Source organism: Arthrobacter ramosus (genome assembly GCF_039535095.1).
GTDB lineage: Bacteria > Actinomycetota > Actinomycetes > Actinomycetales > Micrococcaceae > Arthrobacter > Arthrobacter ramosus.
The window spans coordinates 3496118-3553788 of the sequence record NZ_BAAAWN010000001.1 but is presented as its reverse complement, the minus strand read 5'-3'; the positions used below and the strand labels follow the sequence as shown (position 1 = coordinate 3553788).

Annotated in this window: 50 protein-coding genes, 1 tRNA gene and 1 pseudogene (1 of these 52 cut by a window edge); 32 read left to right on the top strand and 20 right to left on the bottom strand. The window is 64.9% G+C overall.

Annotated elements, in window-relative coordinates:
• Positions 1–208: 208 nt before the first annotated feature.
• Entirely contained in the window at positions 209–970 is a 762-nt protein-coding gene (locus ABD742_RS16370) for an isoprenyl transferase (RefSeq protein WP_234751350.1), read from the top strand.
• A gap of 371 nt (positions 971–1341) precedes the next feature.
• Positions 1342–2616 carry an RNA 5'-3' helicase PhoH2 gene (phoH2, locus tag ABD742_RS16365; RefSeq protein ID WP_269993222.1) on the top strand — a complete coding sequence of 425 codons (1275 nt, stop codon included), beginning with the start codon at positions 1342–1344 and terminating at the stop codon, positions 2614–2616.
• Positions 2617–2878: 262 nt separating this feature from the next.
• Here phoH2 and ABD742_RS16360 read toward each other — a convergent pair whose 3' ends face one another.
• The gene (locus ABD742_RS16360; protein WP_234751329.1) at positions 2879–3523 is read right to left on the bottom strand and encodes a GNAT family N-acetyltransferase; all 645 of its coding nucleotides are present in this window, start codon (positions 3521–3523) and stop codon (positions 2879–2881) included.
• Between the two features lie 130 nt (positions 3524–3653).
• Here ABD742_RS16360 and ABD742_RS16355 point away from each other — a divergent pair, with 130 nt between their 5' ends.
• The 6 genes and pseudogenes from ABD742_RS16355 to ABD742_RS16330 all read left to right on the top strand — a co-directional run.
• Positions 3654–4058 (top strand): coiled-coil domain-containing protein, encoded by a 405-nt coding sequence (locus ABD742_RS16355; RefSeq protein WP_344788531.1) that lies wholly within the window; start codon positions 3654–3656, stop codon positions 4056–4058.
• A gap of 32 nt (positions 4059–4090) precedes the next feature.
• Positions 4091–4765, top strand: coding sequence for a DDE-type integrase/transposase/recombinase (locus ABD742_RS16350; RefSeq protein ID WP_344788530.1), 675 nt, complete (start codon positions 4091–4093; stop codon positions 4763–4765).
• An 84-nt stretch (positions 4766–4849) separates the two neighbouring features.
• Complete coding sequence (locus ABD742_RS16345; protein WP_234750900.1) at positions 4850–5935, top strand: tyrosine-type recombinase/integrase; 1086 nt, start codon at positions 4850–4852, stop codon at positions 5933–5935.
• Complete coding sequence (locus tag ABD742_RS16340; protein WP_234750899.1) at positions 5901–7805, top strand: tyrosine-type recombinase/integrase; 1905 nt, start codon at positions 5901–5903, stop codon at positions 7803–7805. Before ABD742_RS16345 ends, ABD742_RS16340 begins: the two co-directional genes overlap by 35 nt.
• Positions 7802–8101, top strand: coding sequence for a DUF6262 family protein (locus tag ABD742_RS16335; RefSeq protein WP_234750898.1), 300 nt, complete (start codon positions 7802–7804; stop codon positions 8099–8101). The genes ABD742_RS16340 and ABD742_RS16335 overlap by 4 nt, the downstream gene beginning before the upstream one ends.
• Before the next feature lie 62 nt (positions 8102–8163).
• Positions 8164–8481: pseudogene (locus ABD742_RS16330) on the top strand (integrase core domain-containing protein); the annotation flags it as partial.
• A 218-nt stretch (positions 8482–8699) separates the two neighbouring features.
• Here the strand turns inward: ABD742_RS16330 and ABD742_RS16325 are convergent.
• Complete coding sequence (locus ABD742_RS16325) at positions 8700–9470, bottom strand: hypothetical protein (protein WP_234750896.1); 771 nt, start codon at positions 9468–9470, stop codon at positions 8700–8702.
• 59 nt (positions 9471–9529) lie between these two features.
• Here ABD742_RS16325 and ABD742_RS16320 point away from each other — a divergent pair, with 59 nt between their 5' ends.
• On the top strand, positions 9530–10111 hold the full coding sequence (locus ABD742_RS16320; protein ID WP_234750895.1) for a prepilin peptidase: 582 nt from the start codon (positions 9530–9532) through the stop codon (positions 10109–10111).
• Positions 10112–10269: 158 nt separating this feature from the next.
• A complete protein-coding gene (locus ABD742_RS16315; protein WP_234750894.1) occupies positions 10270–10743 on the top strand; it encodes an NUDIX hydrolase in 474 nt (157 codons plus the stop codon).
• Here ABD742_RS16315 and ABD742_RS16310 read toward each other — a convergent pair.
• From ABD742_RS16310 to ABD742_RS16285, 6 genes are all read right to left on the bottom strand, one after another.
• Positions 10731–10931, bottom strand: coding sequence for a hypothetical protein (locus ABD742_RS16310; protein WP_059387958.1), 201 nt, complete (start codon positions 10929–10931; stop codon positions 10731–10733). The two genes, ABD742_RS16315 and ABD742_RS16310, sit on opposite strands and share 13 nt — an antisense overlap.
• A 132-nt stretch (positions 10932–11063) precedes the next feature.
• Positions 11064–12788, bottom strand: a complete 1725-nt coding sequence (locus ABD742_RS16305; RefSeq protein WP_234750893.1) for an MDR family MFS transporter — start codon at positions 12786–12788, stop codon at positions 11064–11066.
• Complete coding sequence (locus ABD742_RS16300; protein ID WP_234750892.1) at positions 12785–13453, bottom strand: TetR/AcrR family transcriptional regulator; 669 nt, start codon at positions 13451–13453, stop codon at positions 12785–12787. The genes ABD742_RS16305 and ABD742_RS16300 overlap by 4 nt, the downstream gene beginning before the upstream one ends.
• A gap of 131 nt (positions 13454–13584) precedes the next feature.
• Positions 13585–15021: a class II fumarate hydratase gene (locus tag ABD742_RS16295; protein WP_234750891.1), complete on the bottom strand. Its 1437-nt coding sequence runs from the start codon at positions 15019–15021 to the stop codon at positions 13585–13587.
• A 98-nt stretch (positions 15022–15119) separates the two neighbouring features.
• Positions 15120–15734: a carbonic anhydrase gene (locus ABD742_RS16290; RefSeq protein WP_234750890.1), complete on the bottom strand. Its 615-nt coding sequence runs from the start codon at positions 15732–15734 to the stop codon at positions 15120–15122.
• Positions 15735–15743: 9 nt separating this feature from the next.
• Positions 15744–16463, bottom strand: coding sequence for a DUF4245 domain-containing protein (locus ABD742_RS16285; RefSeq protein ID WP_234750889.1), 720 nt, complete (start codon positions 16461–16463; stop codon positions 15744–15746).
• A gap of 204 nt (positions 16464–16667) precedes the next feature.
• Here ABD742_RS16285 and glpX point away from each other — a divergent pair, with 204 nt between their 5' ends.
• Together glpX and ABD742_RS16275 are read left to right on the top strand one after the other, a co-directional pair.
• Positions 16668–17687, top strand: a complete 1020-nt coding sequence (gene glpX / locus ABD742_RS16280) for a class II fructose-bisphosphatase (RefSeq protein WP_171983398.1) — start codon at positions 16668–16670, stop codon at positions 17685–17687.
• Positions 17688–17827: 140 nt separating this feature from the next.
• Positions 17828–18781 (top strand): endonuclease domain-containing protein, encoded by a 954-nt coding sequence (locus ABD742_RS16275; protein WP_234750888.1) that lies wholly within the window; start codon positions 17828–17830, stop codon positions 18779–18781.
• Between the two features lie 38 nt (positions 18782–18819).
• Here ABD742_RS16275 and ABD742_RS16270 read toward each other — a convergent pair whose 3' ends face one another.
• The 4 genes from ABD742_RS16270 to ABD742_RS16255 all read right to left on the bottom strand — a co-directional run bounded on the left by ABD742_RS16270 (position 18820) and on the right by ABD742_RS16255 (position 22863).
• Entirely contained in the window at positions 18820–19755 is a 936-nt protein-coding gene (locus ABD742_RS16270; RefSeq protein WP_234750887.1) for a lipid II:glycine glycyltransferase FemX, read from the bottom strand.
• A gap of 3 nt (positions 19756–19758) precedes the next feature.
• Positions 19759–21009: a mannose-6-phosphate isomerase, class I gene (manA, locus tag ABD742_RS16265; protein WP_234750886.1), complete on the bottom strand. Its 1251-nt coding sequence runs from the start codon at positions 21007–21009 to the stop codon at positions 19759–19761.
• A 76-nt stretch (positions 21010–21085) separates the two neighbouring features.
• Complete coding sequence (gene purE, locus ABD742_RS16260) at positions 21086–21679, bottom strand: 5-(carboxyamino)imidazole ribonucleotide mutase (protein WP_234750885.1); 594 nt, start codon at positions 21677–21679, stop codon at positions 21086–21088.
• Positions 21676–22863, bottom strand: a complete 1188-nt coding sequence (locus tag ABD742_RS16255) for a 5-(carboxyamino)imidazole ribonucleotide synthase (RefSeq protein WP_308193841.1) — start codon at positions 22861–22863, stop codon at positions 21676–21678. The genes purE and ABD742_RS16255 overlap by 4 nt, the downstream gene beginning before the upstream one ends.
• Before the next feature lie 171 nt (positions 22864–23034).
• Between ABD742_RS16255 and ABD742_RS16250 the strand changes: the two genes are divergently transcribed.
• Positions 23035–23607 carry a GtrA family protein gene (locus ABD742_RS16250; RefSeq protein WP_234750884.1) on the top strand — a complete coding sequence of 191 codons (573 nt, stop codon included), beginning with the start codon at positions 23035–23037 and terminating at the stop codon, positions 23605–23607.
• On the opposite strand, the gene ABD742_RS16245 is transcribed toward ABD742_RS16250, so the two are convergent.
• Positions 23594–24292 carry a TIGR03089 family protein gene (locus tag ABD742_RS16245; protein WP_234750883.1) on the bottom strand — a complete coding sequence of 233 codons (699 nt, stop codon included), beginning with the start codon at positions 24290–24292 and terminating at the stop codon, positions 23594–23596. The genes ABD742_RS16250 and ABD742_RS16245 overlap by 14 nt on opposite strands.
• 367 nt (positions 24293–24659) lie before the next feature.
• Between ABD742_RS16245 and ABD742_RS16240 the strand changes: the two genes are divergently transcribed.
• The 3 genes from ABD742_RS16240 to ABD742_RS16230 are packed head-to-tail and all read left to right on the top strand — an operon-like array spanning position 24660 to position 30176.
• Positions 24660–25205, top strand: a complete 546-nt coding sequence (locus ABD742_RS16240) for a WhiB family transcriptional regulator (protein WP_234751062.1) — start codon at positions 24660–24662, stop codon at positions 25203–25205.
• Positions 25205–28540: a glycosyltransferase family 2 protein gene (locus tag ABD742_RS16235; protein ID WP_234751061.1), complete on the top strand. Its 3336-nt coding sequence runs from the start codon at positions 25205–25207 to the stop codon at positions 28538–28540. The genes ABD742_RS16240 and ABD742_RS16235 overlap by 1 nt, the downstream gene beginning before the upstream one ends.
• Entirely contained in the window at positions 28533–30176 is a 1644-nt protein-coding gene (locus tag ABD742_RS16230; RefSeq protein ID WP_234750882.1) for a DUF5719 family protein, read from the top strand. The genes ABD742_RS16235 and ABD742_RS16230 overlap by 8 nt, the downstream gene beginning before the upstream one ends.
• Here ABD742_RS16230 and ABD742_RS16225 read toward each other — a convergent pair.
• Positions 30170–30688, bottom strand: a complete 519-nt coding sequence (locus tag ABD742_RS16225) for a metallopeptidase family protein (protein ID WP_234750881.1) — start codon at positions 30686–30688, stop codon at positions 30170–30172. The genes ABD742_RS16230 and ABD742_RS16225 overlap by 7 nt on opposite strands.
• A 97-nt stretch (positions 30689–30785) precedes the next feature.
• Between ABD742_RS16225 and ABD742_RS16220 the strand changes: the two genes are divergently transcribed.
• The 5 genes from ABD742_RS16220 to ABD742_RS16200 all read left to right on the top strand — a co-directional run bounded on the left by ABD742_RS16220 (position 30786) and on the right by ABD742_RS16200 (position 34874).
• Positions 30786–31160, top strand: coding sequence for a DUF3499 domain-containing protein (locus ABD742_RS16220; protein ID WP_234750880.1), 375 nt, complete (start codon positions 30786–30788; stop codon positions 31158–31160).
• Positions 31161–31335: 175 nt separating this feature from the next.
• On the top strand, positions 31336–31560 hold the full coding sequence (locus ABD742_RS16215) for a Trm112 family protein (RefSeq protein ID WP_234750879.1): 225 nt from the start codon (positions 31336–31338) through the stop codon (positions 31558–31560).
• Between the two features lie 42 nt (positions 31561–31602).
• Positions 31603–33084, top strand: coding sequence for an adenosylhomocysteinase (ahcY, locus tag ABD742_RS16210; protein WP_234750878.1), 1482 nt, complete (start codon positions 31603–31605; stop codon positions 33082–33084).
• Between the two features lie 246 nt (positions 33085–33330).
• The gene (locus ABD742_RS16205; RefSeq protein ID WP_234751060.1) at positions 33331–34566 is read left to right on the top strand and encodes a L,D-transpeptidase; all 1236 of its coding nucleotides are present in this window, start codon (positions 33331–33333) and stop codon (positions 34564–34566) included.
• A complete protein-coding gene (locus ABD742_RS16200; protein WP_344789337.1) occupies positions 34533–34874 on the top strand; it encodes a L,D-transpeptidase in 342 nt (113 codons plus the stop codon). The genes ABD742_RS16205 and ABD742_RS16200 overlap by 34 nt, the downstream gene beginning before the upstream one ends.
• Positions 34875–34939: 65 nt before the next feature.
• On the opposite strand, the gene ABD742_RS16195 is transcribed toward ABD742_RS16200, so the two are convergent.
• Positions 34940–35740 carry an RDD family protein gene (locus tag ABD742_RS16195; protein WP_234750876.1) on the bottom strand — a complete coding sequence of 267 codons (801 nt, stop codon included), beginning with the start codon at positions 35738–35740 and terminating at the stop codon, positions 34940–34942.
• A 140-nt stretch (positions 35741–35880) separates the two neighbouring features.
• On the opposite strand from ABD742_RS16195, the gene ABD742_RS16190 reads away from it, so the two are divergent.
• Both ABD742_RS16190 and ABD742_RS16185 read left to right on the top strand, forming a co-directional pair.
• Positions 35881–36873: a stage II sporulation protein M gene (locus ABD742_RS16190; protein WP_234750875.1), complete on the top strand. Its 993-nt coding sequence runs from the start codon at positions 35881–35883 to the stop codon at positions 36871–36873.
• A 145-nt stretch (positions 36874–37018) separates the two neighbouring features.
• On the top strand, positions 37019–38188 hold the full coding sequence (locus ABD742_RS16185; protein ID WP_234750874.1) for a TIGR01906 family membrane protein: 1170 nt from the start codon (positions 37019–37021) through the stop codon (positions 38186–38188).
• Positions 38189–38287: 99 nt separating this feature from the next.
• Here the strand turns inward: ABD742_RS16185 and ABD742_RS16180 are convergent, their stop codons facing one another.
• On the bottom strand, positions 38288–39934 hold the full coding sequence (locus ABD742_RS16180) for a dolichyl-phosphate-mannose--protein mannosyltransferase (RefSeq protein WP_234750873.1): 1647 nt from the start codon (positions 39932–39934) through the stop codon (positions 38288–38290).
• A 152-nt stretch (positions 39935–40086) separates the two neighbouring features.
• On the opposite strand from ABD742_RS16180, the gene rsmI reads away from it, so the two are divergent.
• The gene (rsmI, locus tag ABD742_RS16175) at positions 40087–40947 is read left to right on the top strand and encodes a 16S rRNA (cytidine(1402)-2'-O)-methyltransferase (RefSeq protein ID WP_234751059.1); all 861 of its coding nucleotides are present in this window, start codon (positions 40087–40089) and stop codon (positions 40945–40947) included.
• Between the two features lie 188 nt (positions 40948–41135).
• Positions 41136–42617: an NAD-dependent succinate-semialdehyde dehydrogenase gene (locus ABD742_RS16170; protein WP_234750872.1), complete on the top strand. Its 1482-nt coding sequence runs from the start codon at positions 41136–41138 to the stop codon at positions 42615–42617.
• Positions 42618–42781: 164 nt separating this feature from the next.
• On the opposite strand, the gene ABD742_RS16165 is transcribed toward ABD742_RS16170, so the two are convergent.
• The 3 genes from ABD742_RS16165 to ABD742_RS16155 form a co-directional block, all read right to left on the bottom strand.
• Positions 42782–45211, bottom strand: coding sequence for a transglutaminase TgpA family protein (locus tag ABD742_RS16165; RefSeq protein ID WP_308193839.1), 2430 nt, complete (start codon positions 45209–45211; stop codon positions 42782–42784).
• A gap of 188 nt (positions 45212–45399) precedes the next feature.
• Positions 45400–46818, bottom strand: coding sequence for a DUF58 domain-containing protein (locus ABD742_RS16160; protein ID WP_234750871.1), 1419 nt, complete (start codon positions 46816–46818; stop codon positions 45400–45402).
• Positions 46819–46840: 22 nt separating this feature from the next.
• Positions 46841–47917, bottom strand: coding sequence for an AAA family ATPase (locus tag ABD742_RS16155; protein WP_234750870.1), 1077 nt, complete (start codon positions 47915–47917; stop codon positions 46841–46843).
• Between the two features lie 164 nt (positions 47918–48081).
• On the opposite strand from ABD742_RS16155, the gene ABD742_RS16150 reads away from it, so the two are divergent.
• From ABD742_RS16150 to ABD742_RS16130, 5 genes are all read left to right on the top strand, one after another.
• The gene (locus ABD742_RS16150) at positions 48082–48966 is read left to right on the top strand and encodes a TatD family hydrolase (protein WP_234750869.1); all 885 of its coding nucleotides are present in this window, start codon (positions 48082–48084) and stop codon (positions 48964–48966) included.
• A 266-nt stretch (positions 48967–49232) separates the two neighbouring features.
• A complete protein-coding gene (locus tag ABD742_RS16145; RefSeq protein WP_234750868.1) occupies positions 49233–50375 on the top strand; it encodes a resuscitation-promoting factor in 1143 nt (380 codons plus the stop codon).
• A gap of 106 nt (positions 50376–50481) precedes the next feature.
• Positions 50482–51363, top strand: a complete 882-nt coding sequence (gene rsmA / locus ABD742_RS16140; protein ID WP_234750867.1) for a 16S rRNA (adenine(1518)-N(6)/adenine(1519)-N(6))-dimethyltransferase RsmA — start codon at positions 50482–50484, stop codon at positions 51361–51363.
• Positions 51360–52337: a 4-(cytidine 5'-diphospho)-2-C-methyl-D-erythritol kinase gene (locus ABD742_RS16135; RefSeq protein WP_234750866.1), complete on the top strand. Its 978-nt coding sequence runs from the start codon at positions 51360–51362 to the stop codon at positions 52335–52337. Before rsmA ends, ABD742_RS16135 begins: the two co-directional genes overlap by 4 nt.
• A 52-nt stretch (positions 52338–52389) precedes the next feature.
• Positions 52390–54225 carry an ABC-F family ATP-binding cassette domain-containing protein gene (locus ABD742_RS16130; RefSeq protein WP_234750865.1) on the top strand — a complete coding sequence of 612 codons (1836 nt, stop codon included), beginning with the start codon at positions 52390–52392 and terminating at the stop codon, positions 54223–54225.
• 1128 nt (positions 54226–55353) lie between these two features.
• Here the strand turns inward: ABD742_RS16130 and ABD742_RS16125 are convergent.
• Positions 55354–55953, bottom strand: a complete 600-nt coding sequence (locus ABD742_RS16125; protein ID WP_234751058.1) for a TetR/AcrR family transcriptional regulator — start codon at positions 55951–55953, stop codon at positions 55354–55356.
• Positions 55954–56229: 276 nt separating this feature from the next.
• On the opposite strand from ABD742_RS16125, the gene ABD742_RS16120 reads away from it, so the two are divergent.
• Both ABD742_RS16120 and glmU read left to right on the top strand, forming a co-directional pair.
• A tRNA-Gln gene (locus ABD742_RS16120) sits at positions 56230–56301 on the top strand.
• Between the two features lie 154 nt (positions 56302–56455).
• Positions 56456–57671 carry the 5' portion of a bifunctional UDP-N-acetylglucosamine diphosphorylase/glucosamine-1-phosphate N-acetyltransferase GlmU gene (gene glmU, locus ABD742_RS16115; protein ID WP_234750864.1) on the top strand. Its footprint extends 293 nt past the window's final position, so only the first 1216 of its 1509 coding nucleotides appear in the window; it begins with the start codon at positions 56456–56458; the stop codon falls past the right edge of the window.

Below are 57671 nucleotides of genomic sequence, written 5' to 3'. Positions count from 1 at the left end.
CGAGTAACGCGTTTTCGACTAGTTTTCGCCCGCTGAGGTGTGCCGACTGCCTAGCTTGGGAAGGTAGCCTTGGTGGTGCGCCTACGGCTGCAGTCCGGAGGTGCCGATCGTTGTTTGGCTGAAGGTCCGGCTGCCAACCAGGCCAGCCGCCGTCGTCGTTTGTTTCGCTTTTCACGTGCTGTTCAAAGGAAGTCAGGTGAGTGTCCGGATGGAGTGGCCCGGCTTCCTCTATGGCTTCTACGAGCGCAAACTGCTCCGTTCGCTCGAGCAGGAGAAGATTCCCCGGCACATCGGCGTCATGGTTGATGGCAATCGCCGCTGGGCGCGGCAATTCAACGCTCCCACCAGCGAAGGGCATCAGGCAGGCGCGGACAAGATCCACGAATTCCTCGGCTGGTGCCAGGAACTTGGAGTCAAAGTCGTCACGCTGTACATGCTCTCGACGGACAACATGAACCGGTCCGGTGAAGAGCTCGAACTGCTCATGGGAATCATCGCCAACACCCTCGATCGCTTGGATGACGACGCCGATATCTCGGTCCACGCCATGGGTGCGCCCGAGCTCCTTCCGGACTATCTCGCCGAGCGGCTCAACAAGCTCACGGCTCGAACTCCGATCCGCGAGCGGCTTCATGTGAACGTGGCCGTCGGCTACGGCGGACGGCGCGAGATCGTCGACGCCGTGCGGGAACTGCTGCACGACGCCGTCGCGCACGGCCGCAACATCACCGAGCTGGCCGATGAGCTTTCAGTGGACGACATCTCGCGTTTCCTCTACACGCGAGGCCAGCCGGACCCCGATCTGGTGATCCGCACATCAGGTGAACAGCGCTTGTCCGGTTTCCTCATGTGGCAAAGCGCTTACAGCGAGTTTTACTTTTGCGAGGCACTCTGGCCCGCGTTCCGCAAGGTCGATTTCCTGCGGGCCCTGCGGGACTATGCCGGCCGCCAGCGCCGCTTCGGTTCCTGACACGCGCCATCCCAGTGCGCTCCCGTTTACGTGAAGTTCACATTTTGTCTACACGAATCGCCGTTTGGGCTAACCGGAAATGTAATCGCACGGGAATACGTTAATCCCATCAGTAGGTAAACCGCCTGCTGATCGGGGAGGCCAGTAGATGGAGCGAATCATCGCACCAGTTACGTGGGGGGCCGCGCCCGGCCTTCCGGCCGAGCCGCCTCACGAATAAGCCGGGTTCGCCCGGGGCTGGAGTCGATGTGGCTATTTCTGAGCAACTGCCCGTAGTCGTTTCCGACGGGGAAAGTTCAGCTACCTCTCGCACCAAGCGGGCCAACGGTGGGCGGACTGCAAAGTCCGGGACCCCGACTGGCAGAAGCTATGTGATTGACACTTCCGTATTGCTTTCCGATCCGCACGCCCTGTTGCGCTTCGCGGAGCACGAAGTCATTGTCCCGATCGTGGTCATTACCGAATTGGAAGGCAAACGCCACGATCCCGAGTTGGGCTACTTCGCCCGCAAGGCCCTGAGGCTCTTGGATGACTTGCGTATCGAGCATGGCGGGTTGAATCAACCCATTCCGATCGGATCCGACGGCGGCACGCTGCGTGTCGAGATGAACCATGTGTCCACCGAAGTGCTGCCGGCAGGATTCCGCGGCGCGGACAACGACAGCCGCATCCTGGCAGTCGCAAAGAACCTCGCCAACGAAGGCCACAACGTCACGGTCGTCTCCAAAGACCTCCCCATGCGCGTCAAGGCCTCCGCGATGGGGCTGTTCGCGGACGAATACCGCAATGAACTCGTCAAGGACTCCGGCTGGACCGGCATGGCAGAGATCGAAGCCAGCGAGGACGAGATCACCACCCTGTACGGGCACGAACCGGTGTTCATCCCCGCGGCGGCCGAGCTGCCCGTCAACACGGGCCTGGTGCTGCTCTCCAACCGGGGCTCCGCCCTGGGCCGCGTGGGCGCGGACAAGCAAGTGCGGCTGGTCAAGGGCGACCGTGATGTCTTCGGACTGCACGGCCGCTCAGCGGAGCAACGGCTTGCGATCGACCTGCTCATGGATCCCAGCGTCGGAATCGTCTCTATCGGCGGCCGGGCGGGCACTGGAAAGTCGGCCCTGGCCTTGTGTGCGGGACTCGAGGCAGTCCTGGAACGCCGGGAGCACCGCAAGGTGATTGTCTTCCGCCCCCTGTACGCGGTGGGTGGACAGGAACTCGGGTACCTGCCCGGTTCCGAGGCAGAGAAGATGAACCCCTGGGCGCAGGCGGTCTTCGACACCCTCGGTGCACTCGTCAGCCAGGAAGTCGTCGAAGAAGTCATGGACCGGGGCATGCTCGAAGTCATGCCGCTGACCCACATCCGCGGACGTTCGCTCCATGACGCCTTCGTGATCGTGGACGAGGCGCAGTCGCTCGAAAAGAACGTGCTCCTCACGGTCATGAGCCGTATCGGCCAGAACTCCAAGATCGTCCTGACCCACGACGTCGCCCAGCGCGACAACCTCCGCGTCGGCCGGCACGACGGCGTTGCCGCCGTCGTCGAGACCCTCAAGGGGCACCCGCTGTTCGGTCACATCACCCTGACGCGCTCCGAACGCTCGCCGATCGCGGCTCTCGTGACGGAACTGCTCGAAGGGGCGGAAATCTAAGGCTCGGCATCCGTTGTCCGGAGAGAGCCGGTTATCCTCGGCGTGCTAGCTCGTACCTCGCTTTTGACGCACGCTGCCGGATAACCGGCTCTCTCCGCTGCGAGCGGCTCGCTTTTTGGGCAGGCATGCGGCTTCGCTAGTTCCTGGCTGGACGGACGACGCTCGCTCACTTATGTCGTGTTTTTCACCGACGCTCGCTCACAAATGTCGTGTTTTTCACCGACACTCGCTCACTCATGGCGTGTTTTTCACCGACGCTCGCTCACAAACCCAGGAACCTTGCTGCGGCTTCATGGCCTTCTACCTTTAGCTTCCAACCGGGTCGGCTGAAGGAGTTCGAGGTGAGGCGAACGCGTTGGACTTCGACGACGTCGGTGCCCCATTGGTCGCGGTAACTGCCGTTGGGTTCATAGCCGAGGCTGGCGGAAACGCCCAGGGATTGCTTGTTCCAAATGGCGGCTTCGGAGGTCGCTACTTGTGCGTTCAGATAGTCGAAGGCGTAACTGAGGGCGGCAGCGCGCATCTCCTTGCCGAGGCCTTGGCCTTGGGCGCCTTTCTTGAGCCAGGAGCCGGTGGAGACAGTCTTCAACGATGCGAAGTTCTTCGCCTCCACATCCTGGCAGCCAATGAAATCGTCGTTGTGCCAGATGCCGAGGAGGAGCGTCCATGATTCCGGAGTCATTCCTGCCCGGCAGCGCCAGTACCATCGGGCCATGTTGGCACCCAACTCATCTTCGGGGAGTTCCGTCCAGGGGTTGCTGAAGGGCGACTTCCCAGGGGCGTGAATGCCGCTGAGGGCTGCCCCGACCGCTGCAGGGATGTCAGCGTCCTGGATGGGGCGCAAGACCAAACGGGGCGTGGTCAGCGTAAGACCGAAGGTTGGCCAGATGGCGCTTAGCTCGTTCATCGGGGAAGCCTAGCGGACAGGCCGGGAAAGCTTGTCATCTGCCGCACAGGTCCACCGGACAAGTGAGCGGGCCCCTCATCGTCAAGCTGGTTGTGAGTCATTCATGACCTGTTGATTGAAGGAGCCGGCGATGGCCGTTGATAACAAGGGTTTCACGCGTGAAGAGATCCGTGAGTTCATGCATGAGTACTATTTGCAGCCGCACGGGTCGAGGAAGGTGTGGCTTGCCTCGACGTCTGTTTCCGAGTGGACGTTCCGCCGGTGGCGCAAGATGATGGTCCAGGGCGATATCGACCGTGGCCTGATTCCGCGGGAGCATGGAGGCATGGTCCCTACAAATCGTGAGCTCTCCGCGTTTGAAAAAGCACGCGCGAAGGAAATGGCTGCCCACCGTGCCGAAGTCGAAAGACTCCAGAAGCGGGTGCGGGAGCTGGAGGATACGAATTCCGCGCTGGGAAAAGCTATCGGGCTCTTGCACGACTTGAGCGTGCCAGAGCCCGATACAACCCCGACGAGCGCTCAGAACGGTTCGTAGCGGCCGAGAACAGCCTGGTCCTGGAGTTGCGTGTGATCATCGGCTCCCAGCGGACAGCGCTCGAGCTGGCGGGCGTGTCGCGCGGGACCTGGCATTACCGGTCCAATCCCCGTCCGGCGGTGCAGGACCCGATCCACCAGGCCGACCGGGCCTACGAATGCCGGATCAGCACCGCGCATCACGACCGGATCCTGGGGCTCATCCTGGCCGGTTGGGAGAAGGGCAACTCCGTCGACCATGCCTTCGCCACCGCCTGGGACAACGGCGTGCTGCTCGCCTCCAACCGCACGTGGTGGCGGATCGCGGCAGGGCACGAGGATCAGCAGGCCCGCCCCATCATCCCGCGCAAGCGTGGGGTCAAGCGCGGCTCCTCTGAGATGCCGGTGGTCAAGGCCACCGGACCCTGCCAGGTCTGGTCCTGGGACATCACGGACATCTATTCAAAGTGGCAGGGGAAGGTTTTCAAGGTGTACTCCATCATGGACATCTTCTCCCGGGAGATCGTCGGCTGGCGGGCGGAGGAACGCGAGTCCGACCACCTCGCCGCGGAGATGTTCGAGACAGCCATCGCCCGGCACGGCGCCCCGCTCATCGTGCATGCCGATTCAGGCCCGGCCATGAGATCAAACCTGCTCCGTGACACCCTCACCGTCCACGGCGTGGAACTCAGCCATAACCGCCCCTACGTCTCCCTCTTAACCGGCTAATGCGGTTGTCTCTGCAGGCCAGCGACACGCCATGCCACGGGACCTGCCTTGTGATCCGGATCACTGCTGGTACACCTGTTCTTCATGAGCAGTGATTGCGGTCTTTCGCTTGAGGAGCGTGACGGCGGCTGGGCGTTGGCCGGTCAGGACGCGCCCCAGTTCAAGCTCGTGGATGAGTACCTTGGGTATCTGACGGACAGGAACTACTCGCCGAAGACGGTGCGTTCCTACGGGTATGACCTGCTGGCGTTTTGCCGGTGGCTTCTGATCGCCGGGCATCCGCTGGCGGAGGTGAGCACGGAGGTGCTGCTTCGGTTCCTGCGTGCCTGCCGCGATGCCCGGGTTCCGGGCAGGGCGGGACCGAACGTGATCAGGCTGTCGGGGCGCCGGTTGGATCAGTACGCCGCGACGACGATCAACCGTCGGCTGGCCGCGATCTCAGGTTTGTTCGCCTTCGCCGCGATGCGGGACCCGGAGATGAAGAACCCGGTCCCCAAGGGCCGGGAGGCGCGTTGGGTCGCATCCGGTGAGCGGAGCGGGATGCTGGCGCATACGGTCCGGCGGCCAAAGAACCGTTCCTCGCTTCGGCTGCGCGAACCACGTCGGTTGCCCAAGGCGTTGTCTCAGCCTGATGCGGCCGAGCTGCTGGCCAGTTTTCACACCTGGCGGGACCGGGCGATCGCGGGTTTGATGCTTTATTGCGGGTTGCGTTCGGCCGAGGTGCTGGCCCTGGACGTCGCGGACGTCGATATCGGCGGCCGGTGGCTGCAGGTGCTCGGCAAGGGACGGCGGGAGCGACGGGTGCCCCTTGACGCGGACGTGGCTTCCGTCATCCAGGTGTATCTGCTGGCCGAGCGGCCCGAATCCGGCAGCACAGGCCTGTTTCTCGTGGCCAAGGGGCCGAACCGGGGCCAGCCGTTGACCGCGGCCGGGCTGCGCACGGTGTTCCGTTATCACCGCGGCGTGACCGGAATCGTTGGCGGTCACCCGCACGCCTTGCGGCACACGTTCGGGACCGCGCTGGCCGAGGCGGGCGTCGATCTGGCGGTGATGCAGGCTTTGCTCGGCCACGCGCACGTCGATACCACTGCCCGCTACATCCATCTGGCTCCAGCCCACGTGAAAGCAGAGTTCGATGCCGCTCGCGATCGCATCCGTTCCCAGCAGTGACCCGCACACCGCGTATCTGGACTACCTGAGGCGGACCGGCCGGGGAAACACCGCGTACTCATCAGCGGCCAGGACGTTCTTCCAGCGGTGGCCGGACCCCCGGCAATGGGCGGCCGAGCCGCTGCAGGTGCGCTTGTCCGCCGGGTCAGCTACCCGGCCGATCATCACGTTCCTGATGCTGCACCAAGGCCTGCGGCCAGGCTATGACTACCTGCTGGAACGCAAGCTCTCCAGCATCTGGCGCGAGATCCAAGACTGCCCGCTGGCAACCGACCTGGACCGGTTCATGACCGCGGCCGCCGACCTGGGATTCACCGAACGGGTCCGGTTCGCCACCGGCTCCCAGGTGCCGGTTAGGCTCCTTATTCAAACCGGCCGGCGCCTGGAACGGCTCACCCTGGCCGATCTGGCCGAGTTCACCGCGGCCTGCCGGGACAGGCAGGGGCGGACCGGCAAGGGACACGGCCACTATCTGGCGGCGGCAAGCAACGCCCAACGGGTGCTGTTCCACCTCGGAGTCCTTGATGAACTTCCCCGCGCCGGCGGCCCGGTCCCGTTCGCCGTCCGGCTGGCCCAGGTGCGTCCGCCGATCCGGGCAGCGATGATCGCCTATCTGGACCGCAAGCGCGCGACCTGCCGGCCGAAGACCGTGTCAACGATCGCGACCCGGCTCAAGCACTTCGGTGAGTTCCTGGCCGGCATCGACCCGGATCTGGACTCCGTCGCTGCCCTCGACCGAGGCAAGCACATCGAGCCTTACCTGAGCAGCATGGTCGATGCCGTCAACACCAAGAACGGTGAGGTGATCACCGTCGCTGACCGGTCCCGGCGGGTGCTCGCGCTGATGGGGTTCCTGACCGACATCACCGAGTGGGACTGGCCCGAAGCGCCGCCGCGCAGGCTGTTGTTCCGTGACGACATTCCCAAGCTCCCGCAAACACTGCCGCGTTATTTGCCCGTCGATATCGACCGGCGCCTCACCCAGGTCCTGACCGAGTCCCCGGGAAATGAGCTGGCCGCTGCCGCCCTGCGGCTCCAACGCGCCTGCGGGTTGCGGATCGGGGAACTGCTCGATCTTGAACTGGACTGCGTCCACGAAGTCCCCGGCCACGGCAGCTGGCTGAAGGTCCCCCTCGGCAAGCTGGACACCGAGCGGATGATCCCTCTCGATGGAGAGATCATGGAGCTGATCGACCACATAACCCGCACCAGATCGCACGGCCGGCCGCTGCCACACCCTCGTTACCGACGCCCGGCCCAGTTCCTGTTCACCCACCACGGACGCCGGCTCGGGCAACAAGCGGTCCGCGCCGAACTCGACCGCGCCGCCGGTCTCGCCGGGCTCGAACACATCACCCCGCACCAGCTACGGCATACCTACGCCACCGCCCTGGTCAACGCCGGTGTCTCGCTGCAGGCCCTGATGGCGCTGCTGGGCCACATGTCCGCAGAGATGAGCCTGCGCTACGGACGGCTGTTCGACGCCACCGTGCGCACCGAGTACGAACGGGCCCTTGATCTGGCCAAACAACAGGCACTCACACCTCACAGCGGCAGGACCAGCCTGCCGCTCAGAGACATCACCGGCGGAAAAGACTGGAAGGACACCCCTTTGCTGAAGTCCCGCATGGCCGGAGGGTTCTGCCTGCGGGCACCCGCCCAGGGGGCTTGCGCTTACGCAAATATTTGTGAGCACTGCCCCAGCTTCCACGCCGAGCCCAGCTCACTGCCGATCCTCGCCGCGCAGCGCGTTGACGCGGACGCACTCGCCCGCGACGCCGAACAACGAGGCTGGATCGCCGAAGCCGACCGTCACAAACAGCTCATCACGCGACTCGACAAACTGATCAACGAGGCCACCACGGGATGACCAACACGAGCACTCTCAACCGCGTCGAGCGCGCCTGCGCCGATCTCCTCCGGAACGGACAGGCAGTCACCTTCACCGCCGTTGCCGCCCACACCGGCCTGGGCCGGACCACCCTCTATCGGGACCCAATGATCCGGGCCGTCATCGAGGAAAACCGTCACCGCGCCGCCGCCAGCGGCACCCTCACCGGCCTCACCGACGAGATCGCCACCCTCCGCGCCGCACTCGACACCCTCGCTGCCAGCGTGAGGCGCCACGAAGAACAACTCCGGAAACTGACCGCCCGAAAAAGCTGAATCCTTAACCGGCCAATCCCCGGCATACAGGGCTATTAGCCGGATAATCCAACGACAATCCCTTCTCGGAGTCAGGCTTTCGCACGATGAAATACCGGCCCCGCTACCCCCGGATCTTTGACGATCTCGATACCGCCAGGGAATACCTCACCGGCTATGTGCACTGGTACAGCACCGATCACAAACACTCCGGTATCGCACTGTTCTCACCATCACAAGTCCACGACGGCTCGTGGACAGAGCTCTGGGACAAACGCGACAAAGTCCACCAGGACTACTACGAACGACACCCAGGAAGGTTCCGCCAACGACCCACCACACCGGCCCCCGCCACATACGTCGGGATCAACCTCCCCCAGACCAAACACCCCACAAAATAGCCCAGTGACTCCACACAGCTTGACAATTCTCGGGCGTTGGGCGGGAGGGGCGTATTAGTGAGCGGGCGTTTGGTGGGAGGGACGTATAAGTGAGCGGGCGTTCCCCGGGAGGGGAATATTGGTGAGCGGGCGTTGGGCGGGAAGGGCGTATTGGTGAGCGGGCGTTGGGCGGGAAGGGCGTATTGGTGAGCGGGCGTTGGGCGAACGGGGGACGATCCTTACGAACGGGGGCCGATGTCCCAGCTGATGTGCTTCCGGACGTCGGTGAGGTTCATCGATTCGGCGAGGAACAGATCGTCCAGCATGTATTCGTCCACCCCCAGGATCCGCATCCAATGCCCCTGACCGGTGGTATCGCCGTCGAGCGATTGGCTGGACACGCACACGCCCGTTCCCGAGTCCACGCGCAAAAGCGTGCGTCCGTGGAAACAGAGCGGCGTTGCCGCATTAGAAGCCACGTAGCTGGATCCCGGGGTCGCGATGGTTTCGAGGGCCGGACGCCCCTCGTGATCCACTTCCCGAATAGAGCCGAACGACACCCGGTTGGACTCGGGAAACTCCATCGGCACCGGCGCGTTCCCGGCGAGTTCGACAGGATCGAGGGCTGCCGCGAGCCGACCGTTCCCGAAGGACGGTTCACCGTAGGCCGCCTCGGGACGCCGGCGAACCAAGCCAGCGGAGTCGTAAACGGGGGTCACCAAGTGTGCCGGCAACAGCCAGGACTTGCGCTTGGAGCCAAGGTAAAGCCCGTCGCGGGAATCGTTGATGCCCGTAGTGCTATGCAGTAACGCGCCGTCGATGGTTTCGAGCCGAAGCGCCCCCGGCCGGCGCAGCCAGGCGCGCACTGTGGCTCCGGTGTCGCCAGGCCGGTCCAGGTATTCGAACCTAAGGCTGGTCCATTTCCATGGGGAGGAACGGCAGAGGTTTCGGAAGGTGGAGGACATGTCGGCGTCGGAATTGCCTTGGATTTCTGCACTGTAGCGCCCCATATCCACAGTCTAAGGGTGCGTGACCGGCGCAGCCTGGAGAAAACCGATAGCATCCGAGGGTGATCCGACGACTCGGCGAATTGTGGGGGACCAGTGTCCCGGCCTTCTGGCTGCTGCTCGCAGCTTGTGTGTACTTTGCGATTATGGCTGCGCGCCTCACGGTCATCGACGTCGGTCACCACTTGTTGCCCAACCGGATCGTGTTCCCGTCCTATGCCATCGCCGGTGTGTTGCTGCTCGGCGCGGCCGTAGCTGTCACCCTGGGCGGCGGAGCGGCAGGGAACCTCAGCAACGGAGCGGCGGGGTCCGCGCCCGACGGCGGTGCCTCCTTCCTCGGGGTGCCCGCCTTGGGAATCGTGGCCGGGGGAGCCGTGCTGTGGGTGTTCTATTTCATCCTGCGATTGGTGTACCCGCCCGGGATGGGCTTCGGCGACGTCAAATTGGCCGGCGTCCTCGGGCTTTACCTTGGCTATCTGGGCTGGGCGCATGTTTTCGTCGGAACGTTTGCGGCGTTCCTCTTCGGCGGCCTGTGGAGCCTGGGAGTCCTGGCGACCCGGCGGGGAACCTTGAAATCATCGATACCCTTCGGGCCGTTCATGCTGGCCGGTGCCGCTGCGGCGATGTTTGCCCTGCCCGCGTGAGGAGAGTCGTGACCAAAGCGCCGCAAGGGAGGACCGTTGCCTGCACGCTGTCATTCGGGCATCGCCGGTGGGATACTCGCCCTACTAGCGGATCCGAGCCGGAAGCGGAGGCAGTGCTCTTGTTGGTGATGACTGTTTCAACGGAAGCGGGCTAGGCCGTGGCGATCCCGGAATTCATCCGGGAAATCCGCGTAAAGATCGGCAACGACCCGCTGTGGCTACCCGGCGTTCGGGGCGTGGTCTTGGACGACGAGAACCGGGTCCTGCTGTGCCAACGGGCTGACAGTGGCCGGTGGACCCTGATCACCGGAATGCTTGAACCGGGGGAGCACCCGGCCCCCGGTTTGCTCCGCGAGATCTTCGAGGAGACTGCCGTAGTGGCCGAAACCGAGCGCATCCTGGCAGTGGGCGTGATCGGCCCGGTCACCTATCCCAACGGAGACGTCTGCGACTTCCTGGATATTGCCTTCAAATGCCGCTATGTCTCGGGGGAGGCCCGCGTCAACGACGACGAGTCAATCGCCGTCGGTTGGTTTGCCCTCGACGAGTTGCCTGAGATCAGTGCGGGCCACCGTGAAACCATCCGGCTTGCCCTGGAGCCAGGCTCCGCCGTCGCGTATCAGCGCGATTGACGGGCCGCGAGGATCGCGCGGGCAGCGAAGAGGCACGCGGCGGCACCGCAGGCGATAGCACCCACGATGGTCCACCATTCGCCCTTGGCGGACGCTATGGAAACGGCCAGAAGGCCGAAAAGGACTGCCCCTAATCCCCATCGAACGGCCGGGCTGATGTTCGCGGATTCTTCGGGCTCTGAACTCATGGGTTCAAGCCTAAGCCAGACGCCCCTAAGCCCGACGTTCGGCCCAGCGGACATGCCCGCCCTTGCATCCGGGCGGTGGGCATATTCCGCATATGTCCACTGGTCCGAGCCAAGGCCGGGCATGTCCTGGCTTCAGCGCCGGGCGAGCTCCCCGTCGTTGTCGCCCACCGGGCCGGACTCCGGCTCGGCGTCCGCGTCAGCGGACCCGTCGGCGGACTCCTCGACGGCCCCCTCGACGGACGCCTCGGGGGATCCTCCGAGGCGTTCGGCTTCAAGGCGTTCCGCCTCCACACCCCCGACAGCCTCGCCCCGGGCCACCATTCCGGCGGTGTCGGAGAGCGGGATCTGCTTGAGGGTGATGGCGAGCAGGAGGGCGGCCGCGATGAACGGGATCAGGTACCAGAACACCGGTGCCAATGAATCGGCATAGGCGTTGACGATGGCATCCTTGACCTGGACCGGCAGTTGGGCCAAGGTCTGCGGATCAAGCTTGCTGGTGGACTGTGCAGCCTGTGCAGCGGAAGCCCCGGCGCCCGTGAATGCCTTGGTGAGGGACTCGGCCAGCCGCGTGGTGAAGATCGAGCCGAAGACGGCAACGCCCAACGAAGCCCCGACCTCGCGGAAGTAGTTGTTGGTGCTCGTTGCCGTGCCGATCTGCTCAGCCGGAACCGCGTTCTGGACCACCAGGACGATGACCTGCATGATCAGGCCCAGGCCTGCGCCGAAGATGAACAGCTGGATGCAGATGACCCAGATCGGAGTTGCTGCCGTGAGCGTCGTGAGCCACAACATCGCAACGATCGTGAGGCTCGCTCCGAGGATCGGGAACATCTTGTACTTGCCGGTCTTTGAGATGCGGATACCGGAGTAGATGGACGTACCCATGAGTCCAACCATCATCGGCAGCATGAGCAGGCCGGAGACGGCGGCTGAAGTGCCGGAGGACATCTGCAGGAACGTCGGCACGAAGGCGATGGCGGCGAACATGCCCAAGCCCAGCGTGAAGCCGATGGCCGTTGCGTTGATGAAGATCCGGTTCTTGAACAGGCTTAGCGGAATGATGGGGTCTTCGGCCTTGCGCTCCACGAGGACGAAGAGGAAGGCAGCAAGCACCATGCCGGCGCCGAAGGCCCAGGTGAGCGGGGAGTCCCAGCCTTGGTCCTTCTTGCCGCCGAAGTCGGTGAAGAAGATCAGGCAGGCCGTGGCCGCGGACAGCAGCAGGACTCCAAGGATGTCGATGCGCTTTTCGGCCTTCTTGTTCGGCAGGGTGAGCGTGAACCAGGCGATCGTGAACGCCGCAATGCCGACGGGGATGTTGATGTAGAAGGCCCATTCCCACGTCAGGTGATCGACGAAGAAGCCGCCCAGGAGCGGACCGGCCACGGCGGAGAGGCCGAAGATGGCACCGAGGGGGCCCATGTACTTGCCGCGTTCCTTGGCAGGCACGATGTCCGCGATGATGGCCTGCGACAGGATCATCAGTCCGCCGCCGCCCAGGCCCTGGATGGCGCGGAAGATCACGAAACCCCAGAAGTCGGTGGCGAAGGCACAACCGATGGAAGCTGCCGTGAACAAACCGATGGCAATCAGGAACAGGTTTCGCCGGCCCAGGATGTCACCGAACTTGCCGTAGATCGGCATGACGATGGTGGTGGCGAGCAAGTAGGCCGTGGTGATCCAGGCCTGGTTCTCCACGCCGCCGAGCTTGCCGACGATAGTGGGCATGGCCGTGGACACGATGGTCTGGTCCAGGCTGGAGAGCAGCATTCCGGCGATGAGCGCCGAGAAAATGATCCAGATCCTTTTCTGGGTCAAGAGCAGCGGTGCGGCCGCTTTGGTCTTGAGAGTGGTACTCACGGTTGGTCCTTCAGGGGTTCGACGGGGTTGGTGTCCAGCGGTTGGGCGAAGAGTGCGCGGGCTGCGTCGAGGTTCTGATCCAGCAGTTTGCGGTAGGGCTCGGTGTTCTCTTCGGAAAAAAACTGTTTGCTCGTCTTCTTGGTGACTGCGCCGAAGACCGCGGCGGCCATGATGACCTCGATGTGGTCTGCCGGGAGGCCTTCCCGGGCGGCGATGAGTTCGGCGAACTGGCGCTCGCGGACTTCGCCTTCGCGGGTCAACCGGCCCAGGAGCTGGGGCTCGGCCGTGACGGCCGCGATGAGCTGGCGGATCTCCGAAGGGCTGACGGTCGACCGCTCGAGGACGGCCAGGGTGAAGTGGCGCAGGGCGGACAACAGCGAATCGGAGATCGTGCCGATGGCACGGGCGGGGTTGCGGTTGAAGGTCTCCAGCGCCTCTTCAGGAAGCTCGTCGGAGAACGATCCGATCACCGCGTCTTCCTTGGTGTGGAAGTAATTGAAAAACGTCCGCCGCGATATCCCGGCCTGTTCGCAGGCTTCTTCGACGGTGAAACCGTTGAGTCCGTGTTGAGCGGTCAGGGACCGTGCGACGGCGGAGATCGCCGCGCGGGTCTGGGCGCGCTTGCGCTCCCGGAGCCCGCCGTCGTTAATTGCACTATTTTCCACAAAGTAAAGTTTTGCACTTTTCTATCGAAAGTGCAAGAAACTCCTTCGAGCGGAAACGACGACGGCGGCCGGCACCTTCCGCGGGGAAGGTGCCGGCCGCCGTCGGGCTGGCCAGTCGGGCTGGCGGGAAGCTAGGCCTTGTGGGCCGGGCGGGTCATGGTGGTGACGTCGAGAGCCTTGTCGAGCTGCTCTTCGCTCAGTTCGCCGCGCTCGAGGTAACCAAGGGAGATCACGGCTTCGCGGATGGTCAAACCCTCGGCAACGGCCTTCTTGGCGATCTTTGCCGCTGCTTCGTAACCGATGAACTTGTTCAGCGGGGTCACGATGGACGGGGAAGCCTCGGCCAGGAAGCGTGCGCGCTCCACGTTGGCCGTGATGCCGTCGATCATCTTGTCGGCCATGACGCGGCTGGTGTTGGCCAGGAGCCGGATGGATTCGAGCAGGTTGGCAGCCATGACGGGGATGCCGACATTGAGCTCGAAGGCGCCGTTGGTACCGGACCAGGCGATGGCGGTGTCGTTGCCGATGACCTGGGCGCAGACCATGATCGATGCTTCGCAGATGACCGGGTTGACCTTGCCCGGCATGATCGACGAGCCCGGCTGGAGGTCCGGGATGGAGATTTCGCCGAGTCCCGTGTTGGGGCCGGAGCCCATCCAGCGGAGATCGTTGTTGATCTTCATGAAGGAGATGGCGATGTTGCGCAGCTGGCTGGAGCCCTCGATGAGGCCGTCGCGGTTGGCCTGCGCCTCGAAGTGGTCGCGTGCCTCGGTCAGCGGCAGGCCGGTGTCGGCCGCGAGGAGCTCGATGACGCGCTCCGGGAAGCCTTCCGGGGTGTTGATGCCGGTGCCGACCGCGGTTCCGCCCAGGGGGACCTCGGCGACGCGGGGGAGGGCTGCGTTGATGCGCTCGACGCCGTAACGGACCTGGGCGGCGTAGCCGCCGAACTCCTGGCCCAAGGTCACCGGAGTGGCGTCCATGAGGTGGGTTCGGCCGGACTTGACGACGTCCTTGAACTCCACGGCCTTGCGGTCCAAGGAAGCAGCCAGGTACTCGAGCGCCGGGATCAGGTCGTTGATCAGCGCCGACGTCGCGGCGACGTGGACCGACGTCGGGAAGACATCGTTGGAGGACTGCGAAGCGTTGACGTGGTCGTTCGGGTGGACAACTTTGTCGCTCCCGGAGGCCGCGAGGGCACGCGTCGCCAGCTCAGCGATGACCTCGTTGGTGTTCATGTTGGACGAGGTACCCGAACCGGTCTGGAAGACGTCGATGGGGAAATCGCCGTCGTACTTTCCGGCGGCAACCTCATCGGCAGCGTTGGAAATCGCCTCGGCGAGCTCGCCGTCGAGCACTCCCAGTTCAGCGTTCGCCAGGGCCGCGGCCTTCTTGACGCGGGCCAGGGCCTCGATGTGTGCGCGCTCAAGCGTCTTGCCGGAGATCGGGAAGTTCTCGACGGCGCGCTGCGTCTGGGCGCGGTATAGGGCGTTCACAGGAACGCGAACTTCGCCCATCGTGTCATGTTCAATACGGAACTCGGCCGTGTTGGATTCTTGAGTGGAAGTCATGGGGCTAGCTTATGGCGAGCAGCCGCTTGACCGAAAACTGGCGGGCCAAAGCTACGGCCGTTGCTTGCCGCCCCTTCGGGGGCGGCCCGGCATCCCGCTTAGAGCTTGCCGATCCCGGAAACCAGCGCCGCGCGGCCTTCGTCCAGTTTGTAGGAAAGCCCGACGACGGCGGCCCGGCCGTCGTCGATCGCGTCGGAAATCACACGGGAACTGTCGGCCAGGCGGCGGGCTGTCTGCTTGACGTGCTCCACCACCATCTCGTTGACGTCCGTCTGCTCATTGCGCAGTGCGGTGAGGACGGAAGGCGTGATGCGCTCCACGAGGGAACGGATGAAACCTGCGGGCATGTCACCGGTCTCGACGGCACTCTTGGTCGCGGTCACAGCGCCGCAGCTGTCGTGGCCAAGGATCACGATGAGCGGAACATGCAGCTGGGAGATGCTGTATTCCAGCGAACCAAGGACGGCGTCGTCGATCACTTGTCCGGCCGTGCGGACCACGAAGGCATCGCCCAGGCCGAGGTCGAAGATGATCTCAGCAGCCAGGCGGGAATCCGAGCAACCGAAGATCACTGCGAATGGATGCTGGTCCTCGACCAAGGAATGCCTGCGGGAAGCGTCCTGGTTGGGGTGCAACGATTCCCCGGCGACAAAGCGTTCGTTTCCTTCGCGCAGACGGCGCCAGGCAAGGGCAGGAGTCAGATAGGTAGCCACGGCGCTACTTTACGGCTTTGCGGTGGCAGGCTGCGAAACTGTGTCGCCCGGCTTCGTGCTCGCGTCCGCTGAAGCGACAGGAGCTGCGTCTGCTGCTTTCACCACGGCTGCGGCCAATGTGGAGAATTCGTCCAGTCCTGCGCTGCCGCTCAGGATGATCGTGGTGCCGCGGTAGTTCAGGACCATGCTGCGGTTGCCCTTGGCCGTGTCATGGAGTTCCCAGTCGTGGCCGCCGGCGCTGCGTGTGCCTGTCACCGGAGCGCTGCCGGCCTGCTGGAAAATCCAGGTTGGATTGGCCTTGCGGGTCTGGACAATTCCGATGAACGCCTGCTTGGGGGTGACGTATCCGACTTCCCATGTGGGTACGCCATCGCCGGTCCCGGATACCCAGCGAGCGTAGTTGGGACTAAATGTGTCGCCGGTATCCGGCGCCACAGGTGTGAAACCCGCCACATCTTTCGCGTTGGCTGCGGTTGCGGCCACATCGACGTTGGGCTTGTAACCGTTGCTCTTCGGCGCCGGATTCATGAGCACGATCGGCAGGAACGCCAACACGCAGAGGAGCAACGCGATGAGCATGCCAATGACCGATGCGTTGGCCCTTTTGGCTGCTTTCGCCGCGATAACGGGCTTGACGGCAGGCTGACCGGCGTCGTCGGTGCCGGCTGCGCCGGTGCCTCCGTTGCCGGAGGGGGCGGCGGCAATTGCTTTGTCTTGCGTTTCACTCACGCTTCAATAGTCTCCTATCCAAGCGGCTAATACACATCGGCCGGTCCGCGCAAGGGGCGTTCCGGGTGTTGGTCATCCCATGACCGTGCCGCCCCGCCGCGACTATGATCTCTTGTAGAGGAATCATTCAGGCCGCCAAGCGCAGCCATTCCTGGTCCCACGAATCGCGTCATCGAAGAAGAGGTTCACGTGTCTCCAGCGCCAATGTCCCAGAAGTATTCCACGATTTCGCCGGCGCTCGCCGTCGGGACCGATGAGCCGGACCGCAACCTGGCCCTCGAACTTGTCCGGGTTACCGAAGCTGCCGCCATTGCCGGCGGTCACTGGGTTGGATTCGGCGACAAGAACAAGGCAGATGGCGCCGCCGTTGACGCCATGCGCTCCTTCCTCCACACCGTCCATTTCAACGGCGTCGTTGTCATTGGCGAGGGTGAGAAGGACGAAGCCCCCATGCTCTTCAATGGCGAGCACGTCGGTGACGGCACCGGACCCGAGTGCGACGTCGCCGTCGACCCCATCGATGGAACCCGCCTGACCGCCCTGGGCATCAACAACGCCCTCGCCGTGCTGGCAGTTGCCGAACGCGGCACCATGTTCGATCCCTCAGCCGTGTTCTACATGGAGAAGCTCGTCACGGGCCCCGAAGCCGCCGACATGGTGGACCTGCGCCTGCCGGTGAAGCAGAACCTGCACCTGATCGCCAAGGCCAAGGGCGTCAAGGTCAACCAGCTCAACGTCATGATCCTCGACCGCGACCGCCACCGCCCGCTGGTGGAGGAAATCCGCGAAGCCGGTGCCCGCACCAAGTTCATCATGGACGGCGACGTTGCAGGCGCCATCGCCGCCGCACGTTCCGGCACCGGCGTCGACGCCCTGATGGGCATCGGCGGTACCCCGGAAGGCATCGTTGCCGCGTGTGCCATCAAGTCCCTCGGCGGTGTCATCCAGGGCCGCCTGTGGCCCACGAGCGACGACGAGAAGCAGAAGGCCATCGACGCCGGACACGACCTCGAGCGCGTCCTCTCGACGAACGACCTCGTCACGAGCGATAACTGCTACTTCGCAGCCACCGGCATCACCGACGGCGACCTCCTCAAGGGTGTGCGTTACTCCAAGGACAAGGTCCTGACCCAGTCCATCGTGATGCGCTCCAAGTCCGGCACCATCCGCTTTGTCGATGGCGAGCACCAGGCCAGCAAGTGGGAGGGCTACGCCCGCAAGTAGGACCCACCCTCCCGCGCGAACTGGCAGCAAATGCCCTCTGAATCCAGATTTGGAGGCATTTGCTGCCAGTTCGCGTTAAGCAGTGGAATCCGTCCTGTGGATAACTCAATTTAGGGACCGAAGCCGGGCAAGAATTGAGCATGTCCCGGACTCCGATGCCCCCGCAGCTTCCAAACGGTTCCTTTCCGGCGTCGGCCGCTGAGACCCTTGGATTGAGCCAGAAGCAACTGCGCCGCGACGGCATTGTCACGTTGTCGCGGGGACTGCGCCTGCCGTTGCACAGCACGGGAACCGTCGCGGAACACTTGCGGGGTTACATCGAGCTCGACCCCGAATGTTGCCTGAGCCACGGGTCCGCCGCACGAATCCATCGCATCAGTTTGTCCAAAGCGCTTGAAGAGGATTGGCGGATCCATCTGGCCCGCCCGGGCGAGAGGTGGAAACCGCGGAGGCGGAATGTTGTTGGGCACCAACTCACGTTCAAACCGGGTGAAGTGATAGTGCTCGACGGCGTCCGGCTCACCTCGCCTGCCCGGACGTGGCTGGACTTGGCCCAAGTTATGAGTATCGACGACATTGTCGCGGCGGGCGACTCGATCGTTGTCGAGCACAGCGAAAACCATCCAAGGCCGCGCGAGGCTTTGGCAACCATTGAGGATTTGAAGGCGATGGTCGCAGCCCACCCGGGAATGCGTGGCGTACGTAAGGCCAGGCTGGCCCTGGATCTGGTTCGAGTCGGCGCGGATTCGCCGCAGGAAACGCAGATGCGCCTCATATTGCTGCATGCAGGGTTGCCTGAACCCACGCTGAACCACGTCATCTTCAACGAGTGGGGTGCCCCTGCTGTGTGGCCCGATGCCGCTTACCTCAAGGAGCGGATCGCCCTCCAATACGACGGGCGGCATCATGGGGAAGCTGAGCAGTACCAGAGAGACATCAGGCGCCAAGCGTTAACGGAACGGCTGGGGTGGCACGAAGTCCGGGTCCACCATGAGGATTTGCTCGGGCCCCGGCCGGAAGTGGTGGAAAAAGTCCGCCGGGCGCTGTGGGCTGGCCGCGAGTTGGCAGCAGGTGCCCGCAAAGTCGGATTTTGAGGGCATCTGCTGCCAGTTCGCGCGGAGAAGGAGAAGCGTCAGCGCAGCTTTTCGCGCAGCTTCCGGGCCACTTGGTAGGCGCCGTAGCGGAGCTTGTTGACGGGAAGGTCCCATGTGCCCGGGTAGGCGATTTCCCGGCCCCCGAAGGACTTCTTGAAGGCGGTGAATCCGGCCCACTTGTGGTCGGGCTCGTCCTCCGGGGCCACGCCCCACAGGTCCACGTGCTTGAGTCCCTTGTCCTTGGCATCCGCCATGAGCGTTACGAGCAACGGAATGCCCGCGCTGAGCTTGCGGTGCGTGTCATCGAGTGCCGCGTGGGCGTAGGTACGCGTGTCGGCGGAGTCGTACGCCAAGGCGGCAGCAATCGGCTCGCCCTCGAGTTCGGCGATGAACAGGGTGCCGGCACCGGCTGGCATGAGGGAGCGCGCCACTGAGGTCAGGTAGTCGTCGCTCTGCGGCTTGAAGCCGTTGCGTGCCGCGGTCATGTGCAGGAAGTCGAGAAGGACCGAGATGTCTTCAGGATCCTGCGAGGACCGGAAGGTGACACCCTTCTTGTGGATGTTGCGGTACAGGTTCCGGTTTGTGGGTTTCATGCCCGCGAGGACGTCATTGAAGTCGCCGTCCAGATCCACGATCCAGCTCAATTCCGGCTGCTGGTTGGACGGCGCCGGCTGCAGGCCTCGTTCCCGCAGTACCGCACCGGCGTCGGCGGCTTCGAACCCGGCGGTGACGGGTTCCATCCGGACAAACACCGCCCGGCTGCGGCGCGCTATCGCCACAAGTGCGGCTACGGCTTCGTCAAAGGCCTCCAATGAGTCGGCCACGGGTCCGTAAGGCGTGTAGATGACCTTGCCGCCAGGGTTCCTTTCCTCCACAGCGAGGAAACGCCACCCCGGGCCGGACTCCTCGTGCACGGTACGGCCGAGGGATCGCTGGAAGGACGCCCATGCGGGCGTCTGCAGGAAGTACTCCACCGTCTAGTTCCCGAGGCCTGTTGTGACGGCAAAGGCGACGCTGGTTCCCGTTGCGCCGGCAACCGGGTGCACCATGACGGGCTCTTCGGATGCCGGGATGAACGCACTTCCGCCGCGCTCCACGGCGAGCTCGCTCTTGGGGGAGTCGAGCACGACGGAACCCGAAACCACGACGACGACGGCGGGACCGGCCTGGGCCATCGGCACCGGTTCCGCTCCGGGAGCCAACTCGATGCGCTGGAGCTGGAATTCCCGGAACGGCGGCACGTAAAGATCCTGGCCGAATCCGGAGGTCCTGGGCTCGATGCGCGGTACGCCGAGGGAAGCGAATTCGATGGTCTTCAGGAGTTCGGGGACATCGACGTGCTTGGGAGTGAGGCCGCCACGGAGCACGTTGTCCGAAGCCGCCATCACCTCCACGCCGAGGCCTTTCAGGTATGCGTGGACGTTTCCGCCCGGAAGGTACACCGATTCGCCCGGGGACAGGAAGACAAGATTCAAGAGCAAGGAAATCAGGACACCGGGATCGCCAGGGAACTCACTGTTGATGTCCACCAACGTGGAGAGTTCCGTGGCGTGCTGACCCATCGGCGCGCCCGACTTCAGGATGGAAACCACCTGATCCGTCGCTGCGGAGACGGCATCCCCGCCGGTAATCAGCCGGGTGAACGCAGCTTTGAGTGCCGAGGGCTCATCGGACCCGGAGAGGTCCGCGATGACTCCCGTGATGACGTCAGGAACGTCGACGGCGGCAAGGTCCAGGAGGGTCGCGAGGTGCTCGAAGACACGCTGCGAATCGGCGGCGGGACGGAAACCGCAGAGGGCGTGAAACGGGGTCAGCGCGAAGATCATCTCCGGCTTGTGGTTGTCGTCGCGGTAGTTGCGCTCAGGTGCGTCCGCCGCCATACCTGCGGCATTTTCCTTCGCGAAGCCGTCCCTGGCCTGCTGCAGGCGGGGGTGGACCTGCAAGGACAGGGGCTTGTCGGCTGCAAGGAGCTTGGTGAGGAACGGCAAGCGGGGACCGAATTCAGCCACGCTCGTTTCACCAAGGAAGTGCACAGGATCCACGCTGATCAGCGCGTCCAAAGCGACGGAAGACCCGTCCGGACGGGTGGCCACGGACGGCGAGTCCGGGTGCGCTCCGATCCACAACTCCGCCTCCGGACCGCCCGAGGCGGGCCTTCCCAGCAGAGCGGCGATCGCCGTCGTCGATCCCCATGCATAGGGGCGGAGAACATTCTCAAGCTGGTACACGGCAGGGAATCCTTGTCATTGCGGGACGGTTCTTTCGGGATTGCCGGGGATGAGCTCTTAGCGGCTGCCTGGGCTCTTAGCGGCTGCTGCGGGCGGAGACGTTCGCGGTGGAGAAGACTTCGGCGACCTTGTCGCGGAGCCTGGCCCCTTTTTCGGTGGCGGTGTTGTTGAGCTCCTGGGCGAATTCGAGCAGCTGGCCGCGAAGCCGGACGGCCAGCTCATCGGTTCCGGACGCCAGCACGCGCACGGCGAGGAGGCCGGCGTTGCGGGCGCCGCCGATGGAGACGGTAGCTACGGGAACGCCGGCGGGCATCTGAACGATGGACAGCAAGGAATCCATGCCATCCAGGGTCTTCAGCGGTACCGGGACGCCGATGACGGGCAGCGGGGTGACGGAGGCGAGCATGCCCGGCAGATGGGCTGCGCCGCCTGCTCCGGCGATGATGACGCGGATGCCGCGCTCATGGGCGTTCTGGCCGTAGCGGATCATTTCCGTGGGCATGCGGTGGGCGGAGACGACGTCGGCTTCGAAGGGGATGCCGAATTCGGCCAGGGCGTCCGCTGCAGCTTCCATGACGGGCCAGTCGGAGTCGGAGCCCATGACGAGTCCTACGATCGGGGTTGCGTTCGCCGCACCCGCGTTTTCGGCATCGGTGTTTTCTACGCTCATGCGGTTTCTCCGGAGGTGGTCTCGGCCGGCATGCGGCCGTTGCGGATGATGTCGGCCACAACGGTGGCGCGGTGTCGGATGGAGTCGACGTCTGCAGTCGAGTTGCCGACGAGGTTCACGTGCCCGATCTTGCGGCCGGCCCGCACGGACTTGCCGTAGCAGTGGACCTTTGCAGCCGGTTCGTAGGCGAGGGCCTGGGGGTAGGCGCTGTAGAGATCCTGGTTGTCGCCGCCCAGGAAGTTCTTCATGACAACCACCGCACCCAGGGCGTCGGTGGCACCGAGCGGGAGGTTGAGGACTGCGCGCAAGTGCTGTTCAAACTGGCTGGTGACGGAGCCGTCCTGCGTCCAGTGGCCGGTGTTGTGCGGCCGCATGGCGAGTTCGTTGACCAGGAACCCGACTCCGACGCCGGGCGTTTCGAAGAGTTCGGCCGCCATGACGCCCGTGACTCCGAGTTCATTGGCGATTCGCAGCGCTGCCTCTTCGGCTGCCGCAGCGACCTCCACGGGAATGTCCTGGGCCGGCGCAATCACTTCGTCGCAGACGCCGTCCACCTGGACAGTGTGGACAACCGGCCAAGCGCGGGATTCGCCGTCGGGGGTCCTCGCAACGAGCGCGGAAAGCTCGCGGCTGAAGTCAACCTTCTCTTCGGCCAATAGCGGGCTCATGGCTTCGAACCAGTCCGTCGTGCTCCGGGCGTCGTCGGCGGAATGGACGATGCGCACGCCCTTGCCGTCATAGCCCCCGCGGGGGGTCTTCAAGACGATCGGCCAGCCGGTCTGTTCGCCGAAAGCCACGAGGTCTTCGACGCTGTCGACGGAAGCCCACGCCGGATTGGGGAGCCCGAGGCGGTCGATCGCGGCTCGCATCACGAGTTTGTCCTGCGCGTGCACCAGGGCATCGGGGCCGGGCTGGACGTTGACTCCGGCCTCGATCAGGGCCCTCAGGTGCTCGGTGGGGACGTGCTCGTGGTCGAAGGTCATGACGTCCAAGCCCTCCGAGAATTCAAGGAGGGCGGCGAGGTCCTTGTAGTCGCCGATGGGAGCCGTTGCCACGGCCTGGACCGCGGAAACGTCCTCACCTTCGGCAAGGACCCGGAGTTCAAAGCCAAGGGCGGTTGCGGCCGGGGCCATCATTCGTGCGAGCTGGCCGCCGCCCACCACGCCGATTACAGGAAAAGTCACAAGGTTCAGCCTACCGAACCAGCAGCTGGTTCCCAGATTCTGCCCGCCGCCGGGTCCTTGGGACCCGGTTCGAGGCCGTTGGCACGGAATAATTGGGCAAGCTCCAAGAAATCGGAGCTAAAATGGAGGCTTCGGCCCATCGGCCCCCTAGAACAACGGCCATGGAGGGTCATGATCAACACACTTGCAGATCGCATGCGCGGGCTCGCCTCGCTCTTTTGGCGCGAAGTAGCGAAGTTCGGCGCTGTCGGCGGTGTTGCGTTCGTCATAGATAACGGTTTGACCTACTATCTCATGCACGGCCCGATGTCGGACAGTGAGGCGAAGGCCCGTTTCGTCGGCGCCACCGTGGCCACGGTGTTCTCCTGGATCGCCAACCGTTTCTGGACCTTCCGCCACCGCCGCCAGGCGAACGTGGTGCGCGAGTTCGCGATGTTCATCATCATCAACGGCATTGGCATCGGTATCTCCACCGGCCTGACCGCCATCGCCAAATACGGCATGAACATCCAGGACAAGAACGTCCTGTTCGCTGCCGGAGTGGTCGGCATCCTCGTGGCCACCGTGGTGCGCTTCTTTGCCTACCGCTTCCTGGTGTTCAACAAGGAGCTCGACGAAGAGCCGGCCTTCTCGCATGACCACGAGATCATCGAAGCCCACCACAAGGCCAAGGCCAAGGCCATCCATGCCGCAAGCGCCGCGGTTAGCTCCGATGAAGGCGAAGACGCGGTCAAGCGCCGCTGACGCGCTCGTTGTCCAGCAGGTGCTGGGTGACGTCAACGTCCGGGTGCACCAGGACTACTGAACCGTCCTTGTTCCACGCGCCCAGTGCGTCCGCGAGGGCCGACTCCAAACCGTCGGCCGCGCGGACCAGCAGGCGGACGCCGGCGTCATGTTCCTTGGCGAAGCTGTCCAGCAATTCGCCGTGCGAGTGTCCGGTTTCAGGGCGGCGCAGGGCCGGAAGTGCGGCGTCCGGTTCGGCGTGCGCCATGAACACGTCGCCGTGGGACCGGACTTCAGCCGCGTAGTCCACGACGCCGACCGGCAGCTCTCCCGGCCAGCGCATCGCGAGTGCCGCAAGCGGCACGGCGACGACGGCGTCAAAGCCGGCTCCCGCTCCGACGTCGGGGGTGTCCGTGACAAGCAAATCGGCGCTGCCGCCGTCGAGCACCAGCTCCATGCCCAGCTGCCACCCGGCCAGCGCCCACACGAGGGATTTCCAATGGGCCGGCAGGTCCAAGCGAAGGCTCATGCCTGGTTCGGCGTCGAACTCGTCCTGGAGCAGGTTGCTGGTCTTGGCCACCCAATTGTCCAGGACCCGCCCCGAGAGCTCCACCCGTTCGGCGTAAGGCCCGTACCAGGTCAGGCGTGGGGATGTGGCGTGTCCGGAACGCAGGGCTGCCATCAGGTTCATCGCGGGGGTGCTCATGGCTACATCTTGCCACGGGGCGTCCGGCCCGCCGTCGGGGCCGTGTGAGTTGCAACACATAGGGCCAAGGGGGCGGCCGCAGTGCGGCGCTCAAGGGGTCAAGTGATTTCCCTGAAATTCAATGAAAATACATCTTAAGTGATGTGAAGCTTCCGTTTTTCGCCGGGTGTGCGCGGGTGGGGCGAAAAAATCGCGGGCGTGGCGTGACGGTAGTTAGTACGGAAAGTTGATTATTATCCCGGCGTGGCTTGACGGCACGGTAGTTACACGCGTGTAATTAGATATCGAACGCCGCTGCGGGAGTATCGGGTACATAACCGAGTACCGAATGAGCACGGCAGCAGCTGCACACATCAGGAGGGACGCCATGGGGCAAGCGTTGCGTATCCAGGAAGATGCAGTCGTCGCGGAATATGCGTCGGTGAAGTACCGGTCGCGCGAAGTTCCGGGGGATTGGTATGTTGACCCGGCAGATCCGCAGGCGGCGGACCGCTATATAGAGACCACTCGGGAGTCGCTGGAAGACGAGGCAACAGCCTTTCTTGCTGCCCACGAGGCTCTTGTGGGAGGCAAGCCGGTCGATCCGGAGGACGATCTCGACGATCCCCCCATGGAGCTGCGCCGTCCGCTCGACCGTCCGGCCCAGCCGGTGTGGATCGGGCTTCCGGGCCAGGGGGACTTCGACGACGAAGGCGAACTCGGCTGGCAGACGGACGCCTTGTGCGCCCAGACGGATCCGGAGGCGTTCTTCCCAGAGAAGGGCGGCTCCACACGGGATGCCAAAAAGGTTTGCGGTGCGTGCAATGTCCGTTCGCAGTGCCTTGAATACGCACTCGCCAACGATGAACGTTTTGGTATCTGGGGCGGGCTCTCCGAGCGTGAACGCCGCAGGCTGAGGAAGCGAGCGGTCTGATTCTCAAGGCAGTACACGTTACCGCCGTCGTCGTCTCGCATGACGGCGGTAACTATCTCCCCAGAACCCTGGCGGCTCTGCTGGACCAAACGCGTCCGGCAGATGCCGCCATTGGCATTGATACGGGCTCCCGCGACAAGTCCGCGGCGTTGCTGCAGCGGGCTCTCGGCAAGGCCAATGTCACCAGCACGGGCGAGCACAAAGTAGGTTTCGGTGCGGCCGTCATGGCCGGCCTGGCCCGTTCCGCTCCTCCGCAGGAGCAGGGCACCGCGGAATGGATCTGGTTGTTGCACGACGACGCCGCTCCCGCCCCGGAGGCACTCGCCGAGCTGCTTCAGGCAGTCGAGCGCGCTCCTTCGGTCACTGTGGCCGGCTGCAAGCAGTTGGCCTGGAATGCGGAACGCAGGCTCATCGACGCCGGCCTGTCCACGAGCCGCTGGGCCGAACGGCTGACGCTCATTGAGGCTGATGAACTCGATCAGGGCCAGTACGACGGACGCACGGACACGTTCGCGGTGAATTCCGCAGGCATGCTGATCCGCCGCGATGCATGGGAGCAGCTGGGCGGCTTCGACCCCGCGCTTCCGGGCGTGGGAGACGACGTCGATTTCTGCTGGCGCAACTGGCTTGCGGGCAACAGGGTTGTTGTGGTTCCGGCGGCGCGCATGTTCCATGTGGAGCACCGTCCCCACAGCCTGGCGACACCTGCGGCCGCACGAAAAAGCCAAGTTCATTTGAGGCTCACCCACGCATCGTCCTGGAAGGTTCCGCTCCACGCGCTCGGCGCGTTGCTCGGAAGCATGGCCAGGCTCGTCTTGAGCATCCTGGTCAAAGAGCCCGGTCACGGAATTTCCCAGCTTGGCGCGACCGTTGCGGCGCTCGGCCGTCCCGGGGCGGTTTGGCGATCCAGGCGGAATGCGGCCCGTACGCGACGCGTGCCACGGTCGATGGTCAAGGGTCTGCAGACTCCGCGGCGCGAGGTTTGGGCCCACCGCCGCTCCCTCGTCGAGGCGATTGGCGCAGACGAATTCCAGGAGACGGATTCCCTGGCTCCGGAACCGAGCGGCGACGCCGGTGACGATTTCGTGGCCCTCGCAACGAATGAGCGGGGTTGGATCGGCACGGGCGCAGCGGCCGCCGGATTTGTTGCGCTGGCCGCTTCCATCGTGGGGCTGTTGGGGCTCCTGGGGGCAAACGGGGTGACGGGCGGAGGCCTCTTGCCGTTGTCCGCCGCAGGCGACATCTGGCGGTCCGCGTCCACGTGGTGGATTGGCCTGGGTGCAGGCTTGCCCGGACACGGGGATCCCTTCGCCTACATCCTCTGGCTTGTGTCATTGCTCGGAGGAGGCGCCTCCAGCGCAGCCATCGTGTGGCTGTTGTTGCTGGCCATGCCGCTGTCAGGCCTGGGCGCCTGGTTTGCCGCGGGGGCGATGACCACGCTGCGCCGCTATCGTTTCATTGCCGCGCTGATCTGGGCCGGAGCGCCGGCCCTCCAAGTCGCATTGAACCAAGGAAGGGCCGGCGCCCTCCTGGCCCACGTGGCGATGCCCCTGCTGGTGCTGGCCCTCTTCCGGGCCACTGGATCGGCCCTGGGCCGGGACGCGGCGCTGAATCACCAACGGATCCAGCCATCCGGCTACGCCGCAGCCAAGCCGTTGACGGGCAAGCCGGGCGTCAACGGCACTCCATCGTGGACGGCTGCTGCTGCGGCCGGCCTGGCGCTGGCTTTGGTGACGGCCTCTGCACCGTCCCTGCTGCCTCCTTTTGCAGTCCTCATTGTTTTTTGCGGCATCGCCCTGGGGCGGCGCGGGCGGACCATTTGGTGGTCACTCCTTCCGAGTGCCGCGCTCTTTGCACCGTACGTCCTCTCGGTCCTTGAACGGCCCCGCACCATGCTGGCCGATCCAGGCCTCCCGCTGGGGTTCGAAGCCGCACCGTTGTGGCAGCAATTGCTTGGCCAACCGTTGAAATTCGACGTCAACGGCGGTTTGGCCGGCTTGGCACTCTTCGGCCCGTCGGGTATTCCGTGGGCGCTGGCGCTTGCCCTGCTGCTCGGTGCCCCGGTCCTGCTCCTGGCAATTGCCGCACTCTTTGTGCCCGGAAGGCGGTCGCGCGTCACGCGTTTCCTCTGGGCCGGGGCCCTTTTGCTCCTCGCCTGGGCATGGCTCGCCGGACATGTGGCGACTGGTGTCGACGGCGACCTGCTCGTCGCACCCTTCACGGGGCCGGCAGTTTCCGCAGCCGGGTTCGCGTTCCTGGGAGCGGCGTTGATCGGCGCCGATAGCCTCCTGCAGCTGAAAGCCAAGGCAGAGGATGGCCGCCCGGTCCAGCGCGCAGCAGTGCGAATCGTCTCCGCTGTAGCAACGCTTTTCCTCATTGCCGGACCCCTGGCCGGCATGGGCCTGTGGGCAACCCAGAATGTCCTGGCCAGTGCCGACACCTCGGCTTCGGCCAGCGGGGCGCTTGGCACGCCGCGCCTGGTCGAGCCCTCAGGGCAGGGCACCTTGCCGGCCACCGCCGTCGACCACGGCCAGGGGCCGGAACAGACGCGTACGCTGGTCATCACCGCCGGTGAGAACGGTGGCTACACGTCATCCCTCATGCGCGGAGCCGGCACTACCTTGGACTCGCTCTCGACTATCGCCGCCGGACGTTCCATCGTGGGATCACCCGGACAAGAACGCCTCGTGGCCGACGACGACGCTACCGCGTCCATCCGGAACGCCGTAGCCACGATTGTCGCGGGAACAGGCGTGGACCCCCGGCCCGGCCTTGAGCAGCTCGGTGCCGGATTCGTGGTTCTGAAGTCAGCAGACGCCGCTGCCCAGCTGACGGCCAACCGGATCGATTCCGTTCCCGGCCTGGTGGCTGTGGGCAAAACCGATTCGGGGTGGCTGTGGCGGGTCACGCCGCTCAACCAAGCCGCCGCAGCCGACGCCGAGACGGCGCACCGCGTCAGGGTGGTGGATGCCAAGGGCGCCGTTGTTGCCCTCTTGCCCTCGCTCGGAACCTCTGCCGCCGGCAACATCCCGGCAGGCGGGGACGGACGCCTGGTAGTGCTCGCTGAGCGGGCAGACGCCGGTTGGAGCGCTTGGTTGGATGGCCGCCAACTGAGCCCGACGACGTCCGGATGGGCCCAAGCATTCACTTTGCCGTCTACAGGCGGCCAGATCGAGATCCGCTACACCACCGTTTGGGAGCCTTGGCTCAGCATTCTTCAGGCCGTAGTGATCGGATTGACCGTCCTGCTGGCCATCCCCATGCCTGCCCGCAGGCCGAAAGCCAGCCTCCTGAAAGAACGAAACTCCCTCCGTAAGGAGTACAGCAGTGTCTGACAACCAAGGCCCGGCACCCGAGCTCAAAGCGGGGTCGAGGAAGCGCGGCCAGCGCAAAACCGGGAACAAGAACAAGGCCGTTGTGTTGGGAGCGCTTTCCGCGACGTTGCTCCTTGCCGCAGGGGCCGGGATGGTGTCGGCAGCATCCCTCCTGCAGTCCCCGTCGGGAAGCAAAACGCTGGACATGTCCCTCGCGGATGTCCCGGCGGGCAGGACAACCGCAGTGTGTCCGGCACCTCCGCGGCTCCCCGAGGGAACCGCCACGGGCACCGACAACCAGTTCAGCCCTGTTTCACGTTCGGCAAAGAGCTTCCTGGATGCGCTGGTGCTCAGTGACGCCTCCGGATCCGTTCCCGGGAGCAACCTCGCCTCGCTCGATGGCTCAGCGATCGCCGACATTGCCAAGCCCCCCGCCGCCACCCAACCCCCGGCGTCGGGGCCTCCCGTGCTGAACGCCGGCGTCGTGGCCCAGAGGCCCGCAGGCGACGTCACCGTGGTGGACGCCGATCCCATCAGCGGCCAGAAGGCTGCAGTAGCGGGTTTGATGAGCTACACCGCGAGCGACGGCGACCTCCGCGGACTGGCGGCGGCACCCTGCCAGCAGCCGGTCAACGATGCATGGCTCCTGGGAGCAAACACCGCACTGGGGCGAACGGCGGTTTTGAATATCAGCAATGCCTCGGGCACGCCGGCTACCGTCAATCTCGAGCTGTTCGGTGCCCATGGACAGATCCAAGCCCCGGACAGCCGTGGCTTGCTGGTTTCGCCGGGAGCTACCCGGTCCATCAACTTGGCCGGCCTTGCCCCGAACGAGGGTCAGCTCTCGGTGCATCTGCGCAGCAGCGGCGGCCCGGTCGCAGCAACCATCCAGCAGAGCGTTCTCCGGGGTCTTACTGCCGGTGGTGTCGAGGTCATTACTCCCGGTGCCGGCGCCGCCGATTCCCAGGTCATGACCGGGGTGGACGTCCAGGACCCGGCCGCCGTGAAGTCACTCGCGGACAAGCCCGGTTTTGCCGACGTCGTTCCGGCCTTGCAGATCACGGTCCCTGGTCCGGTGGACGCTGTGGTGGACGTGCGTTTGTTCGGGCCGAACGGCCAGCGCGCTTTGCCCGGCGGGGGAGCGGTGACCGCCAAAGCGGGTTCGGTTACCGAAGTGCCGCTCACGGGCGTCCCGGCCGGCATGTATACCGTGAGCGCTACTTCGGATGTTTCCTTCGCAGCGTCCTCCCGCGTAACGCGGGGGCTCAAGGCCGAGGACCCCGTTGATTTCGCTTGGTCTCCGGCCGCGGTCCGTTTGGGCAGCCAGCATGTGATGGCGGTGCCCCAAAGCGGGACCCGCTTCCTCAGCTTCGGCGTGCCGACGGGCCGGGCCACGGTCAGTTACACCCCGGTCACCTCGGACGGCAAGGTACACAAGGCGCAAACGGTCGATATCGCCGGCGGAACCACCGCGGTCATCGGCGTTCCGGATAAGTCCGACGGCGCCGCGGTCTCGGGCTACATCGTGTCGGCGGCAGGCGACGCGGCCTATGGTGCGCTCGTGCTTGGCCAAGGCGATCAACCCGGGGTTTCGGTCCTGACCATCCAGGATGGCGCGGCGGGCCACGAAAAAGTACAGGTCACGCTGGGTTACTGATAACGACGGCGGTAAACGGGGTCCAGGGTCTCCGGCGGCACTCCGAGCATCTCCGCGGTGTACTCGACGACGACGTCGTGCACCAGGTCCTGGAGGTCCTCGCGGCCGCCGGTAGTGTGCTCGACGACGCGCCGATAGATGGTGATGACGGGTCCTGCTCCGTGGGCCGCCGGGGTGTATGAACCCAGCGGTGCCGCGGTACCCTCGGCCACTAGCTGCTCAAGGTTCGGCGGGATCTCGTCGACGGCGAACGCGACGCCGTCGAGCCGTTTGCCCCACATGTCCTGCAGCCGTTCGGCGGAATCGAGCACGAGGTCGTCGAACCTTTCGCCACGCGTCCGGTAGCCGGGAAGGTTGGGAAGCATGATTTCCCCGCGCAACCCCCGCCCGTGGCGGTTCCTTCGGCGCTCCCTGAAGCCGCGTGCGGATGTGCCCGCCGTCGTCGTTTCCTGGCTGTCCCCGGTGTCGGACAAATGGACTGTGAAGCCCGGAACGTGGTGCTGTGACTGCATATATCGACTTTAGACCCGTGATTCCGCCAACGCGACATAATGCGCGCAAAGGGGCAATGCACCGCGCCGCGGGGAAGTGCGGCTAATCTGGGATGTTGTGGGTGCAATTCGTCAGTGTTCCAGATCAGCCTGCCGCCAATCCGCGGTGGCTACTTTGACGTACGTCTACGCCGAGTCCACGGCGGTGCTGGGTCCGTTGGCCACGTATGCCGAGCCGCATTCCTACGATCTGTGCGCGCAGCATGCCGAGTCGCTGACTGTGCCGAGGGGTTGGGAAGTCATGCGGCTCGCGATGCCGTCCTCCCCGCCCCAGCCAGGGCCGGACGATCTCCTTGCCCTGGCGAACGCCGTGCGCGAAGCCGCATCGGCGCCGGCCGCGTCGGAACAGCGCACAATCCGCGCCCCCTTTGACGGGCCTGTCCCTCCAGAGGGAACAAGGCGCCACCTGCGCATCCTGCGCGATCCTTCCTGAACCCTGGACGGACAGTAACTGCGCGTCCCCTGACCTTGTGTGTCGCCCTAGGTGTCGCCGCTCCCTGTGTGACGAGCTTTGTGACACCGTGTGCGACGCCGCCGGGTTGTACTCTGGAAGCTGCCATATCTGTCCAAAGCGGCGTCCGCGAGATGCCATCCAGGGAGCTTCAACCATGCCAAAGGTCAGTCCTGAATTGTTGTCCATCCTGCGGTGCCCTGTCACCGGGTCCCCGCTGGAGCAGGACGGCGAGGAACTTGTGTCGACGGCCGCGGCCGCCTCGGGTGAGAAGCTCCGCTATGCCATCCAGGACGGAATCCCCTTGCTGCTGCCCCCGGAGCTGCTTGCCGCCGCCAACGCCGCGGCCTCAGACCAGCACGACGGTCCCCGCGACGCCTGAGCCCCACCTGACTTGACCATTCGGTACTTCCAAAGGACTTCCATGACTTTCGACTACAAGGTTGCAGACATCTCCCTGGCTGAAGCCGGGCGCCACCAGATTCGCCTGGCCGAGCACGAAATGCCGGGCCTCATGTCGCTGCGCGCCGAATTCGGTCCGAGCCAGCCGCTCAAGGGCGCACGCATTGCGGGATCCCTGCACATGACTGTGCAGACCGCGGTGCTCATCGAGACGCTGACGGCCCTCGGCGCCGAGGTCCGGTGGGCCTCGTGCAACATCTTCTCCACGCAGGACGAGGCCGCGGCCGCCGTCGTGGTCGGCAAGGGAACCGTCGGGGATCCCCAGGGTGTTCCGGTATTCGCCTGGAAGGGCGAGACCCTCGACGAATACTGGTGGACCGCCGAGCAGATCCTCAGCTGGCCGGGCGCGGATGCCAACCCGGAGTTGGGCCCCAACATGATCCTCGACGACGGCGGCGACGCCACGTTGCTGGTCCACCAGGGCGTCGAGTTCGAAGCTGCGGGCGCGGTACCGACCGCCACGGAAAGCGATCCCGAAGAGTACGCACTCGTCCTTGATGTGCTGCGGAAGAGCCTTGCCGCCGACCCGAAGAAGTGGACCCGCATCGCCGCCGGCATCCGTGGCGTCAGCGAGGAAACCACCACGGGCGTGCACCGTCTCTACCAGCTCGCCGAACAGGGCAAGCTCCTTTTCCCGGCCATCAACGTCAACGACTCGGTGACCAAGAGCAAATTCGACAACAAGTACGGCATCCGCCACTCCCTGCCGGACGGCCTCAACCGCGCCACGGATGTCCTCATGGGCGGCAAGGTCGCCGTCGTCTGCGGCTATGGCGACGTCGGCAAGGGCGCCGCTGAGGCGCTCCGCGGCCAGGGTTCGCGCGTGATCGTGACGGAGATCGACCCCATCTGCGCACTCCAGGCGGCCATGGACGGCTACCAGGTGGCCAAGCTGGATTCGGTGTTGGAACAGGGCGACATCTTCATCACGACTACCGGCAACAAGGACGTCATCATGGCCTCCGACATGCTCCGCATGAAGAACAAGGCGATCGTGGGCAACATCGGCCACTTCGACAACGAGATCGACATGGCCGGACTGGCAAAGGTCCCCGGCGTCCAGAGGGTGGAAATCAAGCCGCAGGTGCACGAGTGGGTGTTTGCCGCAGCCGACGGCCGCGACGAGCGGTCGATCATCGTGCTTTCCGAAGGCCGCCTCCTGAACCTGGGCAACGCCACCGGTCACCCCTCGTTCGTCATGAGCAACTCCTTCGCAAACCAAACGATCGCCCAGATCGAACTGTGGACCAAGAAGGACCAGCCCGAGGCCGAGCGCGAATACTCGAACCAGGTCTACGTGCTGCCCAAGATCCTTGATGAGAAGGTCGCCCGCCTGCACCTGGATGCTTTGGGCGTGGAACTGACCGAGCTCAGCAAGGAACAGGCGGAATACCTGGACCTTGACGTTGCCGGGCCGTACAAGCCGGAACACTACCGGTACTAAGAACACCGGCTGGGAGCACGCCGAGGCGGGCTCCCAGCCAATATCAAGCCGCGCCCTTTAGGATGCGGTTGTGGGGCGTGAGTTTTTTGGGGGGCGTGAGTTTTGGAGAAAACAGGAATGGGTCTTAATCCCGACGGCGAGCAAGCGGACACTTTCGAACATGTGGACGCTGCCCGGCTCTTCGACACCGAGCAGGACAGCGGCGGTGCGCGGCACGTGGACACTGCGTACTTGGACACTGTGCGCTTGGACGACACTGTGCAGACGAAGCGAGGCAGGTTCCGCAAGGTGGCCTGGATCGTGGTTGTCTGCCTCATTGCCGCGCTCAGTGGCACGTTTGCTGCAGTGGCCCCGCGTGCGGCCAGCGCGGCAATCGAGTCCGAGGGATCAGCAGGTGAACGCAGCGAGGCGGCAGCAGTGCTGCCCGTCGTGAAGCCTGCCACTGTGGTTGCGTCGCCTGCGAGCGGGGCCAAGCAGGTGAACCCGGCTGCGCCCGTCTCAATCAGCGTCAAGGACGGAACCCTGGACAGGGTCTCCTTGACGAGTTCCCAGGGAAAGACCGTTGATGGTGCGTTGACCCCGGATGGACTGAGCTGGACCGCATCCACGCCCCTCGAATTCAACTCCTCCTACACTTTCAATTACACCGTTGCAGATGCGGCCGGCCGCGCAACATCGAAGACCGGATCCTTCACGACGGTTTCCACGCAGAACGAGGCCGACGCCGCCATGTACCCCCTGGACGGGGCGAAGGTAGGCGTGGCGCAGCCGCTCCAGCTCACGTTCAGTGAACCCGTGGTCAACAAAGCCGCCGTCGAGAAGGCCATCAAGGTCACCTCCACGTCGGGCCAGGCCGGGGCCTTCCACTGGTTCAGCGACACCATGGTGCGCTACCGTCCGGAGAACTTCTGGGCAGCGAACAGCACGGTCACCGTGGACCTCAAGCTGTTCGGGGTGGACTTCGGCAACGGCCAGATCGGCAACTTCAACAAGACGAACACCTTCAAGATCGGTGATAAGAAGGTGGCGGTGGCCGACGCGGTTGCCCACACGTTCACGGTCAGTGTCAACAACCAGCAAGTGGGCCAGTGGCCGGACACCATGGGCGACACCAGGTTCCCTTCCGCGCGCGGCTACTTGGTCCTCATGGAAAAGTACCGGGTAGAGCACATGGACGCCTCCACCATCGGCCTCAAGCCGGGCGATCCCGCCTACTACGGACAGCTTGACGTCAACTACGCCACGCGCTTGACACCCAGCGGCGAGTTCATCCACCAGGCCACCGACTCGGCCTTGCCGTACATCGGCGTCACGAACCTCTCCCACGGTTGTATCGGATTGGGACCTGACGGTGCGAAATGGGTGTTCGACAACATGACAACGGGAGACGTCGTCCAGGTGGTCAATACCCAGGGTGACTACGCCAATTTCGATGACGGCTTTGGCGACTGGAACATCCCCTGGGCCCAATACGCCAACTGACCACAGCTCCCGTCACCCTCGGCAGCCCGGACTGGCTCTCGCCCACTGGCTACGCCGTAATCATGGAGCGGGAACGCCACTCCAAGTTCAACGCCGGCAGCATCGGCCTCAAACCTGGTGACAAGGGCTACTACGCACCGCTCGTCGTCGGCTGCGTTGGCCTGCTCCCGGCCGACGCCGCCTGGTTCTTCAACAACATGCGGACGGGGGATGTGGTGCAGGTCCTGAACACCGGCGCCCCCGCCGTGGAGCCGCTTGAAGGCTTCGGCGACTGGAACATTGCCTGGGCCGGCTACGCGAAGCGCTGAGCGCTGCCGGGACGTGCCGCAGTGGTGCCCGACGGCGGGGCGCGCCGTGAGTGCCGCGCGCTTGGCTAGCGCGTGAATGGGAGCCTGTTGAGTCGGTCCCCGACAATGGCGCTGCGTTGTTCTGCGCGGCGCAGCCGTTCCAGGTCCCGGTTTCGCCGCTCGCCCAACACGGCGTGCAGGTAGCCTTCCGGCGTCGTTCCGGGCGGCGGCGGTGGGGCGACGTAAGCGGCGAGTTCGCTCGCGAGGGCCGCGGCCAGGTGTGCGCGTGAGTCCGGCGCCATCCGCGAGGCCTGCTGGATGAACTGTGATGCCCGCCGCGCCGTGCCGTCCGGAACCCTGCCGATATCCGCGAGTCCCACCCACGCCTGCAGGTACGGAGGGGCATAGGGGAGGATTTTGGGTTCAGCGGGAACGCGCTGCCTGAGCGAATAGGTTCCGGCCACGACGTCTCCGAGCCTCTTCGACTTGTCGTTGAACAGTGCCACGGCAATGGCCAATCCGCCGAATGTCGCGTAGATCTCCAGGAAACCGATCAAGCCGCGGATCACCGCGTGCCGGAAGCGGATGGATCCGCCGTCGTCGCGCACGATCCTGAGCCCGGTAGCCAGCTTGCCCAGCGAGCGGCCGCGGCTCAGCGTTTCCACCGCCACGGGGACGACCACGAGGCACAGCACCACGCTGGACAAGGCCATCGCGCGACCCGCGGCCACGTCCAGATGGGGTGCAGCCATACTGAGCAGGAACAAAAGACCCAGCAGCAACACAACGTGAGCCACGACGTCGAGCATGAGACCAAGGGCCCTGGCCCCGAACGATGCCGGCCGCAGTTCAAGGACCACGGCCTCGCCGGTAATGATCGAACTCAAGCCCGCCCCCAAGCATTGCCACGATGTCTGCAGGACCGGACGGCTCCCGCTGGATCGAGTCTAACCGCGGCCATGGATGCTGAGGAGGGGTTTGCGTGGATGTGGGACTGTTTGGGGAGGGTTGGGATTAGGGTAGTGCCGTGGACATGGATGCCTTCTCTGTCGTGAACGGGACCAAATGGTCCCGTTTGCACGAGCTCGCGCACAAACGACGCCTCGACGGCGGTGAGACCGACGAGCTTCTGCGTTTGTACCAAGTGGTGTCATCACACCTTTCCCTCATCCGGTCCGTGGCCCCGGAGAGCGCACTCTCCGCCTCTTTGTCGGCGGCTCTCGCCCAGGCCCGTACCCGCTTCACCGGGGCGCGGTCGAATTTCATGGAAGATCTCGCCCGCTTTTTCGTGGTGTCCCTGCCCGCCGCGTTCTACCGCTTGCGCTGGCTCACGGTCTGTTGCGGGGTTTTCTTCTGCCTTGTGGCCGGCGCCTACACGCTCTGGATCGGAACGTCCCCGGACGCCTTGAGGGCCCTCGGAAGCAGCAATGCCGTGAAGCAATACGTCGATCATGACTTCGTCGGCTACTACTCCGAGAACCCTGCCGCGTCCTTCGCCGGCGCCGTCTGGACCAACAATGCCTGGATCGGGGCGCAGGCCGTGGCCTTGGGCATCACGGGTTTCTGGGTGCCGTACATGCTGTTCTCGAATGCACAGGGCGTAGGAGTCGCTGCGGGAGTCTTTGCCGCCACCGGCAAGATGGATCTGTTTTTCAGCTACATCCTCCCGCACGGCCTCATGGAGCTGACGGCCGTGTTCATCGCCTCCGCGGGCGGTCTCCGCATTTTCTGGGCCATGGTCTCCCCGGGCCCGCGGCGCAGGATGCAGGCAGTGGCGAAAGAGGGGCGTTCCCTGATCACAGTGGCCCTGGGCCTGGTGCTTGTCCTGTTCGTTTCCGGACTCGTCGAGGCCTTTGTGACGCCCAGCCCGCTTCCCGTGTGGGCCAAGATCCTCATCGGTTCGCTCGTTCTCGCGGCATACTGGGTCTATGCCTTGGTGCTGGGCGGGCGGGCATTCCGTGCCGGCGCCACAGGCGACCTGGACGCAAACGACGCCGGTTACCGGGAGATAGCCGCCTGAGGCACCCGGGTCCGGCCGCAATCCGACGTTTCCCGGGGTGGCTCATCGTCTGTCCGCGAGGGCTGACGGTAGGCTCGATGGCAGAGAAGATTGCCAGCAGACCGTTCCTGCTCCGGCATGTGACTCCTACGGAAGTGAAATCGAAGTGACCGAGAAGAGCCCGATCCCCAAAGACCCGGACGCGGATATCAACGACGACGGCGATGAGCCGGCCTTCGAATGGATGAAGCCCGCCCCCAAGTCCGCGGCCGCTGATGCACGCCCGGCAGGGGCCGCTCACGGCGCCCAGGACTCTTCGACGAAGCGGGTGCCCGAAGAGGGCAAACCGGGAGCCGGGTCCACGTCAGGGGCAGCTGCAGGCGAAGCTGCACGGCTTCCCGCCGAACGGCCCGCCGCAGGACAACAGCCGGAGAGCCGGGCAGACCGCAAAGCCGCCGAGGCTGCGGAGGCCGGGCCGGAACCGGCCCTCTTCGCAGAGCCCCTGCCGACGTCGGCCCTACAGGTCCGCCCACCGGAAGCCGAGGTGGAACGTCGCAACCACGAGCGCGAGCAGGCCGCCAATGCCAAGCCGCTGGCGCCGCGCATCTTCCAGGTCCTGCTGGCCGTCTTCTACCCCGTGGTCCTCCTGGTGCTGGCAATCCGCGCGGTGGCGAGCCCGCTGTTTCTGTGGGTGGAGTATTACCGGCCGGGATTCCCGGGCGACGGCTATGGCTTCAACGCCGATGACCGGATGACCTATGGTTCCTATGCCCTGGACTATCTCAGTAACTGGTCCGGGCCACGCTACCTGGGCGAGCTCGTCAACCAGAACGGCGAGAAGCTGTTCAAAGAAGGCGAAGTTGCCCACATGGCCGACGTCAAGACCGTGATGCTCTCCGCATTCGGTGCCGGCGCCCTCATGATCATCATTGGCATCATCGCAATGATCTATCTGCGCAAGCGAAGCACGGGCGGGATCCGCCGCGGACTGTTTGCCGGTTCGATCGTCACCTTGGTGCTCATCCTGGGACTGGGAACGCTTGCTGCACTGGGCTGGCAGCAGTTCTTCACGGACTTCCACCACATCTTCTTCGCCAACGGCACCTGGACATTTGCGCTCGACGACACGTTGATCCGCTTGTTCCCGGGACAGTACTGGATGGACTCCGGGATTGCGATCGGCGCCTTGGTCTTCATCACGGCCCTGCTGACCCTCATCTTCACCTGGCCTACCCGCCGTCGTCGCGGACTTTCTCCCAAGAACGAAGCTGCTGCTGACGACAGCGCGGATACCGACCCGGAGGCCCTCACGGAGTCCGGCGCACCGGAGAAGTAGCACCTTCGCAACAACGAAAAAGCGGCCCGCCTCGGAATATTCCTTCCCAGGCGGGCCGCTTCTTTGTGTGCGTGCCGTCCCGACCTTCCGGGCAGGCCCTTAGATCCAGGACGGCATCCACATACGCATCCGCCAGTCCTGGTAGCTGATAACTTCTGCCGTCCATACCGGATAGAAGAACGCCGACACCAGCACCGCAAGGACCACCACAAGGCCGACCAGGTACAGGCCGGAGCGGCGGCGCCACGGAGGAGCCCCGCTCCTGCCGAGCACCAGTCCCAATCCATAGACGAGAGCCAGCACGAGGAAGGGCTCGAAGGAAAGCGCGTAGAAGTAGAACATGGTGCGCTCCGGATACATGAACCACGGCAAATACCCCGCAGCGACGCCGGCCAGGATGGCCCCGGCCCGCCAGTCGCGCCGTCCCGCCCACCAGAACAGCACCACGAAAAGTGCAATCGTGGCACCCCACCAGATCACCGGGTTGCCGACGGACAGGATCGCCGAAGTGCAGTTGGGCAGATCGCAGCCGGAGGTTCCCTGCTTGGGGGACTCATAGTAGAACGACGTCGGCCGCCCCATGACGAGCCAGGTCCACGGACTCGCCGAATAGGGGTGCGGCGAGCTGAGGCCCTGATGGAAGTTGTAAGCCTCCATATGGTAGTACGCCAGGGAGCGCAGCGGCCCAGGAATCCATCCCCACGCGTCGGAGGGATTCGTATCCGCCCAGTGCCGGTAGTAGGCGTCCTTGGAAAGGAACCAGCCGGTCCATGTAGACAGGTACACAGCTCCGGCCACGGGGATCATGGTGAAGAACGCCGGAATGCCGTCCTTGATGATCCCGGCGCTGGGCCAGCTCCGGATGCCCGCAATACGCCGCGCGCTCATGTCCCAGAACACGGTCAACAGGCCGAAAGCAACCACGAAGAACAGTGCCGACCACTTGGTGCCGACCGCCAGGCCGAGGCAAACACCGGCCGCCAGCCGCCACCACCGGAATCCGAGCCACGGGCCCGAGGCGAGGTGCAACGGCGTCGGGCGGCCGTCCTTCGAGGCGCCTGCCAGCGCGGCAAGCCGTGCCGCCAGCCGTCGCCGTCCGTCGTCGCGATCCATCAGCAGGGCGCCAAAGGCTGCGAGCAGCCAAAACATCAGGAAGATGTCCAGCAGGGACGTCCGCGACATGACCAAGTGGTGGCCGTCGACGGCGAGGAGCAGACCCGCGGCAGCGCCCAGGATGTGGGAACGGAACAGCTTCAGGGCGATCAGGGCGATCAAGGCGATGGAGAGGGTCCCCGTCAGGGCCGCGGAAAACCTCCAGCCGAAGGAATTGTCCGAGCCGAAGAGCCACATCCCGAAGGCGATCATCCATTTCCCTACCGGGGGATGTACCACGTACTCGGGGGAGTTGAGCAGGACGTTGGGATTGCCTGCATTGAAGGCATCGTTGGCCTTGTCCGGCCAGCTTCGCTCGTATCCGCTGACCAGGAGCGAGTAGGCGTCCTTGACGTAGTAGGTCTCGTCGAAGACGAGGCTGTGCGGCGCATCGAGGCGGACGAAACGCAGGATCCCGCCGATCACGGCAGTAATGGTGGGGATCAGCCAGAACCACAGCCTCAACGACGGCGGATAGTCCCGCCAGCTTTGGATGCTGCCAATGAGCCGCGTCCGCAGGGCCTCGGCTGTGAAAGCCTCCCGGGGCCGTATCAACCAGGTTTGCGGGGCGGGGCGCACGGAGGTATCGGTCACTCAGCCCATGCTACCTTTTGCCTCCGGTAGCTCCCTGAAAGCGGGAGCCGGGGCATTAGGCTTGTTGGGTGACTGAACAGCTGAGCTCCCCGGATGAAACCACCCTTCCTGACTCGGCGGAGTCCCTTGAGGCCGAGGCGGAGCCTCTTGAAGTGCAGGCGCTGCCCGCCCTGCCCGACGGCGTGGGCCGGATCGTGCTGGCTGCGACTCCCATCGGCAACGTCGGCGATGCCTCGAGCCGGCTCATCGAGTTGCTGCAGACGGCCGACATCGTCGCCGCAGAGGACACCCGTCGCCTGCACCGGCTGGTCCAGTCGCTCGGCATCACCGTGTCCGGCCGGGTCATCAGCTACCACGAGCACAACGAGGCTGCCAAGACCGAGGAACTGCTGGATCACGTCCGGGCGGGCAAGACCATCATCATGGTGAGCGACGCCGGCATGCCCGCAGTGTCCGACCCCGGCTTCCGCCTCGTGGAGGGAGCCGTGGCAGCAGGGCTCTTCGTCACCGCCTTCCCTGGCCCGTCCGCCGTGTTGACGGCCCTCGCGCTATCGGGGCTGCCCACGGACCGGTTCTGCTTCGAGGGATTCCTTCCCCGCAAGGCCGGCGAACGCAGCTCCCGGCTTGCGGACCTCGGCAACGAACGCCGGACCATGGTGTTCTTCGAGGCACCGCACAGGCTCGAGCCCATGCTCCGTGCCCTTCACGAGCGGTTCGGTTCGGACCGCCGCATCGCCGTGTGCCGTGAATTGACGAAGACCTACGAGGAAGTCATCCGGGGAACCGTCCGGGAACTGCTCGAGTGGGCGGAAAACAACGAGGTCCGCGGCGAGATTGCCGTCGTCGTGGCCGGCGCCCCCGAACAGGCGCCGGGCAAGCCTGAAGACCATGTTGCCGCGGTCAATGAACTCATTGCCAAGGGCATCAGGCTCAAGGAAGCGGTGGCCGCAGTAGCCGAGGAGGCCCGCATCAGCAAGCGCGAGCTGTACTCCGCAGTGCTCGCAGCGCGTTAGGGCAGTGCTCGCGGCGCGGTAGCTTCCGCTCCAACCGGAGGCTGTGCAACTGCACAAACTCTTGCTCCCGCGGCAGTGCGCGAAGGCGTAGACACTGCTTCGCGGCGGGCAGTACCGTGACAGTAATTCCACAAAAATCAAGTGTTGGTGCATCTCTACAAGCTGCGCCGACTGACGAAGGAGTCACTGTGACTGTTACCGCCGATCGCGAAAGCGAACTTCTCGCCTCCGTTCCCACGGGGCTGCTCATCAACGGCCAGTGGCTGCCTGCGGCATCCGGCAAGACGTTCGACGTCGAGGATCCCGCCACGGGCAAGGTGCTCATCAGCATCTCCGACGCCGGAGCAGAGGACGGCGCCGCGGCGCTGGATGCTGCTGCCGCCGCCCAGGCTTCCTGGGCCCGTACCGCTCCCCGCGAGCGTGGTGAAATCCTGCGCCGCGCGTTCGAGCTGGTCACGGCACGCGCCGAAGACTTCGCGCTGCTCATGACCCTTGAAATGGGCAAGCCCTTGGCTGAAGCCCGCGGCGAAGTAGCTTATGGGGCCGAGTTCCTGCGCTGGTTCTCCGAGGAAGCCGTCCGCGTCAGCGGCCGCTACTCCGCCGCCCCGGACGGCAAGAACCGCATCCTGGTCCAGAAGAAGCCGGTTGGTCCCTGCCTGCTGATCACTCCGTGGAACTTCCCGCTGGCGATGGCTACCCGCAAGATTGCCCCGGCGGTTGCCGCCGGCTGCACCATGGTGCTCAAACCCGCCAACCTGACCCCGCTGACCAGCCTGCTCTTCGCACAGGTCATGCAGGAAGCCGGCCTCCCTGCAGGCGTGCTCAACGTCATCCAGACCTCCACGGCAGGCGCGGTCACCGGGCCCCTCATCAAGGACGACCGCCTGCGCAAGATCTCCTTCACGGGTTCCACCGCCGTCGGGCAGTCCCTCATGCGCGAAGCCGCGGACAAGGTCCTGCGCAGCTCCATGGAACTCGGCGGCAACGCACCGTTCGTGGTCTTCGAGGACGCCGACCTGGACAAGGCCGTCGAAGGCGCAGTCGCGGCCAAGATGCGCAACATGGGCGAGGCCTGCACCGCAGCCAACCGCTTCATTGTGCATGACTCCATCGCTGATGCCTTCGCCGATAAGTTCGCTGCCAAGATCTCGGCTCTGAACACTGCGCGCGGTACCGAGCCGGACTCCACGGTCGGCCCGTTGATCGATGGCAAGGCCCGCAACGGCGTGCATGCCCTCGTGTCCGACGCCGTTGCCAACGGCGCGATCGCCGTCACCGGCGGTGCCCCGGTTGACGGCCCGGGCTACTTCTACCAGCCCACCGTGCTCAAGAACGTGTCCGCGGACGCCCGCATCCTGAAGGAAGAAATCTTCGGACCGGTGGCCCCGATCATCACCTTCAAGAGCGAAGACGAAGCCATCAAGCTGGCCAACAACACCGAATACGGCCTGGTCGCCTACGTCTACACCAAGGACCTGAACCGGGGACTGCGCGTCAGCGAAAGAATCGAGACCGGCATGCTTGGCCTCAACGCCGGCGTCATCTCCAACGCCGCAGCACCTTTCGGCGGCGTGAAGCAGTCCGGCCTGGGCCGTGAAGGCGGTTTCGAAGGCATCGAGGAATACCTCACCACGCAGTACGTCGGCATCGCGGATCCCTACGCCGACTAGTAGAACTTCGGCGGACCTCTCGCAACGGGGAACTGCCGTTGAGTGAAGGCAGGGCACTGGACCTTTGGGTTCCGGTGCCCTGCCTTTGGCGTTCCAACCCCAAGTAGCTCGCAGTTAATGTCGTTTTCGGCGCCCAGAACGACATCTAATGCCAGTCAGTTGGGTCATCGCCGCCAGCGGATGGCTTCGAACAGTCTCTGCACGGATGCTGCGGCCCGGCGTGCTGCTGCCGCGGAAATGCGACCCAGCCGGCGGAAAGGTGACCACAAGAGCTGGAACCACCTGGACATCAACGACGGCGGGAACCAATCCGCACGAAAAACCGCGAACCAGGAGGCATTGCGCCGGAACGCGGCACGGACTGCCGCGATCCGGACCGCGGCCGTGTTCGCTTGTTCCGCTGCAGTGTTAGCCGCGACGGCGGCCGGGGGACCGTAACGCTGCCGTTCGAAGTCGCCGGTGAGCGATGCAAGCGCGTGCTGCCCGGCGTCGTCGGCGGCTCCCGACGGCGACGCTGCCGCCGCCGGGGCTCCGAGCGCAGCCGAGTTGCTCAACCGGGCCGCGAAGTGCCGCGGCGTTTCGCTGGGCACGGGCGGTATACCGTAATCCGTGGCGAGGTCCTGAAGCTCAGCCCATGCCAGAACCGGACCATCCCGGGGCGGGGCCGGACCGGCCGCACCCCCCGAGCCGATCTGATTGGCCCGTGATGGCCTCAGGCGCCGCGCCCGGATGCCGGAGCGGACCAGCCGCGGGGAGGCGGCCAACACCGCCAAAAGGAGCGCGGCGGCGGTGGCATAAAGAACGGTCGCGGAGCCGGTGGCTGTGCCCGATCCAACCCCCGGACCCGCAAGCGGCGGTACGGCGGCGGTGCTCGGCGCGGGAGTCGAGGAACCCGGGGTCAGGTTCTCGTCGTGCAGGTTGGTGCTCGGGCCGCCCGGTGCGACAGGCTCGCTCGCATAGGGCGGGACGACGCCGCGGGAAGGGGTTGGTTCGAAGGCGACCCAACCGACTCCCTCGAAATAGAGCTCGGGCCAGGCGTGGGCATCGCGGGCATCCACCTGGTACTCCGGAAGGGGTTCCTGTCCTGCCACGGCAACTGTAGCGCCTGTGGCGTGGCCCGGCGCATAGCCCACTGCGATTCGGCTCGGGATTCCGTCCAGCCGCGCCATGACGGCCATCGCAGAGGCGAAGTGCACGCAATAGCCGCTCTTCTGCTGCAGGAAATCGGCCAGCACGGACATGCCGTTGCCGTCATAGCCGCCCTGGACCGGAGCCTGCAGGGAGTAGCTGAACTGGGACGAGCGCAGATAGTCCTGGATCGCCATCGCCTTGGCGTAGTTGCCGTTGGCGCCGGCCGTCACTGCCTTGGCGGTGTTCTTCACAATGTCCGGGACATTGCTTGGCAGCTGGATGAAATCCTGCGAGATGGAGGTGGGCTTGGCGTTGTCTTGGCTCAGCGTTGCGGACGTCAGGGCCGGCAGCGCCGAATACACCGTGTACTGCTGGTTCCTCGTGGTGCCGTCCTCGCCACGGATGCTGAGCGTTGCGGGATCCCATGACCAGCGTCCGCTCAGACCGTTGACGGCTGTCGGGGCATAGGGGACCGGCAGGTACGGACTGGTGAATTGCCCGGTATCGATCACTGTCACTTGGCGCACCAGCTCGGAGGGGAGCGGGTAGTCCGGCGCCATGCGTCCCGGTCCAATGCGCCGGGAGGCTTCGCGGTCGTCCGGTGCCCAGGTATCGCCGTCGAACTTGTCAATGGTGACGGAGCGCAAGTACACCGGTGCCGTGGAACTCGTGGCATAGGTGATGCTGCCGTCGCCGGTTGGATTCCGCAGGCTGTTGCCGAGCGTGATCATGGGGTTCAGGCCGTTGGAGACGCCCCAGGGATTCAGCCGCGAACCGACCGGAAACGTCCCGCGCTCGAAGCCCGGAACCGCCAACGGCAACAGGAGCCCCAGCACCAAGGCCACGCCACCGATCACCATGGACCGTTTGAGCTGCCCCGTGCCGTGGGCGTTGTCCGTCTGCAGCCGCGAGTCCGGGGCGAACCACTGGCTGCAACCCAGGATCAGGATGAAGCCGACGGCGGCGGCGAGGAATCCGGGCAGCCCGCCGCCTTGCGGCTTGATCGTCGCCGGGAACACGAGGACAACCAGCAGGCCCAAGCCACTTGTCGCAGGCATTCCGAGCGGGACCGCCAGGGCATCGATGAGGACAGTAAACAAGCCCAGGCCCGCGCAGGCGACGAACACTATTCCGGCGTTCGGGGAGACGGGTGCTGTCTCCGATACGACCGTTTCGCCGGCCCGTTTGAGGAATTGGCCCAGCGTGTCAAGGGTCGCGCCGGAAGGAATGAAGCCGGCGATGCTTTCCGGCCGGAAGAACGTGAAGTCGAGGATGAACACCAAGCCCAGCAAGCCGCCCAAAGTGGTGAGCACCGGGTGGACCCTCAAGGCTCGAAGCGCAGCCAGCGTCAGTCCGACGACAAACACCGTGGTGATGGCGGGAACCAGCCAGGCCCAACCCCTGAAAACCCCGTTGAGCGAGAGCGAGGCTCCGAGTACGGCGAAAGCGATGGCCGCCGACATTGCCCAAGGGTAGGCTCCGGGTCCTGGCGTTCGCGGGCGGGGCGCCCTTCCTGAACCACGGGCCCACCCCGGACCACGGGCCCACCCCGGACCACGGGCCCTTCCTGAACCACGGGACGAGGGGTCACTTGTCCCTGCCTCCTCCGGGCCCTGGGACCGTCCGGGAGGGCTGTTCCTGGAGGTAGTGGTCATCGCGGCACCGCCGCGCCACGGCGGACATCCATCGCTGCGGCAGCAGCTGCGAGGATCTCTCCTTGATCGAACCCGGCCCATGCCGCGGGAAGGTCCGTTCTCGAACTCACGGCGACGGCACGCCAGCCGCCCAGCTTCAAGGCCTCGATGACGGGCTGGACATGGTGCGGGTGGTCGGTAACCACGAGGGCAAAAGCGTTGGCCCCGTAGCCGGCCGCCGGCGCCAACGCGCGGGCCTCGGAGAGCGGCATGTTGCCGAGCAGCGCGAGAACGGGGCCACGCAGGCGGTGTGCCGCCAGCTTGTCCATCAGGTGGTCGTCGAAGGGCGCCTCGGCACCCTCGACGACGGCCGCTTCTTTACGGCCGCGCTCGCCGTGGACGTGCCGTGGGCCGCTGAGCTGGATGGCTGCGAGGCTTTCGGCAATGGATTGCAGGCCTCCCAAACCGCTGAATTCCTCGGTTTCGGGATATGGGGCGGAGCGGGATGCGCGGAATGCGGGGTGTCCTGCAGCATCGAGGAAACGCAGCGAATAGTTGCGATCGGCAAGATGGGCACTGATCGACATCGCTGCCGTCACGACCCATTCGAAGTTATCGCTGCTCACCAGTTCAAAAGCGTCCTCGTGGGCAGGGCCGAAGACCGCGGCCGAGCCCGATACGAAAGCGGAATAGCGCTGGTCCATGATGATGGTCGCCTCCGGCGTGGTGACGGATTCCTCCTGCCGCACCATGAGTTCGCCGTGCCGCGCCGTCGCGGCCCAGTGGACGCGTCGCATGGGGTCGCCGTGCCGGTATTCGCGGGTCATCACGTCGTCGTCGCTGGGATTGGCGCGGATCCGGGTGGCCGTCACGCCGTCGTTTCCGCGTGCGCCGGCGAGGCCGGTGGCGGGGAGTTCGACGGCGGCAGGCGTCACGGTGAGGATGTCGCCGTCGTCGATCTCGTGCCGGTGCAGCGACAAGCCGAAGGGATCGCAGAATTCGGCCGTGACCGGACCGATCCTGAACTGGCCGCGCTTGCCGGAGCGCAAATGGTATTCATAGCGGCTGGTGCCGCCGGAAGCGGCACGGGCAGGAAAGCGAAAGGCCGGGGGTTCGCCGAAGCGCGGCGGCAACTGCTCCTCCATGATCACGGGCCCGGCGGCCGCCCCAGTCCGTGCCACTGCCAAGCGCACCGTGGCCGTGGACGAGGTCTCCACGGAGGAGGGGTGGAATTCGCGGAACACCTGGAAGCGCGGTTTGAGGATACGGACGCCGGCAAGCGATACCAGTGGCAGCACCACCAGCAGGATCCCGAGGGCCAGCAGGTCCCGCCTGCCCATGATCTGGGCAAGCAGCATGGAACCCGCACCGCTGGCAAGCAAGCCCCAACCGCGGGTAGTGAACAGATGCTTCGGAAGTAGATCGATCAGCGCCATGCCTGCGCCCTCCTTCGCTCTCCTAGCTGCCGCGGCGTTCCGCGCCAGCGTCTTGGCTTACCGGGAGGGAGGCCAGGATGGCCCGGATGATGCTCTGCGGAGTATCACCGGAACTCGCGGCCTTGCGGTCAAGGATGATGCGGTGTGCCAGGACGGACTCGGATACGGAAATGACGTCGTCGGGAAGGACGAAATCCCTTCCGTCAAGGGCAGCGGTCGCTTTGGCCGCCCGCAGTAGTTGCAGCAGGGAGCGCGGGCTGGCTCCGAGGCGCAGGCGGGCGCTGTCCCGGGTGGCCCGGCCCAAGGCAACCGTATATTCCTTGACCGATTGGGAAACGTAGACCTGCTGCACCGTGGCGATCATCGCGGCGACGTCCGCGGAAGTGACCACCGGTGTGACTTTGGCGAGGGGTGAGACCGCCTGATGCGTCTCGAGCATCTCGATCTCGGAGAGCTTGTCCGGGTAGCCCATCGAGATGCGGGCCATGAAACGGTCCCGCTGCGCCTCCGGCAGCGGATACGTTCCTTCCATCTCGATGGGATTCTGCGTCGCGACAACCATGAACGGCTCGCCCAGCTGGTACGAATGGCCGTCCACCGTCACTTGATGTTCCTCCATGCATTCGAGGAGGGCGGACTGCGTCTTGGCGGAGGCGCGATTGATTTCGTCTCCGATCACGATGTTGGCGAACACCGCACCCATCCGGAACTCGAACTGCCGCGAGGACTGATTGTAGATGGAGACGCCCGTGACGTCAGAAGGAAGCAGGTCCGGGGTGAACTGGATACGGCTGACCTTGCAATCGATGGTGCGGGCGAGGGTCTTGGCGAGCAGCGTCTTGCCGACACCCGGCACGTCCTCCACTAGCAGGTGGCCTTGGGCGAGGAGCACGGTGAGGGCAAGTTTGGCGGCCTCGGCTTTGCCGTCGATGACTTTGTTGATGGCCGCCAGGATCTTCTCGCTGGCAGCGTGGAATTGCTCAGGATCCATGACTGTCGGCTTGTGCCCATTGAGGGACTCGCGCTCAGGTGGCAAGGCAACCACGGCCTCGTCCGGCAGCAATTGTTCATCAACGGTGCCGTGTCGCTTTGAGTCCATGGACAATCCCCTCAGCCATGACAGAACCTCAGCCGGGCCGCGTTGCCCTGGCCGGGATATACCGCCTTTTGTACCAGACTACCCAGCCTAGGCCCGCCGCAGACAGAGGTAGCTTCCGGAGGAGTGATCAGGAAGGCATCAGCAGAGAAAGATAGGGTGGATTCATGTGCAATTCCCTCCCACCGGCTTCCTACCGCGCGCCCGAAACCGGCGATTCCAGCAAGGAATACCCGCCGGCTCCCGAGCCCCTGCCGGTCCCCGTAATGGACAACCACACGCACCTCGACTTCCGGCACGGCCTGCTCGAAGTCGCGGTGGCGGATGCTTTGGACGCGGCCGAGGCCGTAGGTGTCCAGGGCGCGGTGCAGGTAGGTTGCGACCTTGAGTCATCGCGGTTCACGGTCCAGGCGCTAGACGCGGACCGGCGGCTCCTCGGAGCTGTCGCCATCCACCCCAACGATGCCCCTGCTTACGCGGGCCGCGGAGAGCTGGAATCGGCGCTCGCGGAAATCGAAGAGCTGGCGGCCCACCCGAGGGTCCGTGCGATCGGCGAGACCGGGCTTGATTTCTTCCGCACCCGCGGCGACGGACTGGTGCACCAGCGCCATTCGTTCCGCCGTCACATCGATATTGCGAAGAGGCTGGACCTCACCCTCCAGATCCACGACCGTGACGCCCATGACGACGTCGTCCAGGTTCTCCGGGAGGAGGGGGCCCCGGAGCGGGTGGTATTCCATTGCTTCTCGGGCGATGAAGAACTGGCGCGAATCTGTAACACGAACGGCTGGTATATGTCCTTTGCGGGCACCATGACGTTCAAGAACGCAACAAATCTGAGGGACGCGCTGGCCATCGCGGATCCGGACCTGGTGCTCGTCGAAACCGATTCCCCGTTCCTCACACCGCACCCCTACCGGGGCCGTCCGAACGCGAGCTACATGGTGCCGTACACCGTCCGTTCCATGGCTGATGTGACCGGAACAGAGCTTTCCACGCTGTGCTCGCAGCTGGCTCGAAACACCGTCGCGACCTACGGATCCTGGGACTGAGCAGAATCCGCATTACATACCCAGTATGTAAAAATCTTGGTCACTTTATAACGCTTCGGTTACAGTGGGTAACCAGTAGCCGGGGTCGGGGAAGGCCTTCGGACAACTAACTCCGTTCGCAATTGGTGTTTTCAGTTGAATTGAGTGTGGCGGCGCACAACTCCGCTGCAGTCCTCATGCATGCTTCGGCCTGCATCCGGGACCGCGGCAGGAGGCCCCTGTGCGCTTTTCCCCGTGCCCGGATGGTCCAAAAGTTACGGGCAAACATGGTCAAGTTCTTCACCACGGGCGGCAAGTTCAGTTTCGTCAAGGTAGGTGCGCAGCTGCTGGTGCTTTTGGCACTGGTACTGGGAGTCGTTGCTTTTACCGGCAACAACAAATCAGTCACCCTCAACGTCGACGGCAAAGTGAGTTCCGTCCAGACCTTCGGCAACACCGTTGACCAGGTGGTCAAGGCAGCCAAGGTTGATCTGAAGGCTGAAGACCGGGTCTCCCCGGCCTTGGACGCCTCGGTGCAGAACGGCTCCATCATCAACGTCAACCTGGCCAAGGCCGTCACCGTCAGCCTTGATGGCGCCCAGCGGACGGTCAACACCACGGCCCCGAACGTCGAAGGACTCGTCTCCGAACTCGGCGTCGCGAGCGCATCGGCTGTCTCCCAGCCCAAAGACACGCAGCTGGCCGTCTCCGGATCCTATGTTTCGATCCTGACCCCCAAGACGATCAGCCTGATCGTGGACGGTCAGAGCTCTTCAAAGACCACGACGGCGGCCGACGTGGGAACCGTCCTCAGCGATGCCGGCGTCTCGCTCGGCGCCAACGACCGGGTTTCGCAGCCCAACTCGGCTCCCGTTGTCCAGAACATGGTCATCAAGGTTTCCCGGGTGGACACCAGCAAGACCGCCACCGAGACGGAGAACGTCCCGTTCGACACGGTCACCACGGAAGACGCCACCCAGTTCAGCGACCAGAAGACGGTAACCCAGGAAGGGGTCCTTGGACTGCTCAGCAAGACGTTCAAGCTCGTCCTGGTGGATGGTCGTGAAGCTTCGCGGACTTTGGTCTCTTCTGACGTCACCGTCAAGCCGGTCTCCGCGAAGGTGACGGTCGGAACCAAGGAACGCCCCAAGCCTGCCCCCGCGGCTTCCGGACCCACTGGCGCGCCAAACGAGGCAATGTGGGACAAGGTCGCACAGTGTGAGTCCGGCGGGAACTGGGCCATCAACACCGGCAACGGTTACTACGGCGGCCTGCAGTTCGACATCCAGACCTGGATCGGTTCAGGCGGTGGCGCTTACGCTCCCAACGCCGCCGCCGCCAGCAAGGCCCAGCAGATCGACATCGCCAACCGCGTCTACGCACAGCGTGGCCTCGGACCGTGGGGCTGTGGCTGGGCAGCCTCCAGCTAGGCAAAACGAAATTGGCCGGGTCCGGAATCTTCGGGCCCGGCCTTTTCGCGCGGTGAAAACGGCGGGCGGGCGCTCCCGCCAGTCGGTCAGACGATACGATACCTAGGTGACTGAACCGAATTCCGAACCCGCCGCCGTCGCACCCCTTCTGGGAGCTGCGGACATCCGACGGCTCGCCGAGGAAATCGGTGTCCGCCCGACAAAGACCCTGGGCCAGAACTTCGTCATCGACGGCAACACGATCCGCAGGATCGTTTCCGCCGCCGGTATCGATCCCGAGGAAACCGTGCTGGAGGTCGGGCCGGGGCTGGGTTCGTTGACGCTCGGCTTGCTCGACGCCGCCAGAACAGTTGTCGCCGTCGAAATCGATCCCGTACTGGCCGGCAAGTTGCCGGACACGGTGCGCACGTGGCGCCCGGAGGCCGTGGACGATTTCCATCTCGTCCTCTCGGACGCCATGAAGATCACGGAACTTCCAGTACAGCCCACGGCCCTCGTGGCCAACCTGCCATACAACGTGGCGGTTCCCGTGGTCCTGCATCTGCTCCAACATTTCCCGAGCCTGCAACACGGGCTGGTCATGGTCCAGGACGAAGTGGCGGACCGGCTGGCCGCGGGTCCCGGCTCCAAGATCTACGGAGTCCCCTCGGTCAAGGCCGCGTGGTACGGCCACATGCGCAAGGCCGGCGTGATCGGCATGAACGTCTTCTGGCCGGCGCCCAAGATCCACTCCGGGCTCGTGTCCTTCACGCGCGGCGCACCGCCCGCAACGCACGCCACGCGCGAACAGGTCTTCGCGGTCATCGACGCCGCATTTGCCCAGCGCCGCAAAACGCTCCGCGCGGCCCTGGCAACTTGGGCCGGGAGCGCGGCGGAGGCCGAACGTTTCATCGTGGCTGCAGGCGTTGATCCGACGGCCCGCGGAGAGGTGCTCGATATCAACGCGTTTGTCCGGATCGCCGAGGCCCGCCACCCCCTGGACGCATGAATCCGGCAATCAGCGGTGTGAACCGCGGGCGCTTCGTCGCACGGACCGTACGCGTCCGGGCACCCGGCAAGGTGAACGTTTCCCTCAACGTCGGTCCCTTGCGGCCCGACGGCTACCACTCGGTGGCCAGCGTGTATCTCGCGGTGTCCCTGTACGAGGAAGTAGCTGCCACGAGCACTGAGGGGCCCGGGATCACGGTCAGTATCGGTCCCTCAAGCACTTTGGACCTCGACGGCGTGGACATCCCCCTGGACGAGCGGAACCTGGCCTACAAGGCCGCCGCCATCATGAGGGATGTCTCGGAGAACCCCACGGGCGTGCACTTGGAAATCACCAAGCGCGTCCCCGTTGCCGGAGGCATGGGCGGCGGCTCTGCCGACGCCGCGGCAACGCTCCTGGCCTGCGATGCGCTCTGGAACAGTGGTTTGTCACGCGAAGAACTGGCCCACCTTGCAGCTGAGTTGGGCGCGGACGTGCCGTTCTCGCTCCTCGGAGGCACCGCCGTCGGGCTTGGCGTCGGCGACGAACTCTCACCCGCCCTCGCGAAAGCGCAGATGGACTGGGTCTTGGTCTGCGCCGACTACGGACTCTCCACACCCGAGGTTTTCCACACCTTGGACAGGCTTCGGAACACCGAGGGACTCGACATCCCTGAACCGCTCGAGGTCGACGCCAAGATCCTGCAGGCCCTGCGCGACGGGAATCCCGACGCCCTGAGCAAAGTCCTTATCAACGACCTCCAGCGCGCCTCGATCAAGCTGGCTCCGCAATTGCGGGACACCATTGGGATCGGGGAGTCGAACGGCGCCCTTGCCGGGATTGTTTCCGGCTCCGGCCCCACCGTGGCTCTGCTCGCACACAACCCCCGGGCGGCCGAGGGACTCGCCGAGGACCTCCGGCACCTGGGACATAATGCCCTTGCTGTGCACGGCCCGGTTCCCGGTGCCCGGATCATCTCCGATACCCTCCTTTGACAAGTCGCCTGTAGCGATTTTCCTGACTATTCACACCAGAAAGTAGTACCCAGTGGCCCACCTGCTCGGCGGTGAAAACCTCACCGTTTCGTTCGCAACCCGCACTATCCTCGACGGCGTAACCCTTGGTTTGGAGGACGGCGACAGGATCGGCATGGTCGGACGCAACGGTGACGGTAAATCCACCCTGATGCGCTTGCTGGCATTGCGCTCGACTCCCGACTCCGGCCGCGTGACCAAACGCGGCGACGTCAATGTCGGCTACCTCGACCAGTCCGACGTGCTTGACGGCGACCTCACGGTGGGGGCCGCGATCGTCGGTGACCAAGCCGACCACGAATGGGCCGCGAACCCCAAAATCCGGGAGATCATGGGCGGCCTCGTGGCCGACGTCGATTGGCACGCCAACGTGCATGCCCTCTCCGGCGGACAAAAGCGCAGGGTCGCCTTGGCCAAGCTCCTCATCGAGGACCACGACGTGATCATGCTCGACGAGCCCACCAACCACCTCGATGTGGAAGGGGTCGCCTGGCTCTCCCGGCACTTGAAGACCCGCTGGCGGGCCAACCAGGGCGCGTTCCTTGTGGTAACCCACGACCGTTGGTTCCTGGACGAAGTCTGCAACCGGACATGGGAAGTGCACGACGCCATGGTGGACCCGTTCGACGGCGGCTACGCAGCCTACGTGTTGGCCCGCGCCGAGCGCGACCGCTCCGCATCCGTCGTCGAAAGCAAACGGCAACAACTGGTCAAGAAGGAACTGGCGTGGCTGCGCAGGGGCGCTCCGGCGCGCACGTCGAAGCCCAAGTTCCGCATCGAAGCCGCCAACGAGCTGATCGCCGACGTTCCTGATCCGCGCGACTCGGTGGCCCTGAGCAAGATGGCAACCGCCCGGCTCGGCAAGGACGTGCTGGACCTTGAAGGCGTCTCCCTGGACTTCAAGGGTGACGACGCCGGCCGGAAGCTCTTCGACAACGTGACCTTGCGCTTGGCGCCGGGGCAGCGGCTTGGGCTTGTGGGCGTCAACGGCGCCGGGAAGTCCACGCTGCTGAGGCTCCTCAACGGCGAGATCACGCCGAGTTCCGGAAAGGTCAAGCGCGGCAAGACCGTTGTCACCGCGGTGCTCAGCCAGGACGTCAAGGAGATCGACGACGTATCCGACCTTCGCGTGATCGAGGTTATCGAACGCGAAAAGCGCTCCTTCAGTGTAGGTGGCAAGGAGTTCTCGGCCGGGCAGCTCGTAGAGCAGCTCGGGTTCACGAAGGAAAAGCAGTGGACTCCGGTTTCAGACCTTTCCGGCGGTGAGCGGCGCCGCCTGCAACTCCTGCGCCTGCTGGTGGGCGAACCGAACGTCCTGATGCTCGACGAACCCACCAACGACCTCGATACCGACACCCTGGCCGCCGTCGAAGACGTCCTGGACGGCTGGCCCGGCACGCTCGTCGTGGTCAGCCACGACCGCTACCTGCTGGAACGCGTCACGGATTCCCAAATGGCGCTCCTGGGCGACGGCAAGCTGCGCGGGCTTCCGGGCGGCGTGGACCAGTACCTGGAATTGCGCGAAGCCGCGTTGGCGAGCGGTGCGGTGACCGGCGGCGCGTCGAGCGGAAGCGCCAGGCCGACGGCGGCAAGCGGCTCGAGTGCCGCCGTTTCCGGGCCGAGCGAAGCGGAGAAGCGTGAAGCCCGTAAAGACCTGAACAGGATCGACAGGCAGCTGGGCAAGATCGCGCAACAAGAAGAGAAGCTCCACGTCCAAATGGCGGCCAAGTCCCAATCCGGCGACTTCGACGGCCTCGGCGAACTGAACACCAAGCTCCAGGAGCTCCTCGAAGAAAAAGAAGGCCTGGAGCTCGAATGGCTCGAGGCGGCGGAGATCCTGGGGGAGTAGGCGGGCTGGGACGTCGCGGATTCCCGCGGTCACCTTGGGTGCCGGGGCCGGACAACGGTCCTTCGGCGTCGCTTAGACACAACGCAAAGGGGCTACTCGCTCGCTGAGCGAGCTCCTAGCCCGTTGCGTCGCGATGCGCTCCTTTCCGAAGAACCGCCGTCCGGCGGTTAAGGGGCGGCGGACTGCCGGCGTCGTCCGCCAGACGTGAGATGGGGACGGGGTCCGAATCTACACCCAAATGTGCTGGCGACTCGGAAAAGGGAATCCGATGCGCGGATTCGGGTGTCGATAGGGATTTTGCGAGTCGACGGGACACATGGGCGTCGGAAATCGGGGCGCGGGTCGGAAGCCGTTGCTTGGTGAGTCGCGGGCGCTTCTCGACACCCGAATGTGCCTGCGACGCACATCGAGGAATCCGACGCGCGGATTCGGGTGTCGATAGGGATTTTGCGAGTCGACGGGCTCGTCGGCGTCGGAAGTCGGGGCGCGGGTCGGACGGCGGTTGCTTGGGGAATGGGCGGGTTTCGACGCCCGAATGTGCCTATGACACGGAAAGAGGAATACGACGCGCGGATACGGGCGTCGACAGGAATTTTGCGTGTCGGCCCGCTCGTCGGCGTCGGAAGTCGGGGCGGGGGTCAGAAGCGGTTGCTTGGTGGATCGGGGGCGGGTTTCGACGCCCGAATGTGCCTATGACACGGAAAGAGGAATACGACGCGCGGATACGGGCGTCGACAGGAATTTTGCGTGTCGGCGGGACACATGGGCGTCGGACGGAGCAACGAAGCGCACATCGGGGTGATCCCAAACGGAACGTTGGCAAGAGCGGTGCTGCGGGCCTTCGGGTAGGAGCGCATCGCGGCGCATCGGGGTTTGGAGGTCGCTCTGCGACCGGAAGGCCCCTTATGCGCTGTGTCTAAGCGACGGCGAAGGGCCGTTGCGCCGCGTGGGCTACCAAGGAAACGCGCGAAGGTGACGGCGGACGCGACCAAGGGCGACGGCGAAGGGCCGTTGCGCCGCGTGGGCTACCAAGGAAACGCGCGAAGGTGACGGCGGACGCGACCAAGGGCGACGGCGAAGGGCCGCTGCACCGCGGAGGTGACCAGGGGTACAAGCCAACCAGACGCCCTAGACCTCGCTCCGCAGTTCCGGTTCTTTTTGCAGGCCCGTCAGGCCGTTCCATGCGAGGTTGACCAGGTGGGCGGCTACTGCGCGCTTGTCGGGCTCGCGGTGGTCCAACCACCATTGGCCGGTCATGGCCACCATGCCTACCAGCATTTGGGCGTACATGGCTCCGTCGGCTGCGCTGAATCCGCGCCGGGAGAATTCGTCGGCGAGCAGGTTTTCCACGCGATCCGCCACGTGGGAGAGCAGGGTGGAGAAGGCGCCTTCGGGTTGGGAGGGCGGGGCATCGCGCATGAGGATCCGGAAGCCGTCGCTCCGCTCTTCGATGTAGCCAAGCAAGGCAAGGGCCGCCTGTTCAACGAGGACGCGTGGTTTGGCTTCGGCGGCGAGGGACTCGTTGATGGCGTCGAGCAGGATCCGGAATTCGAACTCCACAACCTGCGTGTAGAGGCCTTCCTTTGACCCGAAGTGCTCGTAAATCACGGGCTTGGACACGCCTGCGGCGGCTGCGATTTCGTCGATGGTTGTGGCGTCAAGGCCGCGGGCGGCGAAGAGGCCCCGGCCTATTTCGATGAGCTGGGAGCGGCGCTGGGAGCCTGTCATCCGGGCACGGGCAACCTGGGCTGCGGGTGCATGGTTGATCACCCTGGAACCCGTCGATTGCCGGGGAAGTCCTGTGCTGTTGCTCACGCATCCATCATGCCTCATGTCAAGCGTGAAGCGGCCTCGGGAGGGCCCGTCAGTACCGCTGAAAAGGACTCAGGAATGCACCAAGTCGCGAACACCGCAATGGTCATGGCAGACTAGATTCTTGTGTGTGCGACCCGGTCAATCGGGAACCCGGCGGACCCTGCGTCCGCAAGGGCCACGTGCGCACGGTCCGCTCTGGTGTAATGGCAGCACCCCGGCCTTTGGAGCCGTGGAGTATAGGTTCGAATCCTATGGGCGGAACTTGTCGGTGGTCTGCCGGCACCGCCTCTGAAGGCACCGTCTCTCCCGAAGCTGTCCACTGGCTGCGCGGAAGGCTGTGAATCGGCAAGAGTAGGATAGAGCAGATGCCGCAGCCGGGTTCGCCCGGACGTAACCGAGCAAGGAGAGCGACTTCGTGAGCCCCGATACTACTGGCCCCGCCGCTGTAATTGTCCTAGCTGCCGGAGCCGGTACGCGGATGAAGTCGCGGACTCCCAAAATCCTTCACGAAATCGGCGGACGCTCCATGGTGGCGCACGCCATCCTCGCGGCGCGTTCCATCGATCCCCAGCAGCTGGCCTTGGTGGTCCGCCACGAACGGGACCTCGTCGCCGCGCACATTGGACTGATCGATCCCGACGCCGTCATCGTGGACCAGGACGATGTTCCGGGAACCGGACGCGCGGTGGAAGTAGCGCTTGACGCCTTGGACGCGAAGGCCGAACTCAGCGGCACCGTGGTGGTCACATATGGCGATGTGCCTTTGCTGACCGGTTCCCTTCTCTCCGAGCTTGTTGCCACGCATGAATCCGAGGGCAACGCGGTGACGGTCCTGACCGCGGTCCTCGACGACGCCAATGGTTATGGCCGCATCCTTCGTGCCGAGGACGGCACCGTGCTGGGCATACGCGAACACAAGGACGCCAGCGACGCTGAGCGCTCCATCCGCGAGGTCAACTCCGGCATCTACGCTTTTGACGCAAAAGTGCTTCGCGAGCAGTTGCGCAAAGTGACCACCGAGAATATCCAATGCGAAAAGTACCTCACTGACGTCCTCGAACTGGCGCGCGACGCCGGAGGCCGGGTTTCCGCCGTCGTCACCGAGGACCGTTGGCAGGTGGAAGGTGCAAACGACCGCGTCCAGCTGGCCGCGCTGGGAGCCGAGCACAACCGCCGCATCGTTGAAGCCTGGATGCGTGCCGGCGTCACGGTCGTTGACCCGGCCACCACGTGGATCGATTCCACCGTCACCTTGGACGAAGACGTCCGCCTCCTGCCCAACACACAGCTCCACGGCACCACCACCGTGGCGCGCGACGCCGTCGTCGGCCCCGACACGACCCTCACCGACGTTTCGGTGGGCGAAGGCGCGAAGGTGACCCGCACCCACGGCTCGGGATCCACCATCGGCGCCGGATCGAGCGTGGGTCCGTTCACCTACCTGCGCCCCGGCACTGTCCTTGGGGAGACCGGCAAGATCGGCGCCTTCTACGAAACCAAGAACGTGACGATCGGCCGCGGTTCGAAGCTGTCCCACCTCGGCTATGCCGGCGACGCCGAGATCGGCGAGGACACCAACATCGGCTGCGGCAACATCACGGCCAACTACGACGGCGAGAAGAAGCACCGCA

Coding starts and splice junctions, on each gene's coding strand:
- ABD742_RS16370 (WP_234751350.1), top strand. CDS start 209: ATGGAGTGGCCCGGCTTCCTCTATGGCTTCTACGAGCGCAAACTGCTC.
- ABD742_RS16360 (WP_234751329.1), bottom strand. CDS start 3,523: ATGAACGAGCTAAGCGCCATCTGGCCAACCTTCGGTCTTACGCTGACC.
- ABD742_RS16355 (WP_344788531.1), top strand. CDS start 3,654: ATGGCCGTTGATAACAAGGGTTTCACGCGTGAAGAGATCCGTGAGTTC.
- ABD742_RS16345 (WP_234750900.1), top strand. CDS start 4,850: ATGAGCAGTGATTGCGGTCTTTCGCTTGAGGAGCGTGACGGCGGCTGG.
- ABD742_RS16340 (WP_234750899.1), top strand. CDS start 5,901: ATGCCGCTCGCGATCGCATCCGTTCCCAGCAGTGACCCGCACACCGCG.
- ABD742_RS16335 (WP_234750898.1), top strand. CDS start 7,802: ATGACCAACACGAGCACTCTCAACCGCGTCGAGCGCGCCTGCGCCGAT.
- ABD742_RS16325 (WP_234750896.1), bottom strand. CDS start 9,470: ATGGGGCGCTACAGTGCAGAAATCCAAGGCAATTCCGACGCCGACATG.
- ABD742_RS16310 (WP_059387958.1), bottom strand. CDS start 10,931: ATGAGTTCAGAGCCCGAAGAATCCGCGAACATCAGCCCGGCCGTTCGA.
- ABD742_RS16295 (WP_234750891.1), bottom strand. CDS start 15,021: ATGACTTCCACTCAAGAATCCAACACGGCCGAGTTCCGTATTGAACAT.
- glpX (WP_171983398.1), top strand. CDS start 16,668: ATGTCCCAGAAGTATTCCACGATTTCGCCGGCGCTCGCCGTCGGGACC.
- ABD742_RS16275 (WP_234750888.1), top strand. CDS start 17,828: ATGTCCCGGACTCCGATGCCCCCGCAGCTTCCAAACGGTTCCTTTCCG.
- purE (WP_234750885.1), bottom strand. CDS start 21,679: ATGAGCGTAGAAAACACCGATGCCGAAAACGCGGGTGCGGCGAACGCA.
- ABD742_RS16250 (WP_234750884.1), top strand. CDS start 23,035: ATGATCAACACACTTGCAGATCGCATGCGCGGGCTCGCCTCGCTCTTT.
- ABD742_RS16245 (WP_234750883.1), bottom strand. CDS start 24,292: ATGAGCACCCCCGCGATGAACCTGATGGCAGCCCTGCGTTCCGGACAC.
- ABD742_RS16240 (WP_234751062.1), top strand. CDS start 24,660: ATGGGGCAAGCGTTGCGTATCCAGGAAGATGCAGTCGTCGCGGAATAT.
- ABD742_RS16225 (WP_234750881.1), bottom strand. CDS start 30,688: ATGCAGTCACAGCACCACGTTCCGGGCTTCACAGTCCATTTGTCCGAC.
- ABD742_RS16215 (WP_234750879.1), top strand. CDS start 31,336: ATGCCAAAGGTCAGTCCTGAATTGTTGTCCATCCTGCGGTGCCCTGTC.
- ahcY (WP_234750878.1), top strand. CDS start 31,603: ATGACTTTCGACTACAAGGTTGCAGACATCTCCCTGGCTGAAGCCGGG.
- ABD742_RS16165 (WP_308193839.1), bottom strand. CDS start 45,211: ATGTCGGCGGCCATCGCTTTCGCCGTACTCGGAGCCTCGCTCTCGCTC.
- ABD742_RS16160 (WP_234750871.1), bottom strand. CDS start 46,818: ATGGCGCTGATCGATCTACTTCCGAAGCATCTGTTCACTACCCGCGGT.
- ABD742_RS16155 (WP_234750870.1), bottom strand. CDS start 47,917: ATGGACTCAAAGCGACACGGCACCGTTGATGAACAATTGCTGCCGGAC.
- ABD742_RS16150 (WP_234750869.1), top strand. CDS start 48,082: ATGTGCAATTCCCTCCCACCGGCTTCCTACCGCGCGCCCGAAACCGGC.
- ABD742_RS16145 (WP_234750868.1), top strand. CDS start 49,233: ATGGTCAAGTTCTTCACCACGGGCGGCAAGTTCAGTTTCGTCAAGGTA.
- ABD742_RS16135 (WP_234750866.1), top strand. CDS start 51,360: ATGAATCCGGCAATCAGCGGTGTGAACCGCGGGCGCTTCGTCGCACGG.
- ABD742_RS16125 (WP_234751058.1), bottom strand. CDS start 55,953: ATGACAGGCTCCCAGCGCCGCTCCCAGCTCATCGAAATAGGCCGGGGC.